The sequence below is a fragment of the Vogesella facilis genome, from assembly GCF_042648525.1.
Taxonomy (GTDB): domain Bacteria; phylum Pseudomonadota; class Gammaproteobacteria; order Burkholderiales; family Chromobacteriaceae; genus Vogesella; species Vogesella facilis.
Genome location: NZ_JBHRXN010000009.1, coordinates 1 through 54371, shown reverse-complemented (window position 1 = coordinate 54371; position 54371 = coordinate 1). Strand labels below are relative to the sequence as shown.

Here is a 54371-nt window from a genome sequence, read left to right as displayed (position 1 = left end):
GTCAATCGACTCATGAAACTCATGGCGGCTGACCTGGTGCTGCAGCCCGTGCTCGATTTCCTGCATCGACAGCAGCGTAGTATCGCTGTCGCTCAGCGCGATCTTGGCGGCCTCCACCTGAATCGCCAGCCAATGGCCGGCACGCTTGCTGATCAGGTTGAACAGGCGATCCAGCTTGTCGCGCGCCAAGGCATCGGCGTACACCCCCTGCAGCTCGGACCACACCTTGCGGCTGTAGGCGAAGTTGATGGTGTGCCAGGTCGCCAGGTTGAAATAGTAGCTGGACGGCACCTCGGCGTTGTTGCGCAGCCGGGTACGGTAGCCCAGCTCCGGCATCACCGCCTTGAGGCTGAGCTGCTTGTCGAAGTCGGTACCGCCGATGTGCACGCCGCCATTGGCCAGGATGTCGTCCAGGCGCTCGATGCGCGTTACCCGCTCCGGCGACAGCCGCAGCAGGGAAAAGTCCGAGGTGCCGCCGCCGATATCGACGATCAGCACCAGCTCTTCGCGCTCGATGCGGCTCTCGTAGTCGAAGGCGGCAGCAATCGGCTCGTACTGGAACGCCACCTCGCTAAAGCCGGCGCGGCGCGCAATATCGCCCAGCGTATCTTCCGCCAGCTTGTCGGCCACCGGGTCGTCATCGACAAAAAACACCGGGCGGCCAAATACTGCCTGGCTGAAGCCGCGCCCGGCGGAGGTTTCGGCACGCTGCTTCAGCGAATTGATGAAATAGGACAGCAAATCTAGGAAGCGCAGCGGCCGGCCATCCACCTCGGTCTGGCCATTCATCAGCCCGGTACCGAGAATGCTCTTCAGCGAGCGCATCAGCCGGCCTTCGTAACCTTCCAGGTACTCGGCCAGCGCCGAGCGGCCAAAGGCCACACTGTCTTCATCGGCGTTGAAAAACACCACCGACGGCAGCGTGGTCTTGCCGTCTTCCAGTGCCAGCAGCGTTCCCTGCCCCGGCCGCCACCAGCCTACCGTGGAATTGGAAGTGCCAAAATCCACGCCACAAGCCTTTACTGTCATGTCTCCCGCTCCCGGCGCAAAGGAGCGGGATTATAGCGAAAGCCACCCGTGACGGCGGCATTATTCGCGGCGCTCAGTGCGGCAATGGGCCATGCGCGCGCCGCCGCACCGGGCCGGCCTGCGCGTCGATCTGCCGCTGCATCCCGCCCAGCGCTCCCAGCAGAAACAGCCACTCCGCCACCACGAACAGCGGCCCGATGACCAGCCCCATCAGGTCATCGACAAAGGCCGGCTTGCGCCCCTCGTACAGGTGGCCGACAAACTGGAACAGCCAGCCCAGCACGAACAGGCCCAGACTCCAGCCCAGCCAGGCCGCCTGCGGCAATGCGGCCAACCTTAGCCCGCCCCACAGCGCCAGCAGCATGCACAGCGCCATGCACAGCCCCAGCCCCCGATACGCCCCCCGACTCAGCCACAGGTAGTACAGCACCAGCAGCACCACCGCGACATGCGCCAGCGACACCCCCGCCAGCGCCGGGCGCGCCAGTAGGCCGGCCACCGCCAGCACGATCATGGGGATGCCGACGAAATGGGTGCGGATATTGCGCGGATCGCGGTGATAGCACGCGTAATTGACTAATTGCTGCAGCACGGTTTTCATGGAGCCCTCCTGTTGTTATCGGTATCGCCATCATGCCGCCAACCGTCCAGCCCTTCTGTCAAAACGGCGACACAAGCCCGCCGGCCACGCTCGCCAGCAGCCCCTGGTATGCGGCGGCACCGGCCGAGCTGCAGCTGGCGCTGCAGGCGCTGGGCCGGCCGCGCTCGCTTGACAGCGGCCAGTTCCTGTTCCACCGCGGCGCAGCGGCCGACGGGCTGTACTGCCTGCTGGCCGGCAGCATGCGCATCAGCTGCGCCAGCCGGCTGGGCAAGGAGGCGCCGCTGGCGCGGCTACAGCCCGGCGACTGGTTTGGCGAGCTGGCCCTGTTCGACGACGGCCCGCGCACCCATGACGCCATCGCCAGCCAGCCGTGCACGCTGTGGCAGCTGCCGCACGCCGCGCTGCAGGACTGGCTGCAACAGCGGCCGGCACACTGGCGCCACCTGGGCCTGCTATTGGCGGACAAGACCCGGCGGCTGATGCAGGGGCTAGCGCAGCAGACGCTGCTGGATATCCCGTCGCGGCTGGCGCAACGGCTGTGGCTGCTCAGCAGCGAACAACAGCCGGAGCTGGCGCTGTCGCAGGAGGAGCTGGCCGGCATGCTCGGCATCAGCCGGCAGAGCTGCAATGCCGCGCTGCAGACGCTGGCCGCCAGCGGGCTGCTGCAACTGGCGCGCGGCCGGATACGCATTGTCAGCCGCCAGGCGCTGGCCGAGTTTGGGCGGCTGTGAATTTCTTATCCATGCTCAAGGAGGCGGCCGCGACCAACATGGCACAGTGACGCATCACCTGATGGAGACACCCATGCAAGCCTTGTCCGATACCGTTTTCACCTTCGACGCCCGCGGCGTTGCCAAACGTTTCCGCCATGCCGCCATCTTCGGCGCGCTGGAAGCCCTGCACCACGGCGAAACCATGCGTTTCATCAACGATCATGACCCGCTGCCTCTGCTGGGCCAGATTCAGCAACGCTACGGCGAACAGATCCGCTACAACTATCAGCAACGCGACAACAGCCAGGTGGTCATCGATTTCAGCATCCACCTGGCCGACGCCGAACCGGCACCGCAACTGAATGCCGGTGGCTGCGGCGGTGGCGGCGGCTGCGGCTGCTCCGGCGGCTGATCTGCCAACAACAAGGGCGGCCCGGGTGGCCGCCCTTTTATTTCTACGCCCGGCGCTTTCCCCCGCCCCGGGCTTTACCTAGAATGCAGGCGTTGTCATTCGGACCCCCGCTTTATGGGACGCACGCTCGCCCTCAAACTGGTTTCCCTGCTCGGCCTGATCATGGCCGTGGTTGTCATGGGCACGCTGGGTTACCACCTGCTGGAAGGCTGGTCGATATTCGACAGCCTGTACATGACAGTCATTACCCTGGCAACCATCGGCTACGGCGAAACCCACGCCCTGGACAACGTTGGCCGCATCTTTACCATCCTGTTGATCATCTTTGGCACCGGTGTGGTCGGCTACGGTTTGTCGTCGCTGACGCTGATGCTGTTTCAGGGCGACCTGCCCGTCTACCTGCGCAAGAAAAAAATGGACAAGCTGATTTCCCGCCTGGAAAACCATGTCGTGATCTGCGGGCTGAGCCGCAGCGGACTGTATGCCCTGGAAGAGCTGCATCAGGCCGGCCACAACATCGTGGTGATCGAGCAGAACGAAGCGCACGCGGCGCAGCTGCTGGCCGCATCCGGCACACCGTATATCGTGGGCGATGCCACCGAGGACGCCAACCTGCTGGCGGCCGGCATCGTGCGGGCGCGGGCGCTGATCACCAGCCTGACCTCGGACGCCAACAACGCTTTCGTGGTGGTGACCGCGCGCAGTCTCAACCCGCAGCTCACCATTGTCTCCAAGGCCGAGACCGAAAGCGCGCGCAAGAAGCTGCAGGCGGTGGGCGCCAACCAGGTGGTGATTCCGTCCTACCTTGGCGGCATGAACATGGCGTCGCTGGTCGCCAACCCGCAGACCATGCACTTTTTCGAGCGGCTGCACAGCCGCTATCCGCATGCATTCCGTGCCGAAGTGCTGCCGGTGCTGGACGAGTGGGTTGGCCGCAGCATTGCCGAATGCCTGCCCATCGCCAGCGGCAATATGATGGTGATCGCGGTGGAGCTGCCGGGGGGCGAGGTGCAGTTCAACCCGCCACTGGCCACCATCCTGCACCAGGATGAATCGCTGATGGTGATCGGGCAGCACCCGCAGGCAGCCGGCAGCTAAAACAAAACCGGCCGCACTGGCGGCCGGTTTTTTCTGTGCAGCCCGGCGTTTAGCCGAAATGGCACACGTAATGCAGCGTGTCGGTTACTTCGATCTGGAAACTGCTTTCGCCCGGCACCGAGAAGGAGTCGCCGCCCTTGTAGCTGCGAGCTTCGCTTTCGCCAGCCAGCGTTACCTTGCACTCGCCGGCCAGCACCTCCATGATTTCCGGTGCGCCGGTGCTGAACAGCAGCTTGGCCGGCAGGATCACGCCCACCGATTTGCGCGTACCGTCCGCCAGCACCACGGTATGGCTGACGCATTTGCCGTCGAAATACACATTAGCGCGCTTCACCACGCTTACATTGTCAAACTGGTCCATGATTTCTCCTTGTCTTGGGCACGGCCGTTACGGCTCTTGCACTGCATCATGCCTGCACGCCGTTTGCAGCGTCAATGCCGCCGCGCCCAGTGACAAGTCTTAATTCACGCCGATCTGCACCGGCGGCTGCGGCTGGCTGCGCAGGTCCATCAGCACCAGCTTGCCCCGCTCGCTGGCGTACTTGATGGTATCCAGCCGGTTGGTTTCCAGCAGTAGCAACATGATGTCCTGCTCGTCGATGCCACTGCCCCGCGCCTGGGCAATCGCCTCGGTCAGACTATGCGCCAGCACCGCCCGCGCCTTGGCCAGACCATCCGCCCGCAGCTGCTGCGCCTCGGCCTCGGCGCGCGCCTCGCCGAGGATCAACGCCCGCTTGGCCTCCGCCTCCTGTACCGCCGCCTCGCGCTTGCGCTCGGAAGCGATCACGCTGTTGAACGCATGCTGCACCTCTTCCGACACCGTCGGCTGATCAATCAGCACGCTGACAATTTCATAGCCGTACACCCCCATGCGCTCGGCCAGATTGGCCTGCACCTGCTGCGCCAGCTGGTCACGGTCTTCGTACAGGTTCATCAGGCTCATCGAGGCGGTGGACGAGCGCAAGGTATTGAGCACCCAGGTCTTGACCTGCTCCTGCGGTGCGGCCAACTGGTAGTAGGCATCGGCCGCGCGTTGCGGCAGCACCCGTACCATGATGGCTACCGGCAGGCTGACAAACATATTGTCGCGGGTCTTGACCTCCACCTGCGCCGACAGCTCCTCCACGCGCAGGTCCATCACCTTGGCCACCCGCTGGATACCCGGGAAAATCCAGTTCAAACCGGGCGTCATTACCCGCGAAAACTTGCCAAAGGTTTCGACGATCGCCAGTGTCTGCTGACCAACAATACGCAGGCCGGCCAACACAAGCACCAGCAAGGGTGCCAATAACAGCATCACATCCATTTCGGAACTCCCGTTCAAGACGCGGCCACGCCGCTTGCCGACATCATAAGCAGATGTCGCCATGCGGCCAACCTTGCCCCCAGCGGGATACGCGCGTCAGCGCACATGCGGCAGCACGGTACCGGCGTCCATCATATTGCGCACCACCTGGTTGAAATGGCCTATCCACAACGCATCAAACTGCGCCTCACCGGCGTTCACCTCTGCCACCGCCCGCAGCAGCGAACGTACCTGTTGCCGCTGGCCATGCTTCAGGATCACCGCTTCGAAAGTGTCGATAATCGCCAGCAGCTTGGCGCCGTCGCAAATCAGCTCCGAACGCAGCCCCGCCGGATAGCCGTGCCCGTCCGGGCGCTCGTGATGCTCGCGCACGATGCGCGCCGCCATGTCCCAGCCCGGCATGCGGGCCAGCAAATCGGCCGCCCAGCCCGGATGCGCCGCCAGTTGCACCCGCTCTTCCTCGCTCAAGCGCCCCTGCCGCAGCCACAGCTCCTGCGGCAAAAACATCATGCCCACATCGTGCATACATACCGCGGCCTCCAGCTGCAGCGGGTCAACCAGCAAGCCAGCCACCTGATTGCAGGCAGTTGCCAGCAGCAGATTGCGCTCGGTGCGCCCCAGGAACAGCACCGAGCGCTGCTCGAACTGCAGCGCCAGCGCATGGAAGAATGCCAGGTCGGCAGCCTGCGCCGCCGTGGCCGCGCGGGGCCTGGCCGCCTGTTCCTGTGGCACAAAACCGGTCAAGCGCTTCACCAGCAGCCAGGCCTGGGCATCAACCAGCGTTGCGGGCGTCTGCCCCAGCTGCTGCAACTCGGCGACCAGCGCGTTGAAATCCTGCAAGGAGATGTCGCGCCCGCTATCCAGCTCGGCCATCAGCAGCTCCAGTCGATCCACCGCCAGCAGCAATACCTGCTCCAGCGCCGCCCCGAACACCAGTTCCCCGGCCTTGATGCGCACCAGAATATCTTCGGCCGCGTGAATCAGCGGCTCCACGAAATACAGCCGACACAGGCCGGCATCACCCTTGATGGTGTGAAAAAGCCGCATCAATTCCGCCAGCACCGCCCGCTCTGCCGGTTGCTGGCGAAATGCCTGCAACAGGTTGGCCGCACGCGGCGCATACTCGTTTAGCGCGTAGAGAAAATCGCCAAAACTTTCTTCATCCTCAATACGATAGTGCTCGATGGTCTCCGACATTGGTTTATATCCCCTCTGCGTTTTCTTTGACTGCACTATAGAGCGCCTCGCTCACCCACAATGATAAAAATACCCACCTGTTGCATGACAAGCTCTCATAGCCCACATTTTTTTTATGGGCTTGCTGCAAAAAAGACTTGCTTGTGCCATGAAGCGCAGGCAGACTGCGACTTGCAGTTTTTCAAGTCGTGATCTGTACAGTTGTTGTAAAGGCTATCGCCGTACCACAGTTTGTCTTTTCCCTTGATTGACATGCGCTTTTCTCATACTCAACGCTTTCTCAATAAGGGAATAGAACATGGCAACCGGTACCGTAAAATGGTTCAACGACGCTAAAGGTTTCGGCTTCATCACTCCGGATAACGGCGGCGATGACGTTTTCGCTCACTTTTCGCAGATCAACTCCAAAGGCTTCCGCTCCCTGGCTGAAAACCAGCGCGTAAGCTTCGACATCGTTGATGGCCCGAAAGGCAAGCAAGCTTCCAACATTCAGCCGCTGTAATTCAGCACTGATTCGGAAGACAGAAAACCCGGATGCATGCATCCGGGTTTTTGCTTTTATATCCCGCCGGCCACTGTACTGGCCCATGAACCGGAGTTCTTCATGGAAAGCACCCACGACGACATTATCGCCAGCACCCGCAACTGGCTGGAAAAAGCCGTTATCGGCCTGAACCTGTGCCCGTTCGCCAAGGCGGTTTACGTCAAGGATCAAGTACGCATTGTGGTCAGCGATGCCGACACACCACAGGCGCTGCTGGAACACCTGGTCACTGAGCTGCGCCTGCTGGCCGACAGCGACCCGGAAGAAATCGACACCACTTTGCTGGTGCACCCGTTCGTACTACAGCGCTTTCTCGACTTCAACGAGTTTCTCGGCATAGTGGATGCCGTACTGGAAGACATGGAGCTGGAAGGCGAATTGCAGGTAGCCGAGTTCCACCCCAAGTTCCAGTTCGATGGCACCACGCTCAACGACGTGAGCAACAACACCAACCGCGCCCCCTACCCCACGCTGCACCTACTGCGCGAAGCCAGCATCGCCCGGGCAGTGGAAGCCTTTCCCGACCCCGCCTCGATCTATGAGCGCAATATCGCGATCATGGAAGAACTTGGCCGCAAGGGCTGGGAAGCCCTGGACGTTGGCCCACACAAGGCCAAGTGACCTGCAGATGCAAAAAGCCGGCAATGCCGGCTTTTTCCGCACCACCCCAGACTACTGGCAATCCGGGTGCCGGCCGCGAATCCCCTGATAACGCGCACGAATCAGCGGCATATCCCGCTCCACGTCGCCACTCGGATAAAACACCCCCATCACGCCACCCTGCTTGCGCGCAAAGTCCAGATACCCCAGCGCCACCGGCACGCCGGCGCCACAGGCAATATGGTAGAAACCCGTCTTCCACTTGCTAACACGCGCACGGGTACCCTCCGGCGGCACAGCCACCACCAGTCTGTCATTGCGCTGAAACACCGCCACCATCTGCTCGACCAGCGAATTGCTCTGGCGACGATCCACCGGGATGCCACCCAGCCACCGCATCAGCGGCCCCAACGGCCCGATAAACAGCGTGTGCTTGCCCATCCAATACAATTTGGCGCCACCGGCAAAGCAAAACAGCAAGGTCAGTGGAAAATCCCAGTTGCTGGTATGCGGCGCACCGATCAACACATACCTGTCCAGCGCAGGAAATGCCCCATGCAGACGCCAGCCGGCCAGGCGCAGCACGCCACACGACAGCCAGTGCAACAGGGTGCGCAGCACCGGGGTATCAAAAATCGTGTAATGCATGCAAAACCACCGCTCCTGGCAAAGCGGCGGACTGTACCCGAGTGGTCGTCATAGGTAAATCGCCATCACCGCCACCACCTTGCTATCCGCTACTCGCATTTGCTGCGATACAACACAATTCACGCACGAACACCCCGCCTTAGCCGGCAAACAGCATGCCGTATTGCATTCATGTCGCCGCAGGCGTAGTACCACCTTATTGGTACACCTGCGCTGTCAGCACTGGCTTGTGGGCCATTACCCCGGGTACTGAACACGCAGCGCTTGTCGCCGTTTCCTCACCAAGGAGCTGCCGCCATGTCGCACCACCACTCCAAGGCCGCCTACTTCGAAATTCGTGCCGAAGTGCGCAGCAACATCCTCGCCGGCAAACCCATGCCGCGCAGCCGCCCGGAAGATATTCGCAATGCCAACGCCCGGCGGGAGATTGAACGGCGCCGGCTGGAACGCGAAGCCAAAGAGTAACGCCATCGTCGGTACCATCAGCGGCAGGGCCACTACCGCCTGCACCGGAGGCTCGCGGCACGGGCCCACCAAGCAAAGCCGCGGCGATGGCAACGCCTGTCGCACAGCGCTTGCCGGCAGCAGCCACTGCGCCGCGCGGGCATGTGCGCACTGCCCGGTTCTCAGCCCGTAAGCAATACCCCACGGCCACGCAAGCATCAGGCGTCCCATGCCGCAGCATCCAGGCAGCAACCCCGTCTCTACACGCCCCCACCAGCCGGCACTGCGGCCAACCTTGCAGGGCAGCCAGGCCCTTACCGGGCGCACAGCGGTCTGCCGTTACCGCTGCCAGCGGTACCAGATATCCCACTCATCCTCACCGGTCGGCACAAAGCCATGCCGCCGGTAGAAGTGGTTTGCCGGACTGTCACGCAAGGCACACAGCACGATGGCTTTTGCCTGCGCCGCCGCTGCCAACTGCTGCGCCCGTAGTGCCCAGCTACCGGCACCCAGCCCCTGCGCCGTCGGCAGAATGTAGAGATGATCCAGGTAGCAAGCATCCGCCTCGTGGCGCATAGCACTGAAGCCGATGCGCCGCTCTTGCCACACAATCCAGCGCGTCACGCCGGGGTGGAATCGCCCGGCAAAGCGCGCCCGCGATCGTGCCGGATCATACAGACCGATCGCCTGCAGGCTGGGGCACATGGCTGCCAGACGCAACTGATGCAGCGCCTCGAACTCCTCTGCGCTTGCTGCTTGCCAACTGAACATCGCCCTCCCCCAAGACCACATGCGACCCGCCACGTCGCAAAGCATAAGGCCGCGCATCGCGCGGCCTTGTCGTAGCGGTCAGCCCTCCAGCTGCCGCACCCTTTCAAACAGGCATACCGTCGCCGCCATCGCCACGTTCAGCGATTCGGCATGCCCGGGCATGGGGATGCGCACCCGCACATCCGCCTGCTGCAACACCGCCGCGCTCACGCCGGCGCCTTCGTTGCCAAACACAAACGCCAGCGGCCCGCGGAGATCCTGGCTGTACAGCGAGACACTGCCTTCCAGATGCGTCACCAGCTTGCGGCCATGCCATGCGGCCAACCTTGCCGGCAAGTCCTGCGCCTCGTGGATATTCAGCACGAAATGCGCACCCATCCCCGCCCGCAACACTTTGGGCGAATATACGTCCACGCAGCCGCGGGACAAGAACACCTCGCGCACGTTGGCCGCAGCCGCGCAGCGCAAAATGGTGCCCAGATTGCCCGGATCCTGGATGTCATCCAGCATCACGCAGGCACTGCCGGCTGACAGCGTCTGCGCTGCGGGACGCTCGCAGATGGCCAGCACCTCGGCTGGCGTTGCCAGCGCCGTCACCTTGGCCAACACGGCGGTGGCCACCAGCTGGCAGACGTGCGGGTCGACGTGGGCCAGCAGCGACAGCAGTTCGCCCTTGCCGGCCGCTGCCTCGTTGACATACAGCGCCTGCAGGCGCCAGCCGGCAGCCAGTGCCGACTGCAACAGGTGCAGCCCTTCCAGCACGACAACGCCGTGCTTGCGACGCTCGCGCGCCGTATCGAGCAGGCGGGCCAACTGCTTCATGTCATCGTTGGCCGCCGAGGTAATGTGTTTGTGGAATATCATTTACAGGGCTATCTGCGAGACCCGCGCCACGGTTTCCTTGAACCGCTGGTAGGTATCGTCATCAATCGGTTTGTTGCTGCGGTAGTTGTCTACCACGAAGACCCCGGCCAGCTTGTGGCCGGTAAACACGGACATGGCTGCAAACGCGCCATTGCCCAGCAGCGACAGGAATTCGTCGCCATAGCGGTGCGCCAGTTGCGCGCGCGCGCCGGCCGGCGCATGGAAACTTTGCGCCTTGCTGGCCAGCAGGTTGAAAAAGCTGCCGGGCTCCAGCGTCACCGCCAGTTTGCGCAGCGGATCATTGTCGTCCAGGCCGACCTGGTAGCGCAGCTTCAGCGTGTGGCTGAGCTGCTCGTAACGCAGGAAGAAAATGCGCTCCAGCTTGAGATCGTTGGCAAAGTGGCGAATGGATTCGCGCAGCGCCAGCTCCAGCTGCGCCTCGCCACTGAGCGTGGCCACCGGCTGCTGCTCCACCGCCTGCGGGAACGGCCCCTCCAGCCACAGATAGGCGCGGGCCGGATATGCGTAGCCCGGCGCCCGCGGATGGCGCGCCACGCGCAATACCGCCTCCTGCACCGGCTTGTGCACCGCCTCCGGCGTACAGCCGATCAAGCGCGCCGCCGCTTCGACGCCGATATTCCACTGCGAGCGCCAGCACCCCTGGTCGATGCCGTTGGCAGTGGCAATCGCCAGCTTCAACAGCTGCCGGCGCCGACTGACCGGCCCGGTGCCCAACGTTGCCAGCAGACCGCTGGGCAGCGGCATGTGACGAATGAACTGCTCCAGCAGCTTGGGGTAATCCTGGCCGAAGACATCGGACACTTCCTGCAGCAGCGGCCCCTGCGGTACCCGGTTACGGTAGACCAGGTAGAGACAGGCCGGCAGGTTGTACACCAGCGCGGCGATGAAGCAGTCCTCGACCCGCGTTTCGCCAATCATCGCCAGCCAGTCCTTGATCAGAAAGGCGGCGACGCGACTTTTACCCAGCCAGCCGCCCAGCGCGTCCAGCACCTCGGCATCCAGCTTGCCGCGGCTGACGGAGAAAGCCTGCACGTAGGCGTAACGCTTCTTCACCGCCTCCAGCCCCAGCATCATCAGCATCTGCTCGACGGTAGGATTGGACTCGCTGCGCTGCACGGCGCTGGACGCACCCACCAGCCGCAGCAGATCCAGCAGCAGGAAGGGGTCGGACAGGGTGAGGTTGGCCAGCTCGGAAAACACGATTTCATCCGGATGGCGCAACATCATGCGCCGCACCGCGCCCGCGGTATCGGACAGCACCGGCCAGCGGTTTTCGGACAGCGAGGACAGCCAGTTAGCAAGTTCCATGCGGGTGACGCCAGATCAAGAGTTCGGTTTGCAGTGGGCCGGAGAGCGGCAAACGCTGCTGCGGCGCCATCCCTTGTATCATAAAAGTGTTACTCACCAGTATGGCACCGGGGTGGCAACAGCGCTGGAACTGCTGCCAGACCCGCGCCATCGGCACCGGCGACAGAAAGGCATGCACCACATCGTAGGGCTGCCAGTCCAGCCGCCAGAAGCTGCCAAAGCGCAAGCAGGCATTGCCCGGCCGCCCGGCGCGCCAGTAGCGCCAGCGGCTCCACAGCCACGGCAGCAGCGCATTTTCCACGCCGCACACCGTGAGGTCGGGACGCAAGGCGGCCAACTGCAGCACCACGCGGCCATCGCCACTACCCAGATCCAGCACCCGCGCACCAGCGGGCAGCGCCGCCACCAGCGCCGCAATACTCTCCTGCGACGACAGATACAGCGGCACCTGTTCGGTCAGCGCGTTGCGTGACAACGCCAGGCACAGCAACAGCCCCAGCAGGTAGAGCCAGCCCGGCAACTGCAGCTGCAAGGCCAGCAGCACCGCCGGCATGAACAGCAGATGCAGGCCCAGGCCGTAGCCGCGCACGCCGGCCAGCCAGGCCAGCAGCCCGGCCGCCACCAGCTGCAGCGCCACCCAGCGCCACGGCATGGCCAGCGGCGCCACGATGCTCCAGGCCAGTACCGCCGCCAGCAGCTGTACCAGCAGCGCCCGCGCGATGGCGCGCAGACGCACTTACTGGCCGCCCTCGGCAGCAGGCGCCGGCACCGCGCCAGGTTCCGCCTGCTGGGCGCCGCCATCGGTACGAATGCGCTCTTCCGCTTCCTTGGTCAGGATCACGATGGCGATGCGGCGGTTTTCCGAACTGAACACGTTCTGCTTGTTGATCGGGTCGGCCGCGCCCAGCCCCACCACGCGCAGGACTTTCTCGTCGGCCATGCCGCCTGCCACCATCTCGCGCCGAGCCGCGTTGGCCCGGTCCGACGACAGCTCCCAGTTGGTGTAGCCGGCAGCGCTACCGGTAAAGCGATTGGCATCGGTATGGCCGGAAATGCTGATCTTGCTGTCGATGCCGTTCAGCTCGCGGCCGATCTGCTGCAGGATGATGCGGGTATGCTCCAGCGGCACAAAACCGCCAGACTGGAACATCGGCCGGTTCTGCTCATCGATGATCATGATGCGCAGGCCGTCCGGCGTCATTTCCATGCGAATCTGTTTTTCCAGCGCCTTCAACGCCTCGTTCTTGCTCAGCGTCACATCCAGCTGCTGCTGGATGCGCTGCTGCAGCTGGCGCATTCTCTTGTCCTGCTCGCCGCGGCTTTTGACATCGGCGGTTTCCTGCCGCGGACTGCCCTTGGACACCACCCCGGTCGACTTGGTGAGGTCGGTGCCTCCGCCCTTGATCACCGAGGTCGAGGCGCCGGTGCCCTCGCCGCCCTGCAGCGCGGTTTTCAGCGGGGTACGGAAGTAGTCGGAAATACCGGCCAGCATGCCGGACGAGGTGGAGCCCAGCAGCCACATCAGCAGGAAGAACGCCATCATCGCGGTAACGAAGTCGGCGTAGGCGATCTTCCATGCGCCACCGTGGTGGCCGTGGCCGCCTTTCTTGATTTTCTTGACGACAATGGGGCGTTGCGATTCGTCTGCCATGCTGCCTGCCTTTGTACGTGTGCCACCGTCCGGGCCAAAGGTTGGCCGCAGCGGTCCAGGCGTTGCGAAAAGAGATGCTGGCAGCACGCCGGCCCACCCAGCATGCTGCCACCAGCTCCTGCGATCGCTTTGAATAGAAAAAAGCGGGTTTGATTGTATCAAAACCCGCTTTGGCTGAGTTGCTGCCGGCAACGAATCAGGCCAGGCCGCGCTCGCGCAGTTTCTTCTCGAAAGTTTCCACGCTGCGGGCGGCGGTGCCCAGCATGCTGTCGATCTCGGCCTTGCTGATCACCAGCGGCGGTGCGGACACCATGTGGTCGCCGCAGGCACGCATGATCAGGTTATTACCGAAGAAGATGTCGCGGCACATGGTGCCCATCTCGCCCCAGTTGTCGAACAGCTCGCGCTTGGCCTTGTCCTTCACCAGCGTGAACGCCTGGATCAGGCCCACGCCGCGCACGTCGTCCACGTGCTCGAACTGGCTGAAGGTCTCGCGCCAGCGCTGCTGCATGTAAGGGCCGGTTTCCTCGCGCACGCGCTGCACGATACCCTCGTCGCGCAGTGCCTGAACGTTGGCGTGCGCCACCGCTGCTGCCACCGGGTGGCCGGAGTAGGTGAAGCCGTGGTTGAAGTCGCCGCCTGCGGCCAACGTTGCCGCCACGTCGTTGCCAACGAACACCGCGCCGATCGGCAGGTAGCCGGAGGACAGGCCCTTGGCGGTGGTGAAAATGTCTGGCTTGAAGCCGAAATGCTGCTGGCCGAACCACTCGCCGGTGCGGCCAAAGCCGCAGATCACTTCGTCGGCCACCAGCAGGATGTCGTACTTGCGGCAGATGCGCTCCACTTCCGGCCAGTAGGTTGACGGCGGGATGATCACGCCGCCGGCACCCTGGATCGGTTCGCCAACGAAAGCGGCCACCTTGTCGGCGCCGATTTCTAGAATCTTGTCTTCCAGCCAGCGCGCCGCGGCCACGCCGAACTCTTCCGGCGTCATGTCCTTGCCGTGCTTGTAGTACCACGGCTGTTCGATGTGGGCGATGCCCGGAATCGGCAGGTCGCCCTGCTCGTGCATATAGCTCATGCCGCCCAGCGAGGCGCCACCGATGGTGGAGCCGTGATAGCCATTCCAGCGGCCGATCAGGGTTTTCTTCTGCGGCTTGCCCTTCACATCCCAGTAGCGGCGCACCATGCGGATCATGGTATCCACCGACTCGGAACCGGAGTTGGTGTAGAACACGTGCTCGAAGCCGGTCGGCGCCACTTCGGCCAGCAGGCGCGACAGTTCCACCACCGCCGGGTGCGAGGTCTTGAAGAAGGTGTTGTAGTAGGCCAGCTCGTCCATCTGGCGCTTGGCGACTTCAGACAGATCCTTGCGGCCGTAGCCGATGTTCACGCACCACAGGCCGGCCATGCCGTCGGTGATCTTGTTGCCTTCGCTATCCCACAGATAGATACCGTCGGCGTGGGTAATCATGCGCACGCCCTGCTCGTTCAGCGAGGCGGTGTCGGTAAACGGGTGCAGGTGATGGGCGGCGTCCAATTCGCGCCACTGAGCGGTGCTGCGTTGTTGCTGCGTCATTTCTACTCTCCTAGGTAAGGCCGCCTGCGACCAGGTTGGCCGCAGGCGCGTGCACCGTATTCGTCAGCCCTGCGGACTGCGGTGCTTGTTATAGCGCGTCAGCTGTTACACATGCAGCAGCAGGAAGCGGCGTTCCCACGGGCTGATGACGCGGAAGTACTCGGCAAACTCTTTCTCTTTCATGCCGATGAACATCTTCACGAAGCGCGGGCCCAGCACCTCGGCCAGGTCGTGGCAGCGCGACAGGCGCTCCAGTGCCTCCTCGGTACCGCGCGGGAACTGGAACGGCAGCTCGTAGGCATCGCTGGCCAGCGGGTCGCGCGGCTTGATCTTGTTGATGATGCCGAGGTAGCCGCAGGCCAGGGTGGCGGCCATGGCGATGTACGGGTTCACGTCCACGCCCGGTACGCGGTTTTCCACGCGGCGTGCCGCCGGCGAGGAATGCGGCACGCGCAGGCCCACGGTGCGGTTGTCGTAGCCCCACTCCACGTTGGTCGGCGCCGCGGTGTAGCGCGACAGGCGACGGTAGGAGTTCACGTACGGTGCGAAGAACGGCATGCACTCCGGCAGGTAGTGCTGCAGACCGCCGATGAAGTACAGGAACATCTCGGACGGGCTGCCGTCCGGGTTGCTGAACAGGTTCTTGCCGGTGTTGATGTCGGTCACGCTCTGGTGAATGTGCATCGCACTGCCCGGCTCGCCTTCCATCGGCTTGGCCATGAAGGTGGCGTACATATTGTGGCGGAACGCCGCCTCGCGCACGGTGCGCTTGAACAGGAACACCTGGTCGCACAGATCCAGCGCGTTGCCGTGCAGGAAGTTGATCTCCATCTGCGCGGTGCCGATTTCATGAATCAGCGTGTCCACTTCCAGGTTCTGCGCGTGGCAGTAGTCGTAGATGTCTTCGAACAGCGGGTCGAACTCGTTCACCGCGTCGATGGCGTAGGAGCGGCGGCCGAATTCGGCGCGACCGGTACGACCGATCGGCGGTGCCAGCGGAATGTCCGGATCCGGGTTCGGGGAAAGCAGGTAGAACTCCATCTCCGGTGCCACGACCGGCGCCCAGCCGTTATCGGTGTACAGCTGCAGCACGCGGCGCAGCACGCTGCGCGGTGCCACTTCCACCGGCGAGCCGTCGGCGCGGAAGGCGTCGAAGATCAGCTGTGCGGTCGGGTCGGTTGCCCACGGCACGAAGCGCAGGCTGTCGGGGTCGGGCTTGAGCACCATGTCCGGATCGGTCAGGTCCAGCATGCTGTCGTCGGGGTAGTCCCCGGTAACCGTCTGGATCAGTACCGCTTCCGGCAGGCGCATTTCCGCTTCGGACACGAACTTGTCCTTGGGAACGATCTTGCCGCGTGCAACGCCGGTCATATCCGGAACAATGCACTCCACTTCAGTGATTCTGTGCTCTCGCAACCATTCGAACATTTGGTGACTCATGATGCTTTCCTCTTTTCTCCGGCCGCGCGGGTGGTCAGACCCGGGGCGGATGGTTTGCCGAGTACGCGCCGGCTATTGGTTCCGGCGCATACGGCGCTCTCGGCAGGCGTCGCCGAAAGCCTTCAAAATCGCTTGGGATACTTTGTTGTTCCAGTATTTCCACTCTGGATGCCACTGCACGGCAAAGGCAAAGTTGCGGGCGTTCGCCACGCGGTAGGCCTCCACCAGGCCGTCCTCGGCCAGCGCCTCCACTTCCAGCCCCGGCGCCAGCCGCTTGATGCCCTGCTGGTGGATGGAATTCACCATCGCGCTGTCGCAACCCAGCCAGCCCTGCAGCAAGCCGCCTGCGGCCAACGTTACCGCGTGCGCCGGGCCGTACATCTCGTCCACGTCGCTGGTATCCGGCTCGCGGTGGTCGTTCAGCCCCGGCTGCTCCTGCACGTGCTGATGCAGCTCGCCGCCCAGTACCACGTTGATTTCCTGGAAGCCGCGGCAGATGCCCAGCAGTGGCACGCCTTCGTCCACCAGCATGCGGATCAGCGGTAGCGTGGTGGCGTCGCGCGCCACATCGTGCAAGGTGCCTTCGCGGCTGGGTTCGCCCTGGTAATGCTGCGGCTCGACGTTGGACGGCGAGCCCGGCAGCAGCACGCCGTCGACCAGATCGACAATGGCGCGCAGCTGTGCGGCATCTCCCAGCGCAGGAATCAGGATGGCGATGCCGCCCGCCCCGCCCACCGCGGCGGTAATGTACTTCTCACCCACCGCGTGGAACGGGAACAACCCGATCTGCTTTACATCACATGGAATACCGATAATCGGTTGCTGCATGATTTCCTCGGTTGCTTAACTGGCAGCCTTGATCGCCGCCAACGGTTCTACATAGTCATAACCCAGATCGCGTGCCACCGCGGCGTAGGTCACCTGGCCGCGGCACACGTTCAGGCCGTTGCGCAGATGCGGGTTACTGGTCAACGCCTCGGCCCAGCCCTTGCCGGCCAGCTCCAGCACATACGGCAAGGTGGCATTGGTCAACGCCATGGTGGAGGTGCGCGCCACCCCGCCCGGCATGTTGGCCACGCAGTAGTGCACGATGCCGTCCACGATGTAGGTCGGGTCCTGGTGCGTGGTGGCGCGGCTGCTTTCGAAGCAGCCTCCCTGGTCGATGGCCACATCCACCAGCACCGCGCCGGTCTTCATATTCTTCAGCATGCTGCGGCTCACCAGCTTGGGCGCCGCCGCGCCGGGCACCAGCACCGCGCCGACCACCATGTCGGCATCGCGGATCGATTCCTCGATGTTGGCCGCATTGGACATCAGCGTCTTGATGCGCCCCTGGTAAATACTGTCGATTTCCTTCAGCCGGCCCAGCGACTTGTCCAGCAGGGTGACATCCGCCCCCAGCCCCAGCGCCATGCGCGCCGCGTTCAGGCCCACCACGCCACCGCCGATCACCACCACCTTGGCCGGCGCCACACCCGGCACGCCACCCAGCAGCACACCGCGGCCGCCCTGGGCCTTTTCCAGCGAATGCGCGCCCGCCTGCACCGCCATGCGGCCGGCCACTTCCGACATCGGCGCCAGCAAGGGCAGGCCGCCACGTTCGTCAGTCACCGTCTCGTAGGCAATGGCAATCGCCTCGGACTCCACCAGCAAACGGGTCTGCTCCGGGTCCGGCGCCAGATGCAGATAAGTGAACAACACCTGCCCGGGGCGCAGCATGCGACACTCCACCGGCTGCGGCTCCTTGACCTTGATGATCATGTCGGCGGCGGCAAACACCGCTTCGGCCGACGCCGCGATCGACGCCCCCGCCTGCAGGTAGTGTTCGTCGGCAAAACCGATCGCCAAACCGGCCTGGCTCTGCACCACTACCGCGTGGCCGGCAGCCACAATTTCACGCACACCGGACGGCGTAAGGCCGACGCGATACTCGTGATTTTTGATCTCCTTCGGAACGCCTATTAACATAGCTGTCTCCTTTGGGTGTGTCGTGATCTGTTGTACAGGTGTTGTTTAAAAAAATCTACAACAAGCTTGCAACCACACACTGATTTTGACTATAAATTGCACACGTTGCAAAGATTTTTCGTTATTGCAGCGCAGCAAAGCAGCCAAAAGCGGTCAAAATCCTTATCATTGAACGTCTAAAATTATTAACATACGGATTGGACAGAAAGCATGGATGTCGGAGCACGACTACGGATGGTTCGCGAACGCATGGGTCTTTCCCAGCGCGAACTGGCCAAACGAGCTGGCGTTACCAACGGCACGATCTCTTTGATCGAGCAGAATCGCGTCAGCCCTTCGATCAGTTCGCTGCGCAAGGTGCTGGAAGGCATGCCGATGACCCTGTCGGATTTCTTCACCTTTGACGCAGACCCGCAACAGCCGCGCGTGTTCTACACCCACGACGAGCTCCCCAACCTGGGCAACGACCAGATCCAGCTGCTGCTGGTCGGCACGTCCCACGAGCGTCGCGACATCGCCATCCTGCGCGAGGTGTACCAGCCCGATGCCGATACCGGCCCGGAAATGCTGATGCACGAAGGCCAGGAAGGCGGCGTGGTCCTGAAAGGCAGCATCGAAGTTACCGTGGGTAACGACGTGCGCGTCCTGGGGCCGGGCGACGCTTATTACTTTGATAGCAAGTTGCCACACCGTTTTCGCAACGTCGGCGGCGATACCTGCGAAATAGTCAGCGCAAGTTCGCCCCCTACGTTCTGACCGCCCCCGACACCGGGCGGATAGACACAACAAAGGAGAAGCACAATGGCCCGCACCCACGCTGAGTGGAAAGCCCTTTCCAGCGACCTCAAGATCGAAGGCCGCGCCTTTATCGACGGGCATTACGTCGACGCGGCCGATGGCCGCACCTTCGATTGCATCAACCCGGCAACCGGCGCCAAGCTCGCCAGCATTGCCTGGGCGGGTGAGCACGAAGTGGAGCTGGCGGTCAAAGCCGCCCGCCGCGCCTTCGATAACGGCGGCTGGGCCGACCTGGCCCCGCTGGTCCGCGGCCGCATCCTGAAGCGCTTTGCCGCACTGATTCGCGAGCACCGCGATGAACTGGCACTGCTGGAAAGCCTGGATGCCGGCAAGCCGATCGGCGACACCACCACGGTGGACGTACCGGGTGCAGCCTATTGCGTGGAATGGTTTGCCGAAGCCATCGACAAGATCGGCGGCGAAGTCGCCCCGGTCGACCCGAAGCTGGTGGGCCTGGTCACCCGTGAAGCCATCGGTGTGGTGGCCGCGGTGGTGCCGTGGAACTTCCCGATCCTGATGGCCAGCTGGAAGTTCGGACCGGCGTTGGCCGCCGGCAATGCGCTACTGCTGAAGCCGTCGGAAAAATCGCCGCTGACCGCCATCCGCCTGGCAGCGCTGGCCAAGGAAGCCGGCATGCCGGACGGCATCTTCCAGGTACTACCGGGTGCCGGCGACGTGGGCAAACGGCTGGCCATGCACATGGACATCGACTGCATCGCCTTCACCGGCTCCACCGGCGTGGGCAAGCTGATCGCCGCCGACGCCGCGCAGTCCAACCTCAAGCGCGTATGGCTGGAGCTGGGCGGCAAGTCGCCCAACATCGTGCTGCAGGATTGCCCGGATATCGCCCGTGCCGCCCGCACCGCCGCCGGCGCCATCTTCTACAACATGGGCGAGATGTGCACCGCCGGCTCGCGCCTGCTGGTACACGAGGACATCAAGGACGCCTTCGTCGCTGAATTCAAGAAGGCCGCTGCCGGCTACAGTCCGGCCGACCCACTGGACCCAGCCACCGGCATGGGCGCCATCGTCGACCGCCTGCAGTACGACAAGGTGCTGTCCTACATCGACAAGGCCAAGGCCGAAGGTGCCGAGCTGGTATGCGGCGGCAAGGCCGCCCACGTCGATACCGGCCTGTTCATCGAGCCGACCGCCTTCCTCTGCCAGCGTCCGGACATGACCATCTGCCGCGAGGAGATCTTCGGCCCGGTACTGTCCATCATCACCTTCAAGGACGTGGAAGAAGCGATCCGCATCGCCAACGACACCGAGTACGGCCTGGCCGCCGCGGTATGGACCAGCAATGTCACCACCGCGCACCAGGTGTCGCGCCGTCTGCGCGCCGGCACGGTGTGGGTGAACTGCTACGACGAAGGCGGCGACATGAACTTCCCGTTCGGCGGCTTCAAGCAATCCGGCAACGGCCGCGACAAGTCGCTGCACGCGCTGGAGAAGTACACCGAGCTGAAATCGACGCTGATCAAGCTGTAAGCCAGCGCGATCCTTGCACCACGGGCCTGCGGGCCCGTTTTCTTTTTTGTCGGCGGCGAACAGATTCCCCGGCAAAATGTCGCAATAAGCAAAGCAGCCAGGCGGCAACAGCCCGCATACTGTCAGCAAACGGCCGCCCGCCCGACTAAGCACTACCGGCAGCGCCGCCCGCCCTACACCGAAAGAGGTAGCCGGCGGCCTACCACCGGCCAACTGGCAGGGCGCTTGCTTTGACCTAGACTGTGTGCAATTCACCCGTATCGGAAAGTGTCGTATGTTGTCCGACCGCTTTGGCAGAACCATCGAATACCTGCGTGTCTCGGTAACCGACCGCTGCGACCTGCGTTGCAGCTACTGCATCCCGAAAGGCTTCAAGGGCTTCGAAGAGCCGGAAAACTGGCTGACCTTCGACGAGATGGAGCGCGTGATCGCCGCCTTTGCCCGCCTGGGCACCCGCCGCTTCCGCCTCACCGGCGGCGAGCCACTGCTGCGCCGCAACCTGCCCGAGTTGGCTGCACGGCTGTCGGCGCTGCCCGGCGTGGAAGACCTGTCGCTGACCACCAATGGCACCCAGCTGGACAAACACGCCAAGGCGCTGTTCGACGCCGGCCTGGGCCGCCTCAACGTGAGCCTGGATTCGCTGCGCCGCGACTGCGTGCAGGAGATCAGCGGCAGCGACAGCCTGGAGAAAGTGCTGCACGGCCTGTCCGCCGCGCGCGATGCCGGCTTCAAGACCATCAAGATCAATATGGTGCCGATGGTGGGCGTCAACGATGGCGACATCGAGGCGATGATCGCCTTCTGCATCGAACACGGTTTCATCCTGCGCCTGATCGAGGCGATGCCGATGGGCAGCACCGGCCAGCACACCCAGGGCCTGAACCTGTCGCGCTTGCTGGCCGAACTCAGCCAGCGCTTCGACCTGCAGGAAAGCTGCAAGACCCTGGGCGGCGGCCCTGCCCGCTACTGGGAAAGCCGCGACGGCCGCTTCACCCTGGGGCTGATCACGCCGATGTCGCAGCACTTCTGCGCCACCTGCAACCGCGTGCGGCTGTCGGTGGACGGCACTATGTACATGTGCCTGGGGCAGGAGGAACGCTTCGAACTGCGCCCGCTGCTGCGCGCCGGCTGCAGCGATGCCGAGCTGGAAGCCGCCATCCGCCACGCCATCGAACTGAAGCCGGAAAAGCACGAATTCATCGAGCGCCCGAACCAGGTGGTGCGCTTCATGTCGATGACCGGCGGCTGACGCAAGGTTGGCCGCAGCCGCTGCGGCCAACCTTGGCGGGCTCTGCTGCAGCCGGTTTCCCCTTGAGACTGGCCGCACCAGAACCTCTCAAGCGAGCCGCATCATGAACTCGGTCGAACCGCTGCTGGAAGGCTTCCGCCGCTTTCAGCAAGACTATTTTTCCCCGGAACAGAACCTGTACGAAGCGCTGCGCCACGGCCAGCACCCGGCCACGCTGGTGATCGGCTGCTGCGATTCGCGCGTGCACCCGCCGGCACTGATGAGCAGTCAGCCGGGTGAGATGTTCGTGGTGCGCAACGTGGCCAACCTGGTGCCGCCCTACGATGCCGGCAACCAGCACGCCAGCGTGGCGGCGGCGCTGGAATTCGCGGTGCTGAGCCTGAACGTGGAGCGCATCATCGTGATGGGGCACGCCGGCTGTGGCGGCATCCGCGCGCTGATGCAGCGCAGCACGCCGGCGGACAGCGCCCTCACCCGCTGGCTGGACATCGCCGCGCCGGCACGCGATTTCGTCTACCGCAGCTACGGCCACGAGGACGAGGCGCAGCGCCTGCGCCGCTGCGAACAGGCCGCCATCATGGTGTCGCTGGACAATCTGCTGAGCTACCCGTGGCTGGCAGAAAAAGTGCAGGCCGGCCAGCTGGTGCTGGACGGCTGGTACTTCGATCTCAACGACGGCGCACTGTGGGGCTACGATGCCGCCGGCAAGGCCTTCGTGCCGCTGGTGTGCCCGCTGCAACCCAGACAGCAGGCCTCCGCCGCCTGAGCCAAGGTTGGCCGCACGCTGCGGCCAACCTTGCGCGCAATGACAAAGCCCTTTCGCCAGGCGAAAGGGCTTTGTCGTGCGGCGCGCTACATTACCAGCCCGGGCAAGCACCGGGCCGGCATGCACTAACTCAGCGCAACACCACGGTGCGATTCCCGTTCATGAACACCCGGCGCTCCAGATGGAAGCGCACCGCGCGCGCCAGCGCCAGGCACTCCATGTCGCGGCCGACGGTCAGCAGCTGCTCGGCGCTGTGCGCGTGATCCACCCGCTCCACCACCTGTTCGATGATCGGGCCTTCGTCCAGATCGTCGGTCACGTAGTGCGCGGTGGCGCCGATCAGCTTCACGCCGCGCGCATGCGCCTGGTGGTAGGGCTTGGCGCCCTTGAAACCGGGCAGGAAGGAATGATGGATGTTGATGGCGCGGCCGGACAGCAGGCGCGAGGTGTGTTCCGACAGCACCTGCATATAGCGCGCCAGCACCACCAGCTCGGCGCCGGTGGCTTCCACCAACGCCAGCAGCGCCGCCTCCTGCTGCGGCTTGCTGTCCGCCGTCAGCGGCAGGTGGTGGTAGGGAATGCCGTAGGCCTGCGCGATCGGCGCCAGGTCCGGGTGGTTGGACACCACCGCCACCACATCCATGTCCAGATCGCCCATCTTGCGGCGATACAGCAGGTCGTTCAGGCAGTGATCCAGCTTGGACACCATGATCAGCACGCGCGGGCGCACGCGGCTGTCGTGCAGCGCCCACTCCACCACGCCCTGCTCGGTCAGGCCGGCCAGGCCCTCGCGCAAACTGCTCTCGGCAAAAGTGCCATCCAGCGCGTGAAAGGTGCAGCGCACGAAAAAGCGTTCGGTGTCCGGGTCGTCGAACACCGCCAGTTCATCGATATAACAGTGTTGCTGGTCCAGCAGCTGCGAAATGCGGGCAACCTGGCCCGGGCCGCTGCGACAGGTGCAGGTCAGGGTGTAACGGTGGGATGCGGTCATGGTGTTGTCTCCTTGTGCCTGCCATTCATCTTGCCAGCCCGCGCGGGGCATTGCGGCCAACCTTAGCCTGCTGCTAGCTTGCATACTGGTCGCCAGCCGTCACCGGATGGCCATTTCTGGACATTCGCCGTGGTCGGGCCGACATGGGTTGATGTCGGAAACAGACAGGAATCGCCGCGACAGTCGTGGCCCAATGCCGTCATACCATAGGGCGACCAGCAAGGAGACGACGTGAACACCCCCATTCTGTGCAGTTATATCGGTGGCCGCAGCATCGACAATCCGGCGCTGCCGCTGCTGGACAATATCGAACCGGCCACCGGCAAGGTACTGTGCCGCGTCCAGCAGGCCGGCGACGACGAAGTGGCGCTGGCGGTCGAGACCGCCAAGCAGGGCTTTGCCGTGTGGTCGGCGATGAGCGGCGCCGAGCGCGGCCGCATCCTCAACCGTGCCGCGCAGCTGCTGCGCGAGCGCAACGCCGAGCTGGCGCTGCTGGAAGTGCGCGACAACGGCAAACCGATCCAGGAAGCCGAGGTGGTGGACGTGATGTCCGGCGCCGATTGCGTGGAATACTTCGGCGGCCTGGCCGCCAGCATCCATGGCCAGCAGTTCGCACTCAAGGGCGCCTTCGCCTACACCCGCCGCGAACCGCTGGGCGTGTGCCTGGGCATTGGCGCCTGGAACTACCCGATCCAGATCGCCTGCTGGAAATCCGCGCCGGCGCTGGCCTGTGGCAATGCCATGATCTACAAACCGGCCTCGCTCACCCCGATGAGCGCCATCGAGCTGGCCAAGATCTACACCGAAGCCGGCGTGCCGGATGGCGTGTTCAACGTGATCCTCGGCAGCTCCAAACCGGCACGGCAGCTGATCGCCCACCCGGACGTGGCCAAGGTATCGGTGACCGGCTCGGTGGAAACCGGCAAGGCCATCATGGCCGATGCCGCCAAGACCCTGAAGCGCGTCACCATGGAACTGGGCGGCAAGTCACCGCTGATCATCTTCGACGACGCCGATCTGGACCAGGCAGTGTCCGCCGCCATGCTGGCCAACTTCTACACCCAGGGCGAAATCTGCACCAACGGTACCCGCGTGTTCGTACACGAGTCCATTCACGATGCCTTCCTGGAAAAACTGGTAACCCGCACCCGCAAGCTGAAGATCGGCGACCCACTGCTGCCGGACACCCAGGTAGGCGCGCAGATTTCCGGCGACCACGCCGCCACCGTGCTGCGCTATATCGAACAGGGCATCGCCGAAGGCGCCAGCCTGCTGGCCGGCGGCCAGCGCGTGGAAGTGCCGGGCTGCGAGGGCGGCCACTTCGTCGCCCCCACCATCTTTGCCGGCTGTCACGACGAGATGAGCATCGTGCGCGAGGAAATCTTCGGGCCGGTGATGTCGGTGCTGAAATTCAAGGACGAGGCCGAGGTGCTGGCCCGCGCCAACGACACCCGCCTCGGCCTGGCCGCCGGCGTGTTCACCCGTGACCTGGCGCGCGGCCACCGCATGGTTGAAAAACTGCAGGCCGGCGTTTGCTGGATCAACAACTACAACATCACGCCGATCGAAATGCCGTTCGGCGGGCTGAAGGAATCCGGCATCGGCCACGAGAACAGCCTGGCCACGCTGGACTACTACACCCAGCTGAAGAGCGTGTACGTGGAGCTGAGCGGCGTCGCCTGCCCGTACGAATAAGGCACGCGCCCCCGGCGCCCCACTCGCCCGCTGCGGCCAACCTGGCGCGGCGGGCGCGCCCGTACCGTTTACCGCAATGTCCGCCCACCCTGAACGCGGCCCCGCCGCAAGAGAACGGTCATGAAACAGGAATTCGACTACATCATCGTCGGCGCCGGCTCCGCCGGCTGCGTGCTGGCCGCGCGGCTGACCGAGGATGCCGATGTCAGCGTGCTGCTGCTGGAAGCCGGCGGCCCGGACTGGCGGCTGGACTGGCGCACGCAAATGCCGTCGGCGCTGGCCTATCCGCTGCAGGGCAAGACCTACAACTGGGCCTACACCACCCAGCCCGAGCCGCACATGGGCAACCGCATCATGACCCAGGGCCGCGGCAAGGGCCTGGGCGGCTCCTCGCTGATCAACGGCATGGTCTATATCCGCGGCAATGCCATGGATTACGACAACTGGGCCAAGAACAAGGGGCTGGAAGACTGGAGCTACCGCGACTGCCTGCCCTACTTCCGCAAGGCGGAAACCTATGACAAGGGCGGCAACGACTACCACGGCGACGCCGGCCCGCTGCACGTCACCACCCCCAAGGCCGACATCTCGCCGCTGTTCGCCGCCTTCGTCGCCGCCGGCGAGCAGGCCGGCCACCCGCGCACCGACGACCTGAACGGCTACCGTCAGGAAGGCTTCGGCCCGATGGACCGCACCACCACCGCCGACGGCCGCCGCTGCAGCACCTCGCTGGCCTACCTCGATACCGCGCGGCAGCGGCCAACCCTGCAGGTGAAAACCCGCGCCGTGGCCGACCGCATCCTGTTCGACGGCAAGCGCGCCATCGGCGTCAGCTACCTGCAGGGCGGCAGCTGGCATGAGGCGTACGCCAGCCGCGAGGTGATCGTCAGCAACGGCGCCATCGCCAGCCCGCAGCTGCTGCAGCGCTCCGGCGTGGGCAATGCCGACGAGCTGCGCGCCATGGGCATCAATAGCGTGGTGCACCTGCCCGGTGTGGGCGAAAACCTGCAGGATCACCTGGAGATGTACCTGCAGTACGAATGCCTGAAGCCGGTGTCGCTGTACCCGGCGCTGCAGTGGTGGAACAAGCCGCCGATCGGCATCGAATGGTATCTGCGCGGCACCGGCATCGGCGCCAGCAACCACTTCGAGGCCGGCGGCTTCATCCGCAGCAGCAGCGAGTTCGCCTGGCCCAACCTGCAGTACCACTTCATTCCGCTGGCGATGAACTACGACGGCAGCAACCCGGTGAAGGCGCACGGCTTCCAGTGCCACGTCGGCTCGATGCGCTCGCCCAGCACCGGCAGCGTCAAGCTAAAGAGCTGCGACCCGCGCGACCATCCGATCCTGCGCTTCAACTACATGGCGCACGACATCGACTGGCAGGAGTTCCGCGCCGGGGTGCGCATCACCCGCGAGATCATCGCCCAGCAGGCGATGGACGAGTTCCGCGGCAAGGAGATCAAGCCCGGCATGATGATCAAGAGCGATGCCGAGATCGACGCCTTCGTGCGCGAGCACGCCGAGACCGCGCTGCACCCGTCCTGTACCTGCAAGATGGGCGACGCCAGCGACCCGATGGCGGTGGTGGATGGCGAAGGCCGCGTGCATGGCCTGGCCGGCCTGCGCGTGGTGGATGCGTCGATCATGCCGCAGGTCACCACCGGCAACCTCAACGCCCCCACCATCATGCTGGCGGAGAAGATCGCCGACCGCATCCGCGGTCGTGCACCGCTGGCGCGCTCGCAGGCCGCCTACTTTGTTGCCGGCCAGCAGCCGGTCAAACTGGCCGAGGCCGCTGCGCGCGACCCGCAGGCCGCCCTGCTGTGGTACCCGCCCAAACCAGCGACCGTACGCTGATTCGTCTGAGGTATGGCCTCCCTTCTGGCGCACCGTGTGGTGCGCTTTTTTTATTGGCGCCATCGGCAGGACAAAAAAAACGGCCCGCCAGTTGCGAGCCGTTTTTTCATATCCGAATATTTCAGCAGATGACTGCCAGATCTTCCTTCGACAGCCAGTCGCTGCCACCACGCGGCCAGGCCACCAGCACGCCGCGCGCCTTGTCGTAGGCCACCACGGTGCCGTCGAACTTCTTCACATAGCCATGCGGGGCGTAATTCACGCGCAGACCGGCTTCCAGTTGAGTGTTGTTGTTACGCAGCAGTGCCAGCAGGCTAGAGATAATGTATTTCATTTCAGCTTCCAATATGTTTTCAGTCATCAAACTATGCCGGAATTGTAGCGCCATCTTGTGCAATGCAACATCAAGATTGCGACATCAATGTTCGATACTGATCATATAAATGTATCTTTACGAATCCATTACAGTCGATAACGAAAACACCTCGCCGCCACACCATCGCCAGCGCCCGCCTCCCGCCGGCCAGGCAAACTGTCGCAAAAAAGCCGCATTTCTCATAAAAATCAAAATATTAGAATCGGCCACCCATGCTGCCGGCCGCCGCCGCCGCATTGCCATAGCCGACCGCTTTCATGCCATGACCGACGCAAATAGTGTGCTTTTCGCCGCCGCTGCGCGCCACGCCGCCACCGCGCTGCCGGGCGGTAAAAAAGCCACCGCCGGCATGCATTGACGCCCTTCCGGGTGCTCTCTAGATTGACTGACAGCCATGTCAGGCAGACAGGAGAGATCGCCCGGGTACGCACCCAGCGGCGGCGCCGAAGGGGAATCGCCCCGAAAACTCTCAGGCAAAAGAACTGTCCTGCCCAGGCTCTCTGGAGAGCAGATGCGCGCCCGCGCATCTCGCCGAAGGCAGCACGGCGCGTCAGCAGCACCACGCGCCCAATCTCTCAGGCACACGGACAGAGGGGGCAAACACGGTCGCCAGCGACCACCCACCCCGTTTATCGGGCTTGCGGCCAACGTTGGCCGCAGCCCACCCGTTTGGAGAGCGCCATGTTTACCCAGGATATGCAGATTGCCGGCTTCGACGACGCCCTGTGGGCCGCCATGCAGGCCGAAGACCAACGCCAGCAGGACCACATTGAGCTGATCGCCTCCGAGAACTACACCAGCCCGCGCGTGATGCAGGCCCAGGGCAGCCAGCTCACCAACAAGTATGCCGAGGGCTACCCCGGCAAGCGCTACTACGGCGGCTGCGAACATGTGGACGTAGTGGAGCAGCTGGCCATCGATCGCGCCAAGCAGCTGTTCGGCGCCGACTACGCCAACGTGCAGCCGCACTCCGGCAGCCAGGCCAACGCCGCCGTCTACATGGCGCTGCTGGAGCCGCACGACACCGTGCTCGGCATGAGCCTGGCCCACGGTGGCCACCTCACCCACGGCGCCAAGGTCAATTTCTCCGGCAAGATCTACCACGCGGTGCAGTACGGCCTGAACCCGGAAACCGGCGAGATCGACTACGACGAAGTGCAGCGCATGGCCAATGAATACCAGCCGAAGATGATCGTGGCCGGTTTCTCCGCCTACTCGCTGATCGTCGACTGGAAACGCATGCGCGAGATCGCCGACAGCATCGGCGCCTACCTGTTCGTGGACATGGCGCACGTGGCCGGCCTGGTGGCGGCCGGGCTGTACCCGAACCCGATTCCGCACGCCCACGTGGTGACCACCACCACCCACAAGACCCTGCGCGGCCCGCGCGGCGGCCTGATTCTGGCTGCAGCCAACCCGGAGCTGGAGAAGAAACTGAATTCGGTGGTGTTCCCCGGCATCCAGGGCGGCCCGCTGATGCACGTGATCGCCGCCAAGGCGGTGGCGTTCCAGGAGGCGCTGCAGCCGGAGTTCGTCGACTATCAAAAACAGGTGCTGACCAACGCTCGCGCCATGGTGGCGGTGTTCCAGGAGCGCGGCTACAGCATCGTGTCCGGCAAGACCGACGACCACCTGTTCCTGCTAAGCCTGATCGACAAGGGCCTGACCGGCAAGGCGGCCGACGCCGCGCTGGGCGCCGCCCACATCACCGTGAACAAGAACGCAGTGCCGAACGACCCGCAAAGCCCGTTCGTGACCAGCGGCATCCGCATCGGCACCCCGGCCATCACCAGCCGCGGTTTCAAGGAAACCGAAGCCCGCCAGGTGGCGCACTGGGTGTGCGACATCCTCGACGATATCGACAACCCGGCAGTCAGCGAGCGGGTGAAACGCCAGGTGGCCGAGCTGTGCGCCGCGTTCCCGGTATACCGCGCCGCCAACGGGAGCTGATCATGGCCCTCAGCGTGTTTGATCTGTTCAAGATCGGCATCGGCCCGTCCAGCTCGCACACCGTCGGCCCGATGCGCGCCGCGCGGCAGTTTGTCGCCCGTCTGGAAAAAGACGGCCTGCTGCCGGCGGTGGCCAGCGTGCGCTGCGAGCTGTTCGGCTCGCTGGGCGCCACCGGCAAGGGCCACGGCTCCGACATCGCGGTGCTGCTTGGCTTGCAGGGCGAGCTGCCAGATGAAGTGGACACCGACGCGGTGCCGGGCATGGTGGCGGCGATTCGTGACAGCAAGCGGCTGCGGCTGCTGGGCAGCTACGAAATCGCCTTTGCCGAGGGCGAGCACCTGGTGCTGCACAAGCGCAAGACGCTGCCCTTTCACCCCAACGGCATGACTTTCGAGGCGCGCAACGCTCAGGGCGAGACGCTGGACAAGCGCGCCTACTACTCGGTGGGCGGCGGTTTCGTGGTGGACGAGGCGGCGGTGGAAGCCGGCTTCACCCCGCCGGGCAGCGAGGAGCTGCGCCATCCGTTCAGCAGCGGTGCCGAACTGCTGGCACTGTGCCAGCGCCACGGCAAGAGCATCAGCCAGATCATGCTGGAGAACGAGCTGGCCTGGCGCAGCGAGGAGGAAGTGCGCGCCGGCCTGCTGCGCATCTGGCAGGTAATGCAGGGCTGCGTGCAGCGCGGCTGTGCCCACGAAGGCATCCTGCCGGGCGGCATGAAGGTGAAGCGCCGCGCCGCCGACCTGTACCGCAAGCTCACCGATGCGCCGGAAGCCAGCCTGCGCGACCCGCTGACAGTGATGGACTGGGTGAACCTGTACGCGCTGGCGGTGAACGAAGAGAACGCCGGCGGCGGCCGCGTGGTGACCGCGCCCACCAACGGCGCGGCCGGCATCATTCCGGCGGTGCTGCACTACTACGCGCGCTTCGTGCCCGGTGCCAACGACGACGGCGTGGTGCGCTTCCTGCTCACCGCCGGCGCCATCGGCATCCTGTTCAAGCTCAACGCCTCGATCTCCGGCGCCGAGGTCGGCTGCCAGGGCGAGGTCGGCTCCGCCTGCTCGATGGCGGCCGGCGGCCTGGCCGAGGTGATGGGCGCCACGCCGGAGCAGGTGGAGAACGCCGCCGAGATCGGCATGGAACACAACCTGGGGCTGACTTGCGACCCGGTGGGCGGCCTGGTGCAAGTGCCGTGCATCGAGCGCAATGCCATGGCGGCAGTGAAGGCGATCAACGCGGTGCGCATGGCGCTGCGCGGCGACGGCCAGCACTTTGTATCGCTGGACCGGGTGATCAAGACCATGCGCGACACCGGCCGCGACATGAACAGCAAGTACAAGGAAACCGCCCGTGGCGGCCTGGCGATCAATGTGATCGAGGTGCCGGTGAACATCGTGGAGTGCTGATGTAAATTGCGGCCAACGTTGGCCGCAACAACGACAAACGCCCACTAACCGCGGGCGTTTTTTTGCGTGCCGACTGCCGCCGACTCAGGCCAGCTGCAGGCTGACCGCGATATTGCCGCGGGTGGCGTGCGAATACGGGCACACCTGGTGCGCGGCGTCGATCACCGTCTGCGCCGCCTCGGTCGCCACGCCCGGCAGGCTGATGTTCAAGCTTACCGCCAGGCCGAAACCGCTGTCGTCGCGGCCGATGCTCACCGCCACCGCCACTGCCGCCGTGGCAGGCAATGCCACGCGCTGCTGGCCAGCCACCAGCTTGAGCGCCGACAGGAAGCAGGCGGCGTAACCGGCGGCGAACAGTTGCTCCGGGTTGCTGCCGGCACCGTTGCCACCCAGTGCCGGCGGCATGGCCAGCGCGACATCCAGTTGCCGATCGTCACTGACGGCGCGGCCATCACGGCCGCCGGTGGCGGTGGCATGGGCGGTATACAGAACTTGCATGGTGTGCTCCTGGGGTGTGGTTGATGAGCAGCCATAATAATTACACAACTAAATTGCACACAATTTGTATTTGGCAATACAGCCCATTGCCCACCCCTATCGCCGGCCACGCGCCACAAAAAAAGCCGCCATCCGGAGATGGCGGCTTGCTGCGGGAAATGCCGAATTAGTTGGCCAGGTGGCGCTGCACTGCAGCCATGCCGTCCTTGCCGTCGAAGGTGGTCACCCCCGCCAGCCAGCTCTTCAGCATGAACGGGTTCTTCTTCAGGTAGTTCTTGGCAGCGACTTCCGGTTTGGTTTTGTCCATGATCGGACCCATCACGCGGTTTTCGATGTCGGTGGTGAACTGCAGATTGGTCAGCAGTTTCGCCACGTTCGGACAGCGGGTCTGGTAGTCGGTGGCCAGCGCGGTGTACACCTTGGCCTCGCCGAAGTTGGGGCCGAACACGTCATCGCCGCCAGACAGGTAGGCCATCTTGTATTTCACGTTCATCGGATGCGGTTCCCAGCCCAGGAACACTACCCATTTCTTCTGGCGGATAGCGCGTTCCACCTCAGACAGCATGCCAGCCTCGCTGGACTCTACCAGTTTGAAGCCGGACAGGCCGAACTGGTTCTTCTTGATCATGTCCTGGATCAGGTTGTTGCCGTCGTTGCCCGGCTCGATGCCGATGATTTTGCCATCCAGCTTGTCCTTGAACTTGGCGATGTCGGCAAAGGTTTTCAGGCCGGCTGCCGCCACGTAATCGGGCACCGCCAGCGTGTACTTGGCGCCGACCAGGTTGGGACGATCCAGCACCTTGAGCTGGCCGGCCTTGGCAAACGGCTCGATCATCGGCGTCATGCTCGGGTTCCAGTAGCCGAGGAAGGCGTCGATCTGCTTGTTCTTGATGCCGGCAAAGGTGATCGGCACCGAGGCGATGGTGGTGGTCGGTTTGTAGCCCAGCCCTTCCAGCACCACGCTGGCCATGCCGGTGGTGGCGGCGATGTCGGTCCAGCCGACGTCGGCAAAGCGCACTTTCTGACACTGGGCGGATTCGGCCGCCAGCGCCATGCTGCTGACGGTGCCGATCAACAGCGCCCCCGCAATCTTGTAAGCATTCATTGTTTGGCTCCTGCTTCTGCTATTTATTGGATGGCGCGTGGCGCCGGGCTACGGTCACCGGGATGGTGGCCAGCGTCAGCTTGCCACGCCGCCTGCGGCCAACTTGCCTGCGCCCGACAGGCAGTTGTCAGTAGGCGGCGTGGGCATCACATAATGGCGGCTTCCAGCGCCAGCTGCTGCCGCTCGCGGCTGGGCGGGTAGCCGAACAGGCTGCGGTAGGATTTGGAGAAATGCGACGACGACAGGAAGCCGGTGGCCACCGTCACCTCCATCACGCTCATATTGGTCTGCAGCAGCAGCTCGCGGGCGCGGCGCAGGCGCAGGTCCAGGTAATACTGTGCCGGGGTGCTGCCCAGGTAGCGCTTGAACAGCCGCTCCAGGTGGCGTAGCGACACCCCCAGCTCGGCGGCCAGATCGTCCAGCGGCCGCGGGTTCTCGATGTTCATTTCCATCGCCAACGCGGCGTCGATCAGCGACTCGTGACCGGTGCCCACCCGCGCCAGCAGCGGGATGTGCTGGTGGTCGTGCTGGTCGCGGATGCGGTCGACGATGAACTGCGCCGACACGTCGGCAGCCAGACCCTTGCCGCCCTTGTGGCGGATCAGGTTGCACATCAGGTCCAGCGGCGCGGTGCCGCCGCTACAGGTCAGCCGGTCGCGGTCGATGACGAACAGCTCGCTGGAAAACTGGATCTTGGGGAACTCCTCGCGGATCGACGACAGGTTTTCCCAGTGGATGCTGCTGCGGTAACCGTTCATCACCCCTGCCTTCGCCAGCGCGAAGGCGCCGGTACAGACCCCGCCCAGCGGCACGCCGGCGGCGGCAAAGCGGCGAATGATGGCGATATCGGCATCGCTGGTGGCCTCGCGCACCTGGATGCCGCCACAGACGATCAGCAAGTCATAGTCGGCCGGCTCGCCCGGCGCGGTGGTGGGCGCCAGCGCCAGGCCGTTACTGGCCGCCACCGGCTGGCCATCGCCGGAAATCAGCGACCAGCGATACAGCCGCTTGCGCGACAGGTGATTGGCCATGCGCAGTGGTTCCACCGCATTGGCAAAGGCGATCATGGAGAAATTGGGCAACATCAGGAAACCGATGTGGCCCAGTGAACCAAGTTGCTCAGGGCTCATGGTGACCTCCGGTAGGGGCTGTGTGTGGATGAGTCGCACCTCGTAGCGGGTGCTGTGTAAAACGTAAACCGGTATGTCATTGCAAAAACCGGGCCAGCTGTCGCCGACCCGGTTTTTGTTTGCTGCGTTAGTGCCCGCCACCCTGCGGCGACGTCGGGCCGCGGCCGAAGCTTTCGGTCAGGCGGTCCAGGATGATGGCCAGCAATACCACCGCCAGGCCGCTCTCGAAGCCCAGACCGACGTCCAGGCGCTGAATACTGGCCAGCACGTCGTTACCCAGGCCACCGGCGCCCACCATGGAGGCGATGATCACCATCGACAGCGCCATCATGATGGTCTGGTTGACGCCGGCCATGATCGCCGGCAGCGCGATCGGCAGCTGCACCTTGAACAGCAGCTGAGTCGGGGTGCAGCCAAAGGCGTGACCGGCTTCCACCTGCTCCTTGTTCACCTGGCGAATACCCAGGCTGGTCAGGCGCACTGCCGGCGGCACCGCGAACACCACGGTGGCCAGGATGCCGGGCACACGGCCCAGGCCGAAGAACATGGCGGCCGGGATCAGGTACACGAAGGCCGGCATGGTCTGCATGAAGTCCAGCACCGGACGCACCAGGGTGTTGACGCGGCGGCTGCGCGCACACCAGATGCCGAGCGGCACGCCCAGCAGCAGGCTGATGATGGTGGCCGACAGCGTGAGCGCCAGCGTGGCGATGGTCTGCGCCCAGAAGCCGGTGCCCAGGATCAGCGCGAAGGCCGCCAGCACGAACAGCGCGAAGCGCCAGGTCAGGCGCCAGATGCCCAGCGCACAGAAGAAGCCGATCACCAGCCACACCGGCAGCGATAGCAACGCCACCTCCACGCCTTCGGCAAACAGGTCCACCGATTTGCCGATGGCGTCGAAGGCACCGCCGTTGTTATCCAGCAGGAAATGAATGAAGTCGTTGACCCATTCACCGATGGGCAGGAAGTCGTGCGGGTTGGCGATGAATTTTTGCCAGATATCGTTCATGGCGTGTACTCCAGTACGGACAGGCCAGCGGCGCCGTCCTCATCAATCGGGGAAGCGGATCGCGGCTTAGTGCACGGCCGTCTGCAGGCGGTGCTCGGACAACTTGGACAGTACGCTGGAAGCGGTAATCACCCCCAGGTAGCGGCCGTCGTGGTCGATCACCGGCAGCGGCTCGCGCTGGCCCTGCAGGCGCTTGAGCACATCCGGCAGCGCCGAGGCCGGGTTGACCGGCGATACCGGCACGCAACGCTCGGCCGGGTTACAGCCCGCCTCCCCCAGCGTATCGCGACCCACCAGGCCCAGCAGCTTGTGGTCGCCGGAGACACAGGCCACCCAGTGATGCTGCGCGTCCGGCTGGCCGGCGAGATTGCCGTTCACCATCACGCCCACGCCATGCGGGTCGAGCAGATCCTTGGCCAGCAGGTAGCGCGAGGTATCCACGCTCTTGAAGAACTCGCGCACGTAGTCTTCGGCCGGGTTTTCGATGATCTCCTGCGGGGTGCCCACCTGTACCAGGCGGCCGCCTTCCATGATGGCGATGCGGGTGCCGATGCGCAGCGCCTCTTCCAGATCGTGCGACACGAAGAAAATGGTGCGGCGGTGATCGCGCTGCAGCTGCAGCAGGATGTCCTGCATCTCGCTGCGCTTGAGCGGGTCCAGCGCGGAGAATGCCTCGTCCATCAGCATCAGCGACGGATTCACCGCCAGCGCGCGCACCAGGCCCACGCGCTGCTGCATGCCGCCGGACAGCTCGTGCGGCATCTTGCGGGCGAAGGTGGCCAGGCCGACCTGCTCCAGCACCTCCATCGCGCGCTTCTCGCGCTCCTTGCGGCCAACCCCGGCGATCTCCAGGCCGAAGGCGGCGTTGTCCAGCACCGTGCGGTGCGGCATCAGCGCAAAGCTCTGGAACACCATGCTCATGTCGCGGCGGCGCAGCGACACCAGATCGGCCGGCGACAGCTTGGTGATGTCCTGGCCATCCAGCAGGATGCGACCGTCGGTGGGATCCATCAGCCGGTTGATCAGGCGGATCAGCGACGACTTGCCGGAGCCGGACAGGCCCATCAGCACGAAGATTTCGCCCTCGTCCACCGAGAACGACACATTGTTCACGCCAACCACCTGGCCAGTGTTGCGGAACACCGTTTCTTTGGTTTCCCCAAGCTTAAGCAGACGCATTGCGTCCTGCGGCTTGTCTCCGAAAACCTTGTACAGGTTTTCTACCACGATCTTGCCTGACTGCATCGCTTTCTCCTTTGCCCTGGCGAGGCTGCTGCACCGCAGCAAGCGCCGTGCCTGTGTTGCACTGCGCAAACAACCGGCGTAACCACACCCAAGCTGTTGTAGTAATTGATATGTATCAAGGAAAAAGATATGGACGATACGACTGGGGAAGCAATGACCAACCGACGCCAACCTGCCCGAAAACGACATTGCACCAATCAGTACCACAGAAGGGGCTTATATCGTTGCGATGCCCGCCAGACGGGCACTTCCGTCCCCGTATTTGTGCATGCTGCAGTGGCGAAAAACGCAGCGCCGGTCGTTACCAGACAGGTCAGCATGCGCTTTTTTTCCGCGCTTGACAGCAAAAAATACTGTTTGCGCGGCGGTAAAAATGGAAAACGCCGTCCGGTTGGCACTCGAACGGCGTGAAATAAAGGGCGAATTCGCGGCCAAAATGCCGTCAGCGGTCCAGCACCACCGGCGTTAATGGCACACTGCAACATGGCAAAATCCAGCCCTGATCGATCTCGCGCTGGCGGATGCCGCCACCGTGTTTCATGTCCACCTGCCCCTCCAGCAGCCTGGTCTTGCAGGTGCCGCACAGCCCCTTGGAACAGGACGACGGCACGCGCAGGCCCTGCTGCTGCGCCGCCGCCAGGATAGTCTGCCCCGGCTTGGTATGCACCACATCGCCCAGCTTGGCAAACCGCACCTCGAAGCCGCCCTCGCCGGCCGGCGCCTCGGCCACCTCCTCTACCGTGCCCGCGTCTGCCGCCGCGTTCAGCTCGGCAAAATTGAAGCTCTCTTCGTGGTACAGCGCCATATCGAAGCCGGCAGCCTGCAACAGCGAACGTACCGCGGCCATGTACGGCGCCGGGCCACAGCAGTAGACCGCACGCTGGCGGAAATCGGGCACCAGCCGCTCCAGCGCCGGCAGGTCGAGAAAGCCCTCCAGCCCGTGCCATTCCGGTTCCGGATGGCGGCTCTGCACGATGGCGGCCTGGCGGAAGCCGGGGCGCGCCCGCGCCAGCTGCACCAGCTCGTGGCGGAAGATCAGGTCGGCCGGCGAACGCGCGCTGTGCACGAAGGCGACATCGATACTGCCGCCCAGATCGCCCAGCGCACGGCTCATCGACATCAGCGGCGTGATGCCGCTGCCGGCGGACAGGAACAGGTAACGCTCGGCCGGGGCGTGGGCGAAGCTGAATTCGCCGGACGGCCCCAGCACGCTGAGATTCATGCCCGGCTGCAGATTGTCGTGCAGCCAGTTGGACACCTGCCCGCCCGGCACCCGCTTGACGGTGATGGTGACGGTATCCGGCCGCGTCGGCGACGACGACAGCGTGTAGCAGCGGTTTACCGTCTGGCCGTCGATGTTCAGCTCCAGGGTGAGGAACTGCCCCGGCAGGTAGGCAAAACGCCGCGCCGGCACCGCGCGGAAGGTAAAGGTGCGCACGTCGTGCGTTTCATCGTGCACCGACACGCATTGCAGGGTGTCGTCGACACCGCTTTGCCAGTACGGCGCCGGTTCGGTAAAGGCGAAGGTGGGAGTGGCGGTAGTCATGATGGCACCCTGTCATTGCTGGCCCGGAAAGGTTGGCCGCATGCGGCCAACCTGCCGGTGGTGTGTGTGGTACTGCCTGGCTGGTCCGGCCGCCGGCGCGGGTGCGCAGGTGACCGGCCGCAGGTCTCGTGCTTGTTTACTCCAGGCCGGCACCCAGGCGGCGGATATACCAGTCGCTAAACTTCTCCACCAGGGTTTCGGTGAACGGCGAGTACGGGCCCGGCTGGTAGGCCTTGCTCTTGGCGCCGTGGTGCGATTCTTCCACCAGGCGGCGGTCCTGGTCGTTGGTGGCGTTCCACACCGCGGTCAGGTTCTTCACGTCGTAATCCACGCCTTCCACCGCATCCTTGTGCACCAGCCACTTGGTACGCACCAGGGTGGTGTCGGCGGACAGCGGAATCACGCTGAAGGTCACGATGTGGTCGGCCATGAAGTGGTGCCAGGAGTTCGGCTGGGTCCAGAACGACAGGCCGCCGATGGAGGCATCCTTGAAGTCGGCCAGCAGCTTCTTGCAGGCGGCGTTGGTGTCCAGCGTTTGCGACTCGCCGCTACGGTCCAGCGGCATGCGCATGGTGCGGAAGCCGCTCACATCCGACAGGCGCTCCACCTCGGTGGACGGCAGGCCACAGGATTCCCAGTGCTGGTGACGGTCGGCCACCATTTCCTCGTACTGGCGCAGGCCCTCGGCGGTTTCTTCCTTCGGTGCAAAACCGTAACTGTAGGCGAACAGCGACACGGTGAGTTCCGGGTGGTTGCCGGTACAGTGGTAGCACTCGCGGTTGTTTTCCAGCGTCAGCTTCCAGTTGCCCTGCTCGATGATGTCCACCTGCACCGCCACCTTGGTGTTGTCGATCTGGTGCGGAGCGATGTACGGGGTCATTACCTCGGCCATGGCGTCGAAGTCGGCCGGCGGCTCGTCGGCCAGGCAGATGAACAGCAGGCCGGCCATATTGCGCAGGTGCACCGACTTCAGGCTGTGGTGCGACAGGTCGAAGCCTTCCTGCATGTGATCGGCGAAGATCAGCTTGCCGGACAGATCGTAAGTCCACTGGTGGTACGGGCACACCAGGTTGCCGACGGTACCCTTGTCCTCGGCACACAGCCGCGAACCGCGATGGCGACAGACGTTGTGGAAGGCGCGGATTTCGTTGTCATCATCACGCACGATCAGGATCGGCTGCTGACCCAGCTGCACAGTCATGTAATCGCCCGGCTCCGGCACGTCCACCGATACGCCGACATAAATCCAGTGCTTGCTGAAGATGTGTTCCATGTCGGCATCGAACACCGCCGGCGAGGTATAGAACGGGGCTTCCAGGCTGTAGCCCGGCACGCGGCGGGCCACCAGTTCGCGCAGGTTGACGGCCGGATGAAACGCGATCGTGCTGCTAGTCATGATGATCTTCTCCAAAAACAACGCGGTTTGCAGGGGGTGCGCTGTTGCCGGGTGGGGCGGAAAACAGCAAGTAGTTGTCAGAAATCGACGAGATGATGGTCGCGCAGGTAGTTCAGCAGAACTTGCGCTTTTTCGACCGGATCGCCCTGTTTTACGACCACGCCGCCGGCTTTGGCGCCATCGCTGGCAATGGCGCCCAGCATGCGCTCGTGGCCGCTGGCCTTGCTGGCGGCCACCAGCGGGCGCGCGCGGCGGTTGGCCGGTTCCAGATGCACCACGCCGGGCTGCAGGCTGGCCGGCGACAGGTGGCGGATCTGCCCCTGCTGCAGTCGCGCATAGACATATGGCTGCGGCGCACAGGCGCGCTCGTGCACCGCCACCACTGCCGGCAAGGCGGCGGCCAGCCGGCGGCGCTGCCCCTTGGGCAGGAACTGCTCGACCTCCAGCTCGCCAGCGCGCAACTGCAGCTGCAGCGCATCCGGCAGCAACGGGATGTTCAATTCGTCGGCCAGCAGGTAGGGCAGCATGGCGCTGCCCTGCCCGCCGCCGGCGCGGCGGCCGCACAACACCAGATCCACATCCTGCAGCTGGCGCGCCAGCACGCGGGTGATGTCGGCACCGGCCACCACCGGCAGCACGTTGATGCAGCTGACGCCCTGCGCCAGGTACGGACCCAGCGCGGCATCGTCGGCATCACCGGCGTACAGCACCAGCAGGTGCTGCGGTGACGGCACCAGTTTCAGCGCCAGCGCCAGCGCGGCGCTGTCGGCGGCGGCAGCACAGGGGCGGCCGCTTACCGGGTGGGTGGCCGGTGCCAGCAGCACCGCCACTTTCAGGTTCTGTTTGCTCATCAGGCAGTCTCCAGCACAGGGTTGGCCGCACGCTCGCCGCCGGCGCGCTCGGCGGCCAGCAGCTGGTTCAGCGCGGTGATCAGCGCCTGGCAGTCTTCCACCAGGGTCAGGTCGGCGCGTTTGACGATGGGCGCGGCGGCGTCCAGGTTGACGGCAATCACATGGCGGCATTCCTTGATGCCCTGCAGGTGCTGCACGGCGCCGGAGATGCCGAACGCCAGATAGGCGCTGGCCTGCACCGTCTTGCCGGTGGCGCCCACCTGCTGCTCGCGGGCGAAGCGGCCGTCGTCCACCGCCACGCGCGAGGCGCCGACGGCGGCCCCCATGTGTTCGGCCAGCCGGCGCAGGCCGGCGGTGTCCTGCACACCGTTGCCGGCGGACACGATCAGGTCGGCTTCCTCCAGCGCCAGCTGCGAGGCCGGACAGCTGCTGCTGCCCAGGTCGCGCACCTGCTCGCTGGCCGGCGGCAAGGCCAGCGCGCCGCCATCGACGCCCAGGCCGCGGAACGGCAGGCGGGCATCCGCCGCCTTGCGCGCCAGCAGCAATACCGGCGGCAGCGGCTGCACCGCGAACTGCCCGGCCGGCGCCAGGCTGCGCACCTCGCGCCCCGGCACCACTTCGATCACGTCGCAGGCCACCGCCAGCCGCTGGCGGCTGGCAAAGCGCCGCCCCAGGTCGGCATCGGCGCCGCGATCCGGCAGGCACAGCTGCGACGGCGCCTCGCGCTGCCACAGCTCGGCCAGCAACGCCAGCTTGCGCTGCGGCGTGTAGCCGGCGTCTTCCGCCAGCAGCACGCGGTCGGCACCGGCCTCGCCGGCGGCGGCCACGCTGTCGGCATTACCGCCGAACAGCAGCGCCAGCACTTCGGTTTCCGCCGACGCCAGGATGGCGGCTGCGGCCAACGTTTCGCGCGCCGCCTCGTCCAGCGCGCCGCGGTCGGTGTGGATCACCACCAGGCTGCGCCGCTGGAACGGGCCGTTGCTGCGCAGCGGCTTGGTCTGGCCGTGGCCGTGGGCCTGCTGCTGCACATCGCGGCTGCCCACCTCCTCGCCCAGCACGATTCGTTTGAGTCCCGACGGCCCGATCACATACGGGCGGCGCGGGTCGATACGCGGAATGGCGCTATTGTTGAACATGACTCTCTCCGCTGTTATTTGGGGCTAGGCTTTCACTAGGCGCGCGGCAACCAGCTCGGCCAGTTCCACCACTTCCGCCCGCTCGCCCACTACGCCTTCCAGCATGGCGGTGCAGTTCGGGCAGGCCACGGCCACGGTGCCGGCGCCGGTGGCGCGCACATCATCCATGCGCATGTCCGGAATACGGCGCTCGCCCGGGATATCGGTGAACGAGGCGCCACCGCCCCAGCCGCAGCAGCGCGACTTCATGCCGGCGCGCTCCATCTCCACCACCTTGATGCCGATGCCCTTGAACACGCGGCGCGGCGCATCGGTCTCGCCGTTGTAGCGCGCCAGGTAGCACGGGTCGTGGTAGGTGATGGTGGTGGTTTCGGCATCGGCCTTCAGCGGCAGCTGGCGCTTGTCCAGCAGCTCGGCGATCACCTGGCTGTGGTGCTGGATGCGGTAGTTGCCGCCCAGCGCCGGGTATTCGTTGGCCAGGCAATGGAACAAGTGCGGGTCCGGGGTGACGATGTGCTCGAAGTGGTAATGGCGCAGCGTGCTCATCATCTTGTCGGCCAGTTGCTGGAAGGTGGCCTCGTCGCCCAGGCGGCGCGCCAGGTCGCCACAGTCCGGCTCCGCCTCGCCCAGCACGGCTATCTTGAGGCCAGCCGCCTTCAGCACCTGCACCAGGGCGCGCAGCGCACGCTGGTAGCGCATGTCGAAGGCGCCCTCGCCGGCCAGCAGCAGCCAGTCGGCGTGCTCGCCCGGCAACAGCACCGGTACGTTCAGATCCACCGCCCAGTGGTAGCGTGCGGCCAACGGGTAGCCGCCCACAGTGTCGGTATCGCGCAGGTTGGCCAGCGCTTCGGCACCCTTGTTCGGCACCGTGCCACGGGTCAGCGTGACATGGCGACGCAGGCTGACCACGGTATCCACGTGTTCGATCAGCATCGGACATTCCTGCACGCAGGCGCGGCAGGTGGTGCACGACCACAGCGTGTCTTCCGCCAGCAGGCCGCCGAGAATCGGCTGCTGCGCATCACCGCCGCGCAGCGCCTGCCCCGGATGCGGGTTGCCGGCATAGCCCTGGCCGTCGCCGGAGGCCAGACCGGTAACCATGTCCTGGATCAGCTTCTTCGGGTTCAGCGGCTGGCCGGCGGCGTAGGCCGGACAGGCGGCTTCGCACTTGCCGCACTGCACGCAGGCGTCGAACGACAGCAGCCGGTTCCAGGCGAAATCCACCGGCTTTTCCACGCCGAAGTCATTGGCGTCCAGATCCAGCGGCTTGAGGTCGGTGGAGCGCTTGTTGCCGGAGAACCGCTCCTGGCGCGGGTGGAAGGCCAGATGCAGCAGGCCGGCCACCGCGTGCTTCATCGGGCCACCGAGGCCAATGCCCAGCGCCAGCTCGGCGCCGCCCAGGGTGAGGCCGGCCAGCGCCAGCAGTGCCAGTAGCTTGGCAGCGCTACCCAGCGCATCGCCGCTCAGCGCCAGCACTGCGGCCAACCCCGCCCCCACCGCGAACAGCAGCAGGCTCTTGGGCAGGCGGTTCCACGCGCCCTTGGACAGCCGCGGCGGCGGCGACTGGCGACGCGAACGCACCAGCAGCGCGCCGGCAAACATCATTACCGCGGCCAGCAGCATCAGCACGTCCAGCGCCGGCAGGTACAGCATCAGGCCATAGTTGGCCGCAGCCAGCGCCAGCACCGCTATCGCGCCGCCAGCCACCGCCACGTGGGCACGGGCGATGAACGGGTCGCGCGCCACCACGTGGTGCAGGTCGACGAAATAGCGTTTCGGGATGGCAAACAGTCCGGACCAGGCCACCTGGGCGTCGCGCCCCTGCCGCCACAGGGCGGCACGGCGTGCCAGCCCCAGCGACAGCAGGGCCGCGCCCAGCCAGAACAGGCCGGTAAGCGCGAGCGGGAGTGTCATGTCAGAAGTCCTTCACCAGACGCAGCGCGTCGTAGATCGCGCCGTGGATGTTGTGCATGGAGATGCAGTCGCCGACACGGAACAGCAGGAATTCGTCACCCTGCAGCGGCTCGGACAGGCACGGCTGCGGCTGGGAGGCGAACAGGGTGTGCACGTCGGTGATGCCCTGGTTCTTGGAGCGTTCCTTCAGCGACCAGTACAGCGTGTCGTTGGGCAGGATGCCGTTTTCCACCACCACCTGGTCCACCGCGCGCTCTTCCAGCGCCTCGGTGTACTCGTTGCGCAGCACGGCGATCAGCTTGTCGCCCTCGCGGTAGACACGATCCATCCAGAAGTTCGGGGTCGGGATCATGCCCTGCGCGTACAGGCGGCGGTAGAAGATCGGGAAGGTGGTGCCGCCGGTGTCGTCGCCCACTTTCACGTCCGGGGTAACGATTTCCACCTGGCTGCCGCGACTGGACAGGAAGTCAGCCACGCCAAAGCCGGCATGACCGCTCACCGCGTCGTACACCAGCACGTTCTTCTTCGGCTCCACCTTGCCGGACAGGATGTCCCAGCCAGTCACCGCCAGGCCTTCGGCCACGCCCCAGCCCGGCACCATGCCGCTGTTGGGCACGCCACCGGTGGCCAGCACCACGATGTCCGGCTTCTCGGCCAGGATCATCGCTTCATCGGCAGCGGTGCTCAGGCGACGATCGACGCCCAGACGCTGGGTTTCCATGTCCAGCCAGCGGATGATGCCGGCCATCTGTTCGCGCTGCGGCGCCTTGGCGGCCAGCACGATCTGCCCGCCGACCACGTCGCTCTTCTCGAACAGCACCACCTCGTGGCCGCGTTCTTTTGCTACCCGGGCGGCTTCCAGGCCAGCCGGGCCGGCACCCACCACCACCACCTTGCGCTGCAGCTTCGCTTTTTCGAAGGTATGCGGCATGGTGGCCTCGCGGCTGGTGGCGGCGTTCTGGATGCACAGCACGTCCTGGCCGAAGTACTGGCGGTCGATACAGTAGTTGGCGCCCACGCACTGACGGATCTGGTCTTCCTTGCCGTCGCGGATCTTGATCACCAGGTGCGGGTCGGCAATGTGGGCGCGGGTCATGCCCACCATGTCCACCATGCCGCTGGCCAGGATGCGCTCGGCCTGGTTCGGGTCGCGGATGCTCTGCGCGTGCATCACCGGCACCTTGGATACCGATTTGATGCCGGCGGCCAGGTGCACGAACGGCTCCGGCGGCAGCGCCATCGGCGGCATGCAGTTGGCCAGGGTGTTGTGGGTGTCGCCACCGGAACCGACCACCGACAGGAAGTCGATCAGGCCGGTTTCCGACATCGCCTGCGCGATGTCCTTCAGCATGTCGTGGGTCAGGCCGTCTTCGTGGAACTCGTCGCCGCACATGCGCAGGCCGACACAGAAGTCGCGGCCAACCTCTTCGCGGATCGCCTCGAATACCTGCATGCCGAAGCGCATGCGGTTTTCCAGCGAGCCGCCGTATTCGTCGTCGCGGAAGTTGGTGCGCGGGCTCCAGAACTGGTCCATCAGGTGCTGGTGGGCGGCGGAGACTTCCATGCCGTCCATGCCGGCGGCCTTGATGCGGCGCGCGGCCTGTTTGAAATCGGCGATGATGCGCTTGATTTCGTGCTTCTCGATGATCTTGGCGTTACCGCGGTGCACCGGTTCGCGAATACCCGACGGGCTGACCAGGTGCGGCCAGTGCTCGCCGTAGTAGCTGGAACGGCGGCCCATGTGGGTAGCCTGGATCATGATCTTGGCGCCGTGGCGGTGCATGGTCTCGGCCAGCCGCGACAGCGGATCGATGATCTTGTCGGTGGACAGGTTCACCGACTTCCACCAGCTTTGCGGGCTGTCGATCGACACCGGGCTGGAGCCGCCGCAGATCGCCAGGCCCAGGCCGCCCTTGGCCTTTTCCTCGTAGTAGCGGATGTAACGCTCACCCGGCAGCCCGCCCGGCTCGGCATAAACCTCGGCGTGGGCGGTGCTGACGATACGGTTGCGGATGGTCAGCTTGTTGAGGGTGATCGGTTCAAACAGGTGCGGGTAACGCATGGCTCACCTCACTTCGGCTCGACAGTGAATACGCAGTACTCGGCGCCCTCACCGGCGCACTGGGTTTCCGCGCTGATGGTGTGATAGTCGTGGCCCAGGTGTTCACCCACCCAGTCCATGGCGCCGGAGAACCAGCCGGCAAACATGTAACAGGCCATGCCTTCGCTCTGCGGTGCGCCAGCCACGCCCTGCGCCAGTACGAAGCAGGAATTGTCGAGGCGGATCTTGGCGTGGCCGCTGGCCGGATCGGCACTGATAAAGGAGAACTGGCCCCAGCCGCGCTGCGACAGGCGGTTCAGGTAATGTTCGAACACCGCCATGCCCTGCAGGCCGTGGGTGCGTGCCTCGCTATCACACCAGAAGTAGGCGGAGCGGTAACCGGCGTCGTACAGCGCCTCGGCATAGGTACCCTTGCCCAGCGCGGCTTCCACCGCCATGTGGTTGTTGACGAAAAAGTGGCGCGGCACATACAGCATCGGCAGGCCGTTGGTGGTCCACACGCCGGTATCCTGGTCGACGTCGATGGGTACGAGTGGTTGCATCAGAAGTCTCCTGCACGTTGGGTTGCGGGCGCGGGCTGCGCTCCGCCAGTCAGGAGAAATGTTGCATGAGGGTCATGCGGCCAACCTCGGCGGCAACGACCGGTATTTGCCGCCTGCCGACACGAAATGGCGAAATCCGCCCTGTTGCCGCCTCGGAGGCCCGGCCGGAGCAGGGAAAACCGCGCGTGCCGGCAAGGTGGCACCGATAAATGGCGGCAGGCCGGCTCCGCGATTACCGCCGGGCGCCATCGCCGGCCGGCGAGTGTCGCGCCACGCGTACGGCACGGTGGCTTAGCACGTGTGCAATGGCACGGCGACTGGGCGCTCCGCCCCGCCGGGCTGATCGCCAAAGGTTGGCCGCAACGCAGATATGAAGCGGGCAAAGCAGGCGCCGTCGCGTACCAGCGGCTTGCCGGCTGGCGCGGCGCCGCCATCGCCGGCCACCCTGCCCCGGCCCGCGGCGGCGGATTTGTCGGGTTTCGACATCCCGCCGTCGTGGCACCGGCGGCCGCGCGCGTGAAAACGCCTAGACTGCAGCACAAGCTACCCGCAGCCCACCACCGGAGGCACCCATGCGTCTGCTACCGCAAATCATCAAGGAGCATGCAGCGGAACTGGCCGCCATCGTACTGCTGGCGGCCGCGCTGTACTTGCTGTTTTGAGTACCCGCTGCTGCCGGCCAACTGGCGCGCCAGCAAAAACAAAAAGCCACTCTTGATCGCCAAGAGTGGCTTTTTTGGGTTGCGGCAGGCTAGCTATAGCTCATGCCGCACCGGCGGCGTTAATCGCGGTCGCCGGCAAACGCCAGCAGCAGTTGCAGCAGGCTGGTGAACAGGTTGTAGATGCTGATGTAGATGCCCAGCGCGGCCGAAATGTAGCTGGTCTCGCCGCCGTCCACCACGTTCTTCACTTCCCACAGGATCATCAGCGAGCTGAACAGAGCAAACGCCGCCGCAATCGCCAGCTGCATGGCCGGCAGTTGCAGGAACAGGTTGGCCACCACGGCAACCATCAGCACGATGGCGCCGACAGTCAGAAACTTGCCGAGGCCGGACAGATCGCGCTTGGTCGTGGTGGCGATACCGGCCATCACCGCAAACACCGCGGCCGTTGCGCCGCCAGCCACCATGATCAGCTGCGAGCCGTTGGAAAACTTCAGCGCGTATTGCAGCAGCGGCCCCAGCAGCACGCCCATCAGGAACGTGAAGCCCAGCATCAACGGCACGCCCAGCGCATTATTGCGATTGGCCTGAATGGCGAACACCAGGCCGTAAAACACGGCCATGATCGCCAGCGAACCCATCAGCGGGCTGGCCGCCAGGAACGCAAAGCTCATCGAGCTGCCAACGGCGGCACCGATGACGGTAGGAATCATCGACAGGCCCAGCAGGCCATAAGTATTGCGCAGCACCTTGTGGCGGCTGGCGGTGTAACTTGCGGTCTGGAATGCAGGTTGAAATTGCTGTTGCATGGCGACGTGGCTCCTCGCTCTGTAGGTAAAGTGTGGTTATGCAGCGTTACGACTACATATAGTTACATAAGTTTCCATGTTGATGACAAGAGATGCAAGCGCTTGCCATTTCACTACCTGCAAGCTACTATTCGACCCCTGCCGAGCAACAGCCCGGCCGTGCGAGAGTGGCGGAATTGGTAGACGCACTGGATTTAGGTTCCAGCGCCGCAAGGCGTGAGAGTTCGAGTCTCTCCTTTCGCACCAGCTTACAAAACATGGCACCGACCCCGCTGTCGGCACCATCCCCAACGGAAGCGTGGCCGAGTGGTTTAAGGCAGCGGTCTTGAAAACCGCCGAAGGTGCGAGCCTTCCGTGAGTTCGAATCTCACCGCTTCCGCCAATAACTCAATATAAATCCCTGATTTTTAAGGAATTTATTCCTTTACAGCGCAATCTGGTAGCCAATTTGTTTGCTGCACAATTGCCACAAATTAGCCCCCTCAGAACTAACAAATAGCATCACCTGGCAACGATGCACTCATCCCTATGCGTCGTCCAACCTGGTGACCGCTGCACTTGTCGCATCGCCCACCCCCGTTTCAATCCCTCGCTGGCTAACCGGATCGTTCCCCTACCGTACTCGGCATTGACCCGATCCATTACCGCCATAAGGCATTCAAGTCCAGTACAGCCTCAAGGTACTCGTCGGCTGGCGAGCGTATCGGTCATATCCTGCTGGTGATTGAGCACCTCCCACTCGGCAGAAAACATTTCTGCTTGGGAGTTGGCAAATAGCGAGGCACCCTTTATGTCACTTTGCAATTTTAGTGCCAGTGCAGAAGCATCTAAGCCTACAGCATCATTAAGGTTTGCATATGAAGCTTGGGCCAATGAAGCTAGCCAGTAAAGATCAGCAATATAATTCATTTTTTATTCCATTTTGCAATTGCACTATAGATTCTGTCGAAACTAAGCCCATGGTAGTAATACTTGTCTTCCATTTCTGGATAGGCAGCCTCACAGGACCCGGTGTGCGTCCAGAATTTGTAAGCACCCAAATCATTTGCACCACTTGCGAGAGATGAATTTCCTGAGCCACCATAGAAATCTATGTTTTCTAACATCAACTGACCAGAAATATCATCATACAGCCTGTTTATTTGTATTCTATTATGAAAGGCATAACCCCGTTCGATTGACCTGGTATACTCGCGACGAAAACCATATGCAGGGTATATAATGGTCGTTTCATAAATTCCATTATTAATGTGTCTCGCATCCACATGGTATCCCGCATTTTCCAGAACCTTGCGGTACCTCTCCGGGTTTTCTATCATCCACTGCTGCGGCGTTTTGTGGACTTTCAACCCACCTTCGGTTTCGCATAATTTGTAATGGGTGTACCAAGTTGGTATGGCATCCCAAAAAACCACTCCGAAGCCACCAAGCAGAATTAAACCAGACAGCAGTCTCGCTAGTAGTGGATTTTTCCATCTATCCAATGCCGATCGATAGCCGGATTTTGACCACCGACATACAAAATATAAATATATTAACAACGGAATGATAATCATCAGCCCAAGCATTTTTCACCCTCCATATTGGGAATTCATTAAACACTGCCACCCCTATTTAAGATAGGCAGTACAATATGATATTTCTCCCCATCAGCGCTCTCGCAACCCCTCACTCGCATACTCCTGCAACGGACTCAGGAAATATTCAATCACCCGGCGCTTGCCGGTCTTGATCTCGGCACTCACATTCATGCCGGCACTGAGATTCACTTTCACCCCGTCGATATTCAGGTGGTTTTGATTCAGCCGTACCCGCGCGGCGTAAATCCCAATAAGCAAAACAGGCCGAAAGCCTTGCCGGGACTGGCGCTTTTTTTATTTCCCGTACATTCCCGCAAGCGGCCATCAGGCAGTTTTTGTGGCAATTTGGTGGCAAGACGCGATGCCGGCTGCGCACAGCACGGCACTACACAGCAACACCGGCCCGGCCATCGACTGGCGCCGCCACCGCGCCGGGCCAGCCCAGTGGGCTAGCCCGCGCCCAGTTCCAGCGGCAGTGCCAGGCCGACCTTGTCGCGGCTCATCGCCACCAGGGTCTTGAAGCGCTTCACGTTGGCGTTGCCGAAGAACAACTGCCGCGTCAGGCCGTTGTACTGTTCCATGTGCTGCACCACGAACAGCAGCACGAAGTCCCACTCGCCGGCCACGTAGTAGCACTGCTGCACCTGCGGGCAGGCGGTAAAACTGCGCCGCGTCGCGTCCAGTTGATCGATCTGCTCACTCTCCACCTCCACCATGGCGATGATGGTCAGACCGTAGCCGACGGCATCCGGCGACACTACCGCCGTGTAGCGCTCGATCACTCCCTCTTCGCCCAGGCGTTTCAGCCGGCGGTTTACCGCGGCGGTGGACAGGCTCACCGCCTCGCCGAGTTCGTTCTGTGGCGTGCGAGCATCCTGCTGCACCGCCATCAGCAGTTTGAGGTCGTAGCTGTCCAGTTGTGCGCTCATGTCTGCTCCCCTTTGCGCCCGATGCGTCAAAGACGCAAATATCTTGCACCAACAACCATTAATTCAAGAAAAAATTAGCGCCTCGTAGAAATATTATTTCGTCACCAGCTACCCCATTCACTGGAGACGAAACATGAGCCACCCCCACCACCCTGCGCTGCATCTTGATGGCGACACCTTGCTGCGCCAGATCCAGGCGTTGGGTGACATCGGCCGCGACGAGAACCTGGGCGGCCGCACCCGCATTGCCTACACCGATGCGGAGAAAGCCGGCCGCGATCAGCTGGTGCGCTGGATGCAGCAGCTGGATTTGTCGGTGCAGGTGGACCAGATCGGCAATATCTTCGGCACCCTGCCCGCGGCCAACGGCAGCACCGATGTGCGCCCGCTGATGCTGGGTTCGCATATCGATACGGTGCAGAACGCCGGCGCGCTGGATGGCTGCTACGGCGTGCTGGCCGGCCTTGCGGTGCAGCGCGCCTATCGCCAGGCCGGCCAGCTGCCGGCTCGGCCGATCACGGTGGCGGCCTTCAGCAACGAAGAAGGCGTGCGTTTCCAGCCGGACATGATGGGCTCGCTGGTGCATGCCGGCGGCCTGGCGCTGCAGGAGGCGCTGGACAGCCGCGACAGCGACGGCATCCGGCTGGGCGACGAGCTGCAGCGCATCGGTTATGCCGGCACGTTGGCCGCAGGCAGCATCGTGCCGCACGAATACCTGGAGCTGCATATCGAACAGGGGCCGGTGCTGGAGGCGGAAGGCATCGCGATCGGCGCGGTGGCCAATCTGCAGGGCATTTCCTGGCAGCAGCTGACCATCCGCGGCAAGGCCAACCATGCCGGCACCACACCGCTGCAGCTGCGCCACGACGCCGGCTGGGCGGCCGCCTCCATCGTCACCTTCGTCCGCGAGTGGGCCAGACAGTCCGGCAGCACGCTGGCCACCGTCGGCTCGCTGCGCTTCGAGCCGAACCTGATCAACGTCATTCCGCGCCAGGCCGTCCTGACGGTGGACTTGCGCGACCCGGACGAGTCGCGGCTGCAACAGGCCGAGCAGGCGCTACGCGAATTCATCGCCGAGCTGGAGGTGAACGAACAGGTCAGCATTCATTGCGAGCAGCTGGCGCGCTTCGAACCGGTGCACTTCACCGAGCCGCTGGTGGCGGAAATAGAGCGCGCCGCCCGCCAGCGCGGCCTCAGCTGCCGGCGCATGACCTCCGGCGCCGGGCACGACGCACAGATGATCGCCCGCATCACCCCCGCCGCCATGATTTTCGTACCCAGCCGCGGCGGCATCAGCCACAACCCGCGGGAGCATACCGATGACGCGCAACTGTTGCAGGGCGCGCAGCTGCTGCTGGATGTGGTTGCCCGCCGCCTGCTGGCTTGATGCCGCACCCCACTCACCCCCGTCTTTGCCTGGAGAACAAACCCTATGCTTACCCATAACGCGCAAGCCAGCCATGGCAGCTACCCCGAGTCGCTCAAGCGCATCCTCAATATGCAGGCCGGCGACGAAAGCCGCCGCTGGCTGGCGCAATGGTCGCAACTGAGCCGCCAGCCCACGCCGCTGTGGTCGCTGCCGGCACTGGCCAGCCGGCTGGGCGTGGCACAGCTGGCGGTGAAGGATGAATCGTTCCGCTCGGTGCTGGGCAGCTTCAAGGCACTGGGTGCGCCGGCGGCGCTGATCCGCCTGCTGGCCAGGCTGAATCCGGAGCTCGACCCCGCCCGGCTGTTACGCGGCGACTACCGCGATCAGGTGCATGGCCTGACCGTGATCAGCGCTACCGATGGCAACCATGGCCGCGCGCTGGCCGCGGCGGCGCAGAGCGTAGGCTGCGCCTGCGTCATCGTGCTGCATGCCCAGGTCAGCCAGGAACGGGAGGATGCCATCGCCGCCTACGGCGCCCGCATCGTGCGCATCAGCGGCAACTACGATGAGTCGGTGACCGAGGCGGCAAGCCTGGCCGCAGCGCATGGCTGGCACGTGGTATCCGATACCTCCTACGATGGCTATGAAGAGATTCCGCGCGATGTGATGCAGGGCTACGGTGCCATTGCCGCCGAGATTATCGAACAGCTGGATGAGAGTACGCCGTTCAGCCACGTGTTGCTGCAAGGCGGCGTGGGCGGCATGGCTGCCGGTGTCGCCAGCTACCTGTGGCAGCACTACGGCAGCAGGCGCCCGCGCTTCATCGTGGTGGAGCCGGTGCAGGCCGACTGCCTGTTCCAGAGCGCCCTGCAAGGCTGCGCCGCCCGCGCCACCGGCTCGGTGGACTCGGTAATGGCCGGCCTGGCCTGCGGCGAAACCTCGCCACTGGCCTGGCAGGTATTGCAACTGGCGGTAGACGATTTCATCACTATCCAGGACCGCGATGCGGTGCACGCCATGCAAACGTTGGCCGCAGGCTCGCTGCAGGATGTGCCGGTCATCGCGGGGGAATCGGGCGCCGCCGGCCTGGCCGGGCTGCAGGTGCTGGTGGACAACCCCGCCATGGCGGCGGCAGTCGGCCTGGACCGTCAATCCCGGGTGCTGGTAGTCAATACCGAGGGAGCGACGGCACCCGGCGTGTACGAAGAACTGGTGCGGGAATCCGCGCATAGCGTCGGCACGCGGCAGGCACGCTGGCTGATGGCAAACGGTCAGTAAGGGAGAGCAAGCATCATGCAACATACCCTGCAAGCCCAACTGCAGTCCTGGCGCCAGCACCTGCACCGCCACCCGGAAACCGGCTTCGAAGAAGTCAACACCGCCGCCTTTGTCGCCGCCCGCCTCCGTGACATGGGGCTGGAGGTGTACACCGGCATCGGCGGTACCGGCGTGGTCGCCAATTTGCAGGTTGGCAACGGCTCCGGCGTGATTGCGCTGCGCGCCGACATGGACGCGCTGCACATCCAGGAGAACATGCCGGAGCGCCAGCATGCCTCCTGCAACCACGGCAAGATGCACGCCTGCGGCCACGACGGCCACATGGCAATGGTGCTGGGCGCGGCACAGCTGCTGAGCGGCAGCCGCGACTTCAGCGGCACGGTGCGCTTCATCTTCCAGCCGGCAGAGGAACACGGCCGCGGCGCCAAGGCGATGATGGCCGACGGCCTGTTCGAGCGCTTCCCGGTGGATGCCATCTTCGGCGCCCACAATATGCCCGGCATGCCGGCCGGCAGCTTCGCCACCCGCGCAGGCGGCATCATGGCCAGCGAGGACAACTTCGTCATCCGCATCCGTGGCCGCGGCACCCATGCCGCCCGGCCGCATATGGGCGTCGACCCGCTGGTGATCGGCGCGGAAATCGTGTTGGCGCTGCAGACTGTGGTAGCGCGCAATGTCGACCCCAGTCAGTCTGCGGTGGTGTCCTGCACCGAGTTCATCACCGATGGTTTGCGCAACGTTATCCCGTCCGAGGCAATCATCCGCGGCGACACCCGCAGCTACAGCCCGGTCATTCAGGCGCTGCTGGAAAGCCGTATGCGCGAACTGGCGCAAGGCATCTGCCAGGCGCATGGCGCCAGTTGCGAATTCAGCTACAGCCATGAATTCGCCCCTACCGTGAACTCGCCCGAGTATGTGGGCCTGGCGGTGGCGGCAGCCAGCGCGGTCAGCAGCCAGGTGGACGGCAATGTGACGCCGATGATGATTTCCGAGGACTTCGGCGCCTTCCTGCAGCAGGTGCCCGGCAACTTCATCTTCATCGGCAACGGCAGCGATGGCGAGGCCGGCGCCACCCCGCTGCACAACGCCGGCTACGACTTCAACGACGACATCCTGCTGACCGGCGCGCGCTATTTTGCCGAGCTGGCCAGGCTGGCGCTGTCCAAGCCCTAACCGCGCTAGTGGGTAGCGAAGGTGGCGTGCCAGTGGCACGCCGCCTTTTGCTTGCCCGGCCGGCAGCGCCGCCGGGATGAAAAAAGCCGCCCCCGGCGATGCGTCCAGCAGCGGCCTAGTGCAGACCGGGCGGCCCCTGCCCTGTGGCATCGCCGGGTTCGCCACCTCGGCGCAAGAGAAGGCGGCGTGGCTCGCCCTCTTCTTGCGGCACCTGCTCGTACACCGCTTCGGCCGCCAGCAGTGACAGCCCCCTGTGCGCCGGCCGGTAGATAGGGTCGCGTACGCAGGCGCCCTGCGCCTGCCGCGACCCGGCCAACGCCAGCACGACACCGCCCAACGTTGGCCGCACGCCGCCGCCGGCGCTTACTGGAAGGTGAGCAGCAGATCCTTGTTGGCGATGCGCTTGCCGGACGCCACCAGCACCTGCTGGATCACCCCGTCGCGCTCCGCCTTGATCGCCACTTCCATCTTCATCGCCTCGATGGTCAGCAGCGTGTCGCCCTGCTGCACCCGCTGCCCCGGCGCCACCAGCACGGTGCTGACCATGCCCGGCATCGGCGCGCCGACGTGGTGCGGGTTGTCTTCCTCCGCCTTCGGCTGGCTGCTGGCGGCAGCGGCGCCGGCCTTGGCCACCTTGATCACCCGCGCCTGGCCGTTCAGTTCGAAGAACAGTTTGACGTGGCCATCGTCGGTGTCGGCGCGGCCCAGCAGCTGCACGATCAGCGTCTTGCCGCGTTCCAGTTCGATGCAGACTTCCTCGCCTTCCTTCAGGCCGTAGAAGAAGGCGCTGGTCGGCAGGATGGAGACATCGCCGAAGCGGGCGCTGTGGGCGGCGAAGTCCTTGAACACCTTGGGGTACATCAGGTGCGAGGCCAGTTCCTGTTCGCTGCAGTCGCGGCCCAGGCTGGCGGCCAAGCTTTGCTGCTCGGCCGCCAGGTCTACCGCCGGCAGCAGCGCGCCGGCACGCTGGGTCAGTGCCGCTTCGCCCTTCAGCACCTTGCGTTGCAAGGCCTCGGGGAAGCCGTGTGCCGGGTAGCCCAGCTCGCCCTTGAACAGCGATACCACCGAGTCCGGGAAGTCGATCGCCCGTTGCGGGTCGGCCACCTGTGCCGGGGTGAGGTCGTTGGAGACCATGAACAGCGCCATGTCGCCCACCACCTTGGAGGTAGGGGTGACCTTGACGATGTCGCCGAACAGCAGGTTGACCTGGGCATAGGCTGCGGCCACTTCCGGCCAGCGCGCCTCCAGCCCCAGCGAACGCGCCTGTTCGCGCAGATTGGTCACCTGCCCGCCCGGCATTTCGTGGTGGTACACCGCGGCGGTGCCGGCGCGCATGTCGGCTTCGAACGGCGCGTAGCTGCGGC

54 protein-coding genes, 2 tRNA genes, 1 pseudogene and 2 riboswitches (1 of these 59 running past the window's edge) are annotated in these 54371 nt (G+C 64.3%); of the genes and pseudogenes, 21 read left to right on the top strand and 36 right to left on the bottom strand.

The features are described from left to right. Window positions 1-1029, bottom strand: the 5' portion of a protein-coding gene (locus ACFOLG_RS03115; protein ID WP_386088254.1) for an Hsp70 family protein. It extends 225 nt beyond the left edge of the window; the window shows 1029 of its 1254 coding nt (coding positions 1-1029); it begins with the start codon at window positions 1027-1029; its stop codon lies beyond the left edge, outside the window. A gap of 73 nt (window positions 1030-1102) precedes the next feature. After that, window positions 1103-1630 (bottom strand): Mpo1 family 2-hydroxy fatty acid dioxygenase, encoded by a 528-nt coding sequence (locus ACFOLG_RS03110; protein ID WP_386088252.1) that lies wholly within the window; start codon window positions 1628-1630, stop codon window positions 1103-1105. Window positions 1631-1662: 32 nt separating this feature from the next. On the opposite strand from ACFOLG_RS03110, the gene ACFOLG_RS03105 reads away from it, so the two are divergent. The 3 genes from ACFOLG_RS03105 to ACFOLG_RS03095 all read left to right on the top strand — a co-directional run bounded on the left by ACFOLG_RS03105 (window position 1663) and on the right by ACFOLG_RS03095 (window position 3853). Continuing rightward, window positions 1663-2361: a Crp/Fnr family transcriptional regulator gene (locus ACFOLG_RS03105; RefSeq protein WP_386088250.1), complete on the top strand. Its 699-nt coding sequence runs from the start codon at window positions 1663-1665 to the stop codon at window positions 2359-2361. A 73-nt stretch (window positions 2362-2434) separates the two neighbouring features. Continuing rightward, window positions 2435-2755, top strand: coding sequence for a DUF2249 domain-containing protein (locus tag ACFOLG_RS03100; protein WP_386088248.1), 321 nt, complete (start codon window positions 2435-2437; stop codon window positions 2753-2755). A gap of 114 nt (window positions 2756-2869) precedes the next feature. Then, entirely contained in the window at window positions 2870-3853 is a 984-nt protein-coding gene (locus tag ACFOLG_RS03095; RefSeq protein WP_386088246.1) for a potassium channel family protein, read from the top strand. A gap of 49 nt (window positions 3854-3902) precedes the next feature. Here ACFOLG_RS03095 and ppnP read toward each other — a convergent pair whose 3' ends face one another. From ppnP to ACFOLG_RS03080, 3 genes are all read right to left on the bottom strand, one after another. Beyond that, window positions 3903-4214, bottom strand: a complete 312-nt coding sequence (gene ppnP, locus ACFOLG_RS03090; protein WP_386088244.1) for a pyrimidine/purine nucleoside phosphorylase — start codon at window positions 4212-4214, stop codon at window positions 3903-3905. 99 nt (window positions 4215-4313) lie between these two features. Beyond that, window positions 4314-5159, bottom strand: a complete 846-nt coding sequence (locus tag ACFOLG_RS03085; RefSeq protein ID WP_386088242.1) for an SPFH domain-containing protein — start codon at window positions 5157-5159, stop codon at window positions 4314-4316. Between the two features lie 96 nt (window positions 5160-5255). After that, the gene (locus ACFOLG_RS03080; RefSeq protein WP_386088240.1) at window positions 5256-6356 is read right to left on the bottom strand and encodes an HD-GYP domain-containing protein; all 1101 of its coding nucleotides are present in this window, start codon (window positions 6354-6356) and stop codon (window positions 5256-5258) included. Window positions 6357-6654: 298 nt separating this feature from the next. On the opposite strand from ACFOLG_RS03080, the gene ACFOLG_RS03075 reads away from it, so the two are divergent. Both ACFOLG_RS03075 and ACFOLG_RS03070 read left to right on the top strand, forming a co-directional pair. Further along, on the top strand, window positions 6655-6858 hold the full coding sequence (locus ACFOLG_RS03075; RefSeq protein ID WP_174874128.1) for a cold-shock protein: 204 nt from the start codon (window positions 6655-6657) through the stop codon (window positions 6856-6858). 102 nt (window positions 6859-6960) lie between these two features. After that, window positions 6961-7521, top strand: coding sequence for a DUF1415 domain-containing protein (locus tag ACFOLG_RS03070; protein ID WP_386088237.1), 561 nt, complete (start codon window positions 6961-6963; stop codon window positions 7519-7521). A gap of 51 nt (window positions 7522-7572) precedes the next feature. On the opposite strand, the gene ACFOLG_RS03065 is transcribed toward ACFOLG_RS03070, so the two are convergent. Next, window positions 7573-8148 (bottom strand): lysophospholipid acyltransferase family protein, encoded by a 576-nt coding sequence (locus ACFOLG_RS03065; protein ID WP_386088235.1) that lies wholly within the window; start codon window positions 8146-8148, stop codon window positions 7573-7575. 297 nt (window positions 8149-8445) lie between these two features. Between ACFOLG_RS03065 and ACFOLG_RS03060 the strand changes: the two genes are divergently transcribed. Continuing rightward, window positions 8446-8613: a hypothetical protein gene (locus ACFOLG_RS03060; RefSeq protein ID WP_386088233.1), complete on the top strand. Its 168-nt coding sequence runs from the start codon at window positions 8446-8448 to the stop codon at window positions 8611-8613. Between the two features lie 318 nt (window positions 8614-8931). Here ACFOLG_RS03060 and ACFOLG_RS03055 read toward each other — a convergent pair whose 3' ends face one another. The 9 genes from ACFOLG_RS03055 to ald form a co-directional block, all read right to left on the bottom strand. Then, window positions 8932-9363, bottom strand: a complete 432-nt coding sequence (locus ACFOLG_RS03055) for a GNAT family N-acetyltransferase (RefSeq protein WP_386088231.1) — start codon at window positions 9361-9363, stop codon at window positions 8932-8934. A 78-nt stretch (window positions 9364-9441) separates the two neighbouring features. Then, window positions 9442-10227, bottom strand: a complete 786-nt coding sequence (locus ACFOLG_RS03050; RefSeq protein WP_386088229.1) for a TrmH family RNA methyltransferase — start codon at window positions 10225-10227, stop codon at window positions 9442-9444. Beyond that, window positions 10228-11556, bottom strand: coding sequence for an HDOD domain-containing protein (locus ACFOLG_RS03045; RefSeq protein WP_386088227.1), 1329 nt, complete (start codon window positions 11554-11556; stop codon window positions 10228-10230). Continuing rightward, complete coding sequence (locus ACFOLG_RS03040) at window positions 11543-12292, bottom strand: SAM-dependent methyltransferase (RefSeq protein WP_386088226.1); 750 nt, start codon at window positions 12290-12292, stop codon at window positions 11543-11545. Before ACFOLG_RS03040 ends, ACFOLG_RS03045 begins: the two co-directional genes overlap by 14 nt. Next, window positions 12293-13207 carry a flagellar motor protein MotB gene (motB, locus tag ACFOLG_RS03035; RefSeq protein ID WP_386088225.1) on the bottom strand — a complete coding sequence of 305 codons (915 nt, stop codon included), beginning with the start codon at window positions 13205-13207 and terminating at the stop codon, window positions 12293-12295. Between the two features lie 196 nt (window positions 13208-13403). Then, on the bottom strand, window positions 13404-14786 hold the full coding sequence (locus ACFOLG_RS03030) for an aspartate aminotransferase family protein (RefSeq protein WP_386088223.1): 1383 nt from the start codon (window positions 14784-14786) through the stop codon (window positions 13404-13406). 105 nt (window positions 14787-14891) lie between these two features. Then, the gene (locus ACFOLG_RS03025) at window positions 14892-16226 is read right to left on the bottom strand and encodes a glutamine synthetase family protein (RefSeq protein WP_386088221.1); all 1335 of its coding nucleotides are present in this window, start codon (window positions 16224-16226) and stop codon (window positions 14892-14894) included. Between the two features lie 72 nt (window positions 16227-16298). After that, window positions 16299-17054 carry a gamma-glutamyl-gamma-aminobutyrate hydrolase family protein gene (locus ACFOLG_RS03020; protein ID WP_386088219.1) on the bottom strand — a complete coding sequence of 252 codons (756 nt, stop codon included), beginning with the start codon at window positions 17052-17054 and terminating at the stop codon, window positions 16299-16301. 15 nt (window positions 17055-17069) lie between these two features. After that, window positions 17070-18194, bottom strand: a complete 1125-nt coding sequence (gene ald / locus ACFOLG_RS03015) for an alanine dehydrogenase (protein WP_386088217.1) — start codon at window positions 18192-18194, stop codon at window positions 17070-17072. Window positions 18195-18404: 210 nt separating this feature from the next. Between ald and ACFOLG_RS03010 the strand changes: the two genes are divergently transcribed. From ACFOLG_RS03010 to ACFOLG_RS02995, 4 genes are all read left to right on the top strand, one after another. Next, complete coding sequence (locus tag ACFOLG_RS03010; protein ID WP_386088215.1) at window positions 18405-18950, top strand: cupin domain-containing protein; 546 nt, start codon at window positions 18405-18407, stop codon at window positions 18948-18950. A 45-nt stretch (window positions 18951-18995) separates the two neighbouring features. After that, window positions 18996-20483 (top strand): aldehyde dehydrogenase, encoded by a 1488-nt coding sequence (locus ACFOLG_RS03005; protein WP_386088213.1) that lies wholly within the window; start codon window positions 18996-18998, stop codon window positions 20481-20483. Between the two features lie 274 nt (window positions 20484-20757). Then, complete coding sequence (gene moaA, locus ACFOLG_RS03000) at window positions 20758-21732, top strand: GTP 3',8-cyclase MoaA (protein ID WP_386088211.1); 975 nt, start codon at window positions 20758-20760, stop codon at window positions 21730-21732. 103 nt (window positions 21733-21835) lie between these two features. After that, window positions 21836-22498: a carbonic anhydrase gene (locus ACFOLG_RS02995; protein WP_386088209.1), complete on the top strand. Its 663-nt coding sequence runs from the start codon at window positions 21836-21838 to the stop codon at window positions 22496-22498. Window positions 22499-22628: 130 nt separating this feature from the next. On the opposite strand, the gene purU is transcribed toward ACFOLG_RS02995, so the two are convergent. Further along, window positions 22629-23489, bottom strand: coding sequence for a formyltetrahydrofolate deformylase (purU, locus tag ACFOLG_RS02990; protein ID WP_386088207.1), 861 nt, complete (start codon window positions 23487-23489; stop codon window positions 22629-22631). 231 nt (window positions 23490-23720) lie between these two features. Between purU and betB the strand changes: the two genes are divergently transcribed. Both betB and betA read left to right on the top strand, forming a co-directional pair. After that, window positions 23721-25184 carry a betaine-aldehyde dehydrogenase gene (gene betB, locus ACFOLG_RS02985; protein WP_386088205.1) on the top strand — a complete coding sequence of 488 codons (1464 nt, stop codon included), beginning with the start codon at window positions 23721-23723 and terminating at the stop codon, window positions 25182-25184. A gap of 120 nt (window positions 25185-25304) precedes the next feature. After that, on the top strand, window positions 25305-27044 hold the full coding sequence (gene betA, locus ACFOLG_RS02980) for a choline dehydrogenase (protein WP_386088203.1): 1740 nt from the start codon (window positions 25305-25307) through the stop codon (window positions 27042-27044). A 121-nt stretch (window positions 27045-27165) separates the two neighbouring features. On the opposite strand, the gene ACFOLG_RS02975 is transcribed toward betA, so the two are convergent. Continuing rightward, a complete protein-coding gene (locus tag ACFOLG_RS02975; protein WP_386088201.1) occupies window positions 27166-27378 on the bottom strand; it encodes a hypothetical protein in 213 nt (70 codons plus the stop codon). Between the two features lie 109 nt (window positions 27379-27487). Between ACFOLG_RS02975 and ACFOLG_RS02970 the strand changes: the two genes are divergently transcribed. The 3 genes from ACFOLG_RS02970 (at window position 27488) to ACFOLG_RS02960 (ending at window position 30773) form a co-directional block, all read left to right on the top strand. Next, window positions 27488-27778, top strand: coding sequence for a hypothetical protein (locus tag ACFOLG_RS02970; RefSeq protein ID WP_386088199.1), 291 nt, complete (start codon window positions 27488-27490; stop codon window positions 27776-27778). 38 nt (window positions 27779-27816) lie between these two features. Then, a riboswitch (glycine riboswitch) is annotated at window positions 27817-27915 on the top strand. A gap of 1 nt (window position 27916) precedes the next feature. Then, window positions 27917-28015: riboswitch (glycine riboswitch) on the top strand. An 86-nt stretch (window positions 28016-28101) separates the two neighbouring features. Beyond that, entirely contained in the window at window positions 28102-29370 is a 1269-nt protein-coding gene (gene glyA, locus ACFOLG_RS02965; RefSeq protein WP_386088197.1) for a serine hydroxymethyltransferase, read from the top strand. A gap of 2 nt (window positions 29371-29372) precedes the next feature. After that, window positions 29373-30773 (top strand): L-serine ammonia-lyase, encoded by a 1401-nt coding sequence (locus tag ACFOLG_RS02960; protein ID WP_386088195.1) that lies wholly within the window; start codon window positions 29373-29375, stop codon window positions 30771-30773. An 84-nt stretch (window positions 30774-30857) separates the two neighbouring features. On the opposite strand, the gene ACFOLG_RS02955 is transcribed toward ACFOLG_RS02960, so the two are convergent. From ACFOLG_RS02955 to ACFOLG_RS02935, 5 genes are all read right to left on the bottom strand, one after another. Next, window positions 30858-31271 carry an organic hydroperoxide resistance protein gene (locus tag ACFOLG_RS02955; RefSeq protein ID WP_386088193.1) on the bottom strand — a complete coding sequence of 138 codons (414 nt, stop codon included), beginning with the start codon at window positions 31269-31271 and terminating at the stop codon, window positions 30858-30860. 166 nt (window positions 31272-31437) lie between these two features. Continuing rightward, entirely contained in the window at window positions 31438-32376 is a 939-nt protein-coding gene (locus ACFOLG_RS02950; RefSeq protein ID WP_386088192.1) for a choline ABC transporter substrate-binding protein, read from the bottom strand. Between the two features lie 146 nt (window positions 32377-32522). Continuing rightward, window positions 32523-33506, bottom strand: coding sequence for a GlxA family transcriptional regulator (locus ACFOLG_RS02945; RefSeq protein ID WP_386088190.1), 984 nt, complete (start codon window positions 33504-33506; stop codon window positions 32523-32525). A gap of 127 nt (window positions 33507-33633) precedes the next feature. Continuing rightward, a complete protein-coding gene (locus ACFOLG_RS02940) occupies window positions 33634-34515 on the bottom strand; it encodes an ABC transporter permease (RefSeq protein WP_386088188.1) in 882 nt (293 codons plus the stop codon). Window positions 34516-34581: 66 nt separating this feature from the next. Continuing rightward, a complete protein-coding gene (locus ACFOLG_RS02935) occupies window positions 34582-35760 on the bottom strand; it encodes a quaternary amine ABC transporter ATP-binding protein (RefSeq protein ID WP_386088186.1) in 1179 nt (392 codons plus the stop codon). Between the two features lie 129 nt (window positions 35761-35889). Here ACFOLG_RS02935 and ACFOLG_RS02930 point away from each other — a divergent pair, with 129 nt between their 5' ends. Then, on the top strand, window positions 35890-36171 hold the full coding sequence (locus ACFOLG_RS02930) for a hypothetical protein (RefSeq protein WP_386088184.1): 282 nt from the start codon (window positions 35890-35892) through the stop codon (window positions 36169-36171). Between the two features lie 31 nt (window positions 36172-36202). On the opposite strand, the gene ACFOLG_RS02925 is transcribed toward ACFOLG_RS02930, so the two are convergent. From ACFOLG_RS02925 to ACFOLG_RS02890, 8 genes are all read right to left on the bottom strand, one after another. Then, window positions 36203-37306 (bottom strand): FAD-binding oxidoreductase, encoded by a 1104-nt coding sequence (locus ACFOLG_RS02925; RefSeq protein ID WP_386088182.1) that lies wholly within the window; start codon window positions 37304-37306, stop codon window positions 36203-36205. Window positions 37307-37442: 136 nt separating this feature from the next. Further along, window positions 37443-38702: an aromatic ring-hydroxylating oxygenase subunit alpha gene (locus ACFOLG_RS02920; RefSeq protein WP_386088180.1), complete on the bottom strand. Its 1260-nt coding sequence runs from the start codon at window positions 38700-38702 to the stop codon at window positions 37443-37445. Window positions 38703-38779: 77 nt separating this feature from the next. Next, window positions 38780-39553 (bottom strand): electron transfer flavoprotein subunit beta, encoded by a 774-nt coding sequence (locus tag ACFOLG_RS02915; protein ID WP_386088179.1) that lies wholly within the window; start codon window positions 39551-39553, stop codon window positions 38780-38782. Next, window positions 39553-40689, bottom strand: a complete 1137-nt coding sequence (locus tag ACFOLG_RS02910; protein WP_386088177.1) for an electron transfer flavoprotein subunit alpha/FixB family protein — start codon at window positions 40687-40689, stop codon at window positions 39553-39555. The genes ACFOLG_RS02915 and ACFOLG_RS02910 overlap by 1 nt, the downstream gene beginning before the upstream one ends. A gap of 24 nt (window positions 40690-40713) precedes the next feature. Then, on the bottom strand, window positions 40714-42603 hold the full coding sequence (locus tag ACFOLG_RS02905) for a (Fe-S)-binding protein (protein WP_386088175.1): 1890 nt from the start codon (window positions 42601-42603) through the stop codon (window positions 40714-40716). A gap of 1 nt (window position 42604) precedes the next feature. Further along, a complete protein-coding gene (locus tag ACFOLG_RS02900; RefSeq protein WP_386088173.1) occupies window positions 42605-44665 on the bottom strand; it encodes an oxidoreductase in 2061 nt (686 codons plus the stop codon). 8 nt (window positions 44666-44673) lie between these two features. Continuing rightward, complete coding sequence (locus ACFOLG_RS02895) at window positions 44674-45207, bottom strand: DUF5943 domain-containing protein (RefSeq protein WP_386088171.1); 534 nt, start codon at window positions 45205-45207, stop codon at window positions 44674-44676. A gap of 781 nt (window positions 45208-45988) precedes the next feature. Further along, window positions 45989-46678, bottom strand: coding sequence for a Bax inhibitor-1/YccA family protein (locus ACFOLG_RS02890; RefSeq protein WP_386088169.1), 690 nt, complete (start codon window positions 46676-46678; stop codon window positions 45989-45991). Window positions 46679-46839: 161 nt separating this feature from the next. Between ACFOLG_RS02890 and ACFOLG_RS02885 the strand changes: the two genes are divergently transcribed. Both ACFOLG_RS02885 and ACFOLG_RS02880 read left to right on the top strand, forming a co-directional pair. Further along, window positions 46840-46924: transfer RNA gene (locus ACFOLG_RS02885), tRNA-Leu, on the top strand. A gap of 46 nt (window positions 46925-46970) precedes the next feature. Further along, window positions 46971-47060, top strand: a tRNA-Ser gene (locus tag ACFOLG_RS02880). Between the two features lie 119 nt (window positions 47061-47179). Here ACFOLG_RS02880 and ACFOLG_RS02875 read toward each other — a convergent pair. The 5 genes and pseudogenes from ACFOLG_RS02875 to ACFOLG_RS02855 all read right to left on the bottom strand — a co-directional run bounded on the left by ACFOLG_RS02875 (window position 47180) and on the right by ACFOLG_RS02855 (window position 49187). Next, window positions 47180-47329 (bottom strand): DUF4113 domain-containing protein, encoded by a 150-nt coding sequence (locus ACFOLG_RS02875; protein ID WP_386088167.1) that lies wholly within the window; start codon window positions 47327-47329, stop codon window positions 47180-47182. 24 nt (window positions 47330-47353) lie between these two features. Further along, entirely contained in the window at window positions 47354-47587 is a 234-nt protein-coding gene (locus tag ACFOLG_RS02870) for a hypothetical protein (RefSeq protein WP_386088165.1), read from the bottom strand. Next, a complete protein-coding gene (locus ACFOLG_RS02865; protein ID WP_386088163.1) occupies window positions 47584-48246 on the bottom strand; it encodes a hypothetical protein in 663 nt (220 codons plus the stop codon). Before ACFOLG_RS02865 ends, ACFOLG_RS02870 begins: the two co-directional genes overlap by 4 nt. 81 nt (window positions 48247-48327) lie before the next feature. Further along, window positions 48328-48504: pseudogene (locus ACFOLG_RS02860) on the bottom strand (hemolysin secretion protein D); the annotation flags it as partial. A 203-nt stretch (window positions 48505-48707) separates the two neighbouring features. Further along, on the bottom strand, window positions 48708-49187 hold the full coding sequence (locus ACFOLG_RS02855; RefSeq protein ID WP_386088161.1) for an Lrp/AsnC family transcriptional regulator: 480 nt from the start codon (window positions 49185-49187) through the stop codon (window positions 48708-48710). A gap of 133 nt (window positions 49188-49320) precedes the next feature. On the opposite strand from ACFOLG_RS02855, the gene ACFOLG_RS02850 reads away from it, so the two are divergent. The 3 genes from ACFOLG_RS02850 to ACFOLG_RS02840 are packed head-to-tail and all read left to right on the top strand — an operon-like array spanning window position 49321 to window position 53007. Further along, window positions 49321-50574, top strand: coding sequence for a Zn-dependent hydrolase (locus ACFOLG_RS02850; protein ID WP_386088159.1), 1254 nt, complete (start codon window positions 49321-49323; stop codon window positions 50572-50574). A gap of 45 nt (window positions 50575-50619) precedes the next feature. Next, entirely contained in the window at window positions 50620-51834 is a 1215-nt protein-coding gene (locus ACFOLG_RS02845) for a diaminopropionate ammonia-lyase (RefSeq protein WP_386088157.1), read from the top strand. 15 nt (window positions 51835-51849) lie between these two features. Beyond that, on the top strand, window positions 51850-53007 hold the full coding sequence (locus ACFOLG_RS02840; protein ID WP_386088155.1) for a M20 aminoacylase family protein: 1158 nt from the start codon (window positions 51850-51852) through the stop codon (window positions 53005-53007). A gap of 363 nt (window positions 53008-53370) precedes the next feature. Here ACFOLG_RS02840 and ACFOLG_RS02835 read toward each other — a convergent pair. Beyond that, window positions 53371-54371 (bottom strand): biotin/lipoyl-containing protein (locus ACFOLG_RS02835; protein ID WP_386088153.1); only part of this gene is annotated, 1001 nt, incomplete at its 5' end.

Excerpts from the sequence above, each read along its gene's own strand:
- ACFOLG_RS03110 (WP_386088252.1), bottom strand. The coding sequence starts at position 1,630 with ATGAAAACCGTGCTGCAGCAATTAGTCAATTACGCGTGCTATCACCGC.
- ACFOLG_RS03105 (WP_386088250.1), top strand. The coding sequence starts at position 1,663 with ATGCCGCCAACCGTCCAGCCCTTCTGTCAAAACGGCGACACAAGCCCG.
- ACFOLG_RS03100 (WP_386088248.1), top strand. The coding sequence starts at position 2,435 with ATGCAAGCCTTGTCCGATACCGTTTTCACCTTCGACGCCCGCGGCGTT.
- ACFOLG_RS03095 (WP_386088246.1), top strand. The coding sequence starts at position 2,870 with ATGGGACGCACGCTCGCCCTCAAACTGGTTTCCCTGCTCGGCCTGATC.
- ppnP (WP_386088244.1), bottom strand. The coding sequence starts at position 4,214 with ATGGACCAGTTTGACAATGTAAGCGTGGTGAAGCGCGCTAATGTGTAT.
- ACFOLG_RS03085 (WP_386088242.1), bottom strand. The coding sequence starts at position 5,159 with ATGGATGTGATGCTGTTATTGGCACCCTTGCTGGTGCTTGTGTTGGCC.
- ACFOLG_RS03080 (WP_386088240.1), bottom strand. The coding sequence starts at position 6,356 with ATGTCGGAGACCATCGAGCACTATCGTATTGAGGATGAAGAAAGTTTT.
- ACFOLG_RS03075 (WP_174874128.1), top strand. The coding sequence starts at position 6,655 with ATGGCAACCGGTACCGTAAAATGGTTCAACGACGCTAAAGGTTTCGGC.
- ACFOLG_RS03070 (WP_386088237.1), top strand. The coding sequence starts at position 6,961 with ATGGAAAGCACCCACGACGACATTATCGCCAGCACCCGCAACTGGCTG.
- ACFOLG_RS03065 (WP_386088235.1), bottom strand. The coding sequence starts at position 8,148 with ATGCATTACACGATTTTTGATACCCCGGTGCTGCGCACCCTGTTGCAC.
- ACFOLG_RS03060 (WP_386088233.1), top strand. The coding sequence starts at position 8,446 with ATGTCGCACCACCACTCCAAGGCCGCCTACTTCGAAATTCGTGCCGAA.
- ACFOLG_RS03055 (WP_386088231.1), bottom strand. The coding sequence starts at position 9,363 with ATGTTCAGTTGGCAAGCAGCAAGCGCAGAGGAGTTCGAGGCGCTGCAT.
- ACFOLG_RS03050 (WP_386088229.1), bottom strand. The coding sequence starts at position 10,227 with ATGATATTCCACAAACACATTACCTCGGCGGCCAACGATGACATGAAG.
- ACFOLG_RS03045 (WP_386088227.1), bottom strand. The coding sequence starts at position 11,556 with ATGGAACTTGCTAACTGGCTGTCCTCGCTGTCCGAAAACCGCTGGCCG.
- motB (WP_386088225.1), bottom strand. The coding sequence starts at position 13,207 with ATGGCAGACGAATCGCAACGCCCCATTGTCGTCAAGAAAATCAAGAAA.
- ACFOLG_RS03030 (WP_386088223.1), bottom strand. The coding sequence starts at position 14,786 with ATGACGCAGCAACAACGCAGCACCGCTCAGTGGCGCGAATTGGACGCC.
- ACFOLG_RS03025 (WP_386088221.1), bottom strand. The coding sequence starts at position 16,226 with ATGAGTCACCAAATGTTCGAATGGTTGCGAGAGCACAGAATCACTGAA.
- ACFOLG_RS03020 (WP_386088219.1), bottom strand. The coding sequence starts at position 17,054 with ATGCAGCAACCGATTATCGGTATTCCATGTGATGTAAAGCAGATCGGG.
- ald (WP_386088217.1), bottom strand. The coding sequence starts at position 18,194 with ATGTTAATAGGCGTTCCGAAGGAGATCAAAAATCACGAGTATCGCGTC.
- ACFOLG_RS03010 (WP_386088215.1), top strand. The coding sequence starts at position 18,405 with ATGGATGTCGGAGCACGACTACGGATGGTTCGCGAACGCATGGGTCTT.
- ACFOLG_RS03005 (WP_386088213.1), top strand. The coding sequence starts at position 18,996 with ATGGCCCGCACCCACGCTGAGTGGAAAGCCCTTTCCAGCGACCTCAAG.
- moaA (WP_386088211.1), top strand. The coding sequence starts at position 20,758 with ATGTTGTCCGACCGCTTTGGCAGAACCATCGAATACCTGCGTGTCTCG.
- ACFOLG_RS02995 (WP_386088209.1), top strand. The coding sequence starts at position 21,836 with ATGAACTCGGTCGAACCGCTGCTGGAAGGCTTCCGCCGCTTTCAGCAA.
- purU (WP_386088207.1), bottom strand. The coding sequence starts at position 23,489 with ATGACCGCATCCCACCGTTACACCCTGACCTGCACCTGTCGCAGCGGC.
- betA (WP_386088203.1), top strand. The coding sequence starts at position 25,305 with ATGAAACAGGAATTCGACTACATCATCGTCGGCGCCGGCTCCGCCGGC.
- ACFOLG_RS02975 (WP_386088201.1), bottom strand. The coding sequence starts at position 27,378 with ATGAAATACATTATCTCTAGCCTGCTGGCACTGCTGCGTAACAACAAC.
- ACFOLG_RS02970 (WP_386088199.1), top strand. The coding sequence starts at position 27,488 with ATGTATCTTTACGAATCCATTACAGTCGATAACGAAAACACCTCGCCG.
- glyA (WP_386088197.1), top strand. The coding sequence starts at position 28,102 with ATGTTTACCCAGGATATGCAGATTGCCGGCTTCGACGACGCCCTGTGG.
- ACFOLG_RS02960 (WP_386088195.1), top strand. The coding sequence starts at position 29,373 with ATGGCCCTCAGCGTGTTTGATCTGTTCAAGATCGGCATCGGCCCGTCC.
- ACFOLG_RS02955 (WP_386088193.1), bottom strand. The coding sequence starts at position 31,271 with ATGCAAGTTCTGTATACCGCCCATGCCACCGCCACCGGCGGCCGTGAT.
- ACFOLG_RS02950 (WP_386088192.1), bottom strand. The coding sequence starts at position 32,376 with ATGAATGCTTACAAGATTGCGGGGGCGCTGTTGATCGGCACCGTCAGC.
- ACFOLG_RS02945 (WP_386088190.1), bottom strand. The coding sequence starts at position 33,506 with ATGAGCCCTGAGCAACTTGGTTCACTGGGCCACATCGGTTTCCTGATG.
- ACFOLG_RS02940 (WP_386088188.1), bottom strand. The coding sequence starts at position 34,515 with ATGAACGATATCTGGCAAAAATTCATCGCCAACCCGCACGACTTCCTG.
- ACFOLG_RS02935 (WP_386088186.1), bottom strand. The coding sequence starts at position 35,760 with ATGCAGTCAGGCAAGATCGTGGTAGAAAACCTGTACAAGGTTTTCGGA.
- ACFOLG_RS02930 (WP_386088184.1), top strand. The coding sequence starts at position 35,890 with ATGGACGATACGACTGGGGAAGCAATGACCAACCGACGCCAACCTGCC.
- ACFOLG_RS02925 (WP_386088182.1), bottom strand. The coding sequence starts at position 37,306 with ATGACTACCGCCACTCCCACCTTCGCCTTTACCGAACCGGCGCCGTAC.
- ACFOLG_RS02920 (WP_386088180.1), bottom strand. The coding sequence starts at position 38,702 with ATGACTAGCAGCACGATCGCGTTTCATCCGGCCGTCAACCTGCGCGAA.
- ACFOLG_RS02915 (WP_386088179.1), bottom strand. The coding sequence starts at position 39,553 with ATGAGCAAACAGAACCTGAAAGTGGCGGTGCTGCTGGCACCGGCCACC.
- ACFOLG_RS02910 (WP_386088177.1), bottom strand. The coding sequence starts at position 40,689 with ATGTTCAACAATAGCGCCATTCCGCGTATCGACCCGCGCCGCCCGTAT.
- ACFOLG_RS02905 (WP_386088175.1), bottom strand. The coding sequence starts at position 42,603 with ATGACACTCCCGCTCGCGCTTACCGGCCTGTTCTGGCTGGGCGCGGCC.
- ACFOLG_RS02900 (WP_386088173.1), bottom strand. The coding sequence starts at position 44,665 with ATGCGTTACCCGCACCTGTTTGAACCGATCACCCTCAACAAGCTGACC.
- ACFOLG_RS02895 (WP_386088171.1), bottom strand. The coding sequence starts at position 45,207 with ATGCAACCACTCGTACCCATCGACGTCGACCAGGATACCGGCGTGTGG.
- ACFOLG_RS02890 (WP_386088169.1), bottom strand. The coding sequence starts at position 46,678 with ATGCAACAGCAATTTCAACCTGCATTCCAGACCGCAAGTTACACCGCC.
- ACFOLG_RS02875 (WP_386088167.1), bottom strand. The coding sequence starts at position 47,329 with ATGGCGGTAATGGATCGGGTCAATGCCGAGTACGGTAGGGGAACGATC.
- ACFOLG_RS02870 (WP_386088165.1), bottom strand. The coding sequence starts at position 47,587 with ATGAATTATATTGCTGATCTTTACTGGCTAGCTTCATTGGCCCAAGCT.
- ACFOLG_RS02865 (WP_386088163.1), bottom strand. The coding sequence starts at position 48,246 with ATGCTTGGGCTGATGATTATCATTCCGTTGTTAATATATTTATATTTT.
- ACFOLG_RS02855 (WP_386088161.1), bottom strand. The coding sequence starts at position 49,187 with ATGAGCGCACAACTGGACAGCTACGACCTCAAACTGCTGATGGCGGTG.
- ACFOLG_RS02850 (WP_386088159.1), top strand. The coding sequence starts at position 49,321 with ATGAGCCACCCCCACCACCCTGCGCTGCATCTTGATGGCGACACCTTG.
- ACFOLG_RS02845 (WP_386088157.1), top strand. The coding sequence starts at position 50,620 with ATGCTTACCCATAACGCGCAAGCCAGCCATGGCAGCTACCCCGAGTCG.
- ACFOLG_RS02840 (WP_386088155.1), top strand. The coding sequence starts at position 51,850 with ATGCAACATACCCTGCAAGCCCAACTGCAGTCCTGGCGCCAGCACCTG.